Source organism: Bacteroidota bacterium, from assembly GCA_018266835.1.
Classification (GTDB): domain Bacteria; phylum Bacteroidota; class Ignavibacteria; order Tepidaquicellales; family Tepidaquicellaceae; genus JAFDZO01.
Map to the genome: position 1 here is coordinate 1,695,546 of JAFDZP010000002.1, position 55,245 is coordinate 1,750,790.

The window sequence follows — 55,245 nt, forward strand, 5'->3', positions numbered from 1 at the left end:
TTTTTATATCTGCCTGGTAATCGTAATCAACAAAGAAAACTTTTGTATCTGCCTGGTAATCATACTTTGTAAAGAACCAGTTCTGGTCTTTACCTGTTGCCTGATAATCGTAGTCCGTTACATAGACACACAAATCTGCCTGGTAGTCGTAGTCAACGACTTTGACTTTTACATCTGCCTGATAATCGTACTTCACTCTGTAAACGTTACCGGCTTTAACATTTACGGATAGAAAAAATAAAGCTGCTAAAACAAAAATTGTTTTCATAATTATAAAATTTATTATCTAAATTACTCATTCAAGGAAAATAAACATAGGAAAATTTTTAAGTGGTTAAAAGCACGCATAATGGTTATTTTACAAACTTTCTAAAATTTTACCCCTTAGTACACACACAATGCAGGAAATATTAAATCAGCTAAAAGAGCTTTCGTATAACTTATCATGGACATGGAACAATGAGTTTTATTCCGTCTTCGAAGAAATAAATAAAGATTTCTGGATATGGAGTGATCGCAATCCAATCAAATTTCTTGATACTATCAATCACTCTTTTCTTCTTGAAACAATTGAAAAGAAAAATCTCAGAGACAGAATTACTGAGATGTATATCGATTACAAAAAATATGTTTCAGCCGATACATTCTATAAAGAAAATTACTCCGATATAGTTTCACCGACAATTGCATATTTTTCAGCTGAGTTTGGTATAACAAATTGTTTAAAATTATATTCAGGCGGTCTGGGAGTTTTATCGGGCGACCACATGAAATCTTCTTCAGATATAGGACTACCATTAGTCGGAGTCGGGCTTGCTTATCTTTACGGTTACTTCAGACAATTTATTGATAAAGACGGAAGACAGTCAGAGTTATATGAGAAAAATAATTTTGAGTATCTCCCGATGCACTTAGTTACCGATGACCATTACCGGCCAATTAAAATTTCAGTTGAAATGCCGGGACGAATAGTTAAAGCACAGATATGGAAGCTTATAGTGGGCAGAATAAATTTATTTATGCTTGATACATTTGTGGATGAAAATACAGTTGATGATAAAAGAATTACCGATATACTTTACGGCGGCGATACTGAAAAAAGAATTCAGCAGGAAATACTGCTGGGTATCGGCGGCAAAAAACTTCTTGATACACTCGGTTACAATATAAAAGCTTATCATCTCAATGAAGGACACTCAGCTTTTCTTTGCTTTGAAAGAATTGCAGATAAGATGAAGGAGCTGAACATTTCTTTTCATGAAGCAAAAAAAATATGCTACAACTCAAATATTTTCACAACTCACACTCCCGTACCTGCAGGTATAGATATTTTTGAGAGAAGTTTAATTGAAAAATATTTTAAGACTTATGCAGAAGAGAAATTAAAACTCTCTTTCGATGAATTTTTTAAAGAAGGTGATTTGTACGATGCTGATACATCGAACTCAAAATTTAATATGGCAGACCTTGCTATAAATAATTCCAATTTCATCAACGGAGTAAGCAAGCTGCACGGAGATGTTTCGCGCAAGATGTGGAATCTTCACAGTGACAGGACACAGATTGATTCCATCACAAATGGAATACATACAAAATCTTTTTTATCAAAATATTCAGAAAGATTATATATAAATAATTTCGGGAAGGACTGGATTAAGCAGGAAGGCATCTGGGATAAAATAAGCGAGCTGACCGACGAAGACCTATGGAAAACAAGAACAAGGAACAGAACTAAGTTGATAAATTTTGTCCGCGAATCAATCTCGGACAATTTGAAATCACAGAATGCTTCCTATGAAAAAATTCAGGAAGCGGAAAGTTTGTTGGATGAGAATGCTCTAACAATAGGTTTTGCAAGAAGATTTGCGACTTATAAAAGAGGGGACCTGATATTTAAAGATATTGAACGGTTAAAGAAAATCCTTACAAATCCTAAAATGCCGGTGCAGTTTATTTTTTCCGGTAAGGCACATCCAAAAGATAATGAAGGGAAAGCAATCATTGCTGAGATAGTTGCATACATGAATGACAATTCGCTAAATCATAAAATAATTTTCTTAGAGAATTACGAGCTTGAAGTTGCAAAACGTCTCGTTCAGGGATGCGATGTGTGGCTCAACAATCCAAGGAGGCCGCAGGAAGCATCAGGAACAAGCGGAATGAAAGTCATTGCAAACGGCGGATTGAATTTTTCTATCCTCGACGGATGGTGGGCTGAAGCTTACGCGCCTGAGTTCGGATGGAAGATAGATTCTATTGAGGATGTTTCACTCGAAGAGAAGGACTGGTTTGAAGCAAACTCAATGTACACAACTTTAGAAAAAGAAATTTTACCTTTGTTCTATTTAAGAGATGCTCATAATTTACCTGTGGAGTGGATAAAGAAAATGCGTGCATCAATTAAAAATCTTGCAGGATATTTCAGCACTCAAAGAATGGTAAAAGAATACACAGAGAAGTTTTATACAAAAGTATTTTAATTTTTATTATAAACAAAAACACCTTCTAATTAAACTGTAGAAGGTGTTTTTTTTATATCCCCGAATGATTAGAATTATTTCTAACTCATAAAAACTCTTTCAAACGTCCAGTAAATTGCAAATAAACCTATTACAACTGAAATCGGTATAGCGACTTTTTGCTTATACCATATTTTATCTTTTGTCCATTTGCCGAATAAAATATATGCAAGCATTATAACCGCAATTTGCCCCAGTTCAACCCCCACGTTGAAAAGCACCAGGGCATAACCGAATTCCTTCTGCGGCAACCCAAGCTCCTGCAGCGCGCTTGCAAAACCAAGTCCGTGTATCAATCCAAAAAAGAAAACTATCGCAATAGTTATTCTTTTAAAATCTTTTACAAGTATTACTTCAATTGCTATAGCTAAAATTGTAATTGCAATGAAAGGTTCAACAATGTATGAAGGCACGTTTACAATTTTAAACATCGCAAGTCCCAGTGTTATTGAGTGCGCAACTGTAAATGTTGTTGCAAGCAGTAAAACCTGCTTCATAGTTTTGCACATTAAATAAAGCCCGACTATAAATAGTATGTGGTCAAATCCATAGGGAAGTATATGAGTAAAGCCCAATTGAAGATACAGCCAGCTTACATCTATCCTTGATAATTTATCTATATCAATCGGATGTGCGAAAATTATTGAAGGAATGTATGTTATAAATAAAACTATAATTGAAAAAAATATTTTCTTTTTCATTTCTGTGAGATTGAAAATTATTGTTGTTCTGTTTGGCTTAACCAGGGATATATTTTTAGTGCATTTGAAGTATATTCTTTCGCTTTAATATCATTGCCTGCTTTTTCATAAATTTTTCCGGCGTGATACATCATCAGCGGGTCTTTCACTCCGAGCTTCAATGCAGTCTCAATATTTTTCAAAGCTTCTTCGTTGTTTCCGTTTTTATATTCTGCCCATGCAAGTGTATGAAATGTCTTGAAGCTGTTGTTTCCTTCACTGATATATTTTTCCGTTGTGTGTATAGCATCTTTTAAGTTCTTGCCTTGGTTTATATTGAAAAGTATAAGTTCTAAATCAGTATCTACACCTTTCTCTTTAAAATATGTATTGATGAATTTTACCTTTGCATAACTCTCTTCTGCTTTTTCTATCTGTCCTGTTATTTTGTATGTGTCTGCAAGCATAATCAGATATTCCGGAAGCTTATTTTTCTCTGTAATTTTTTCATACAAGGAAATTGCGCCTTCATAATCTTTTTCGTATAGTTTTATCTTTGCAAGTCCCCCGAGGGCATGAATATAATTAGGATATTTATTCAAAGCACTCTGATATTCATTTTTAGCCGCTTCCCTGTCACCCGATAGAAAATATAAATTTCCTAATTGCACCGTGCACCATGCAGTGTTTTCTCCTGTAGGCGCGCCTGCAGTAATTGCCATCTTCATTGCATCAATTGCTCCCGGTAAGTCACCGTGAATTTCTCTTATGTAGGAAATTCTTGAGTACGAGCTTAAGTCAGGTCTTGTATCTACCATTACCTGCGCTGATTTTATAGCATCTTCGTACATTCCCAGTTCAACCTGAGCATCTACGATAACGCTTAAAACATAAGCAGAGTACGGATTTAACTCTTTCGCTTTCAAACCTGTTTCCAAAGCTTGTTTAAAATTGTGTTCCGATAAATAAATTGAACCAAGCCCGGCATACGCATCTGAATTTTTGTCGTTAATCTCAATTGCTCTCTCAAGAAAATTCTTAGCATCTTCATAATACTGCGGGTCATTTTCTTCACGTGTCTTCTGAATATATGCGTATCCTGTTTTCACAAGTAAACTTACATTATCGGGATTGCTTTTAAGGTCTTCCTGATTTTTTGAAATATATCTGTCAACAGATGAAACTGAATTTGAAACATACGATGTCTTGCTGTTCAGAATTCCCATAACATTATTGCGTGCTTTGTTCTTTCTGTAATCAAAGAACTTCCATGTTCCTATTCCTAAAACTATAACTGCTAAACTGTATATTATTATTTTCTTCATGCTGGTTGAATTAAAGAGAATTAAACGCAAAGAGCGCAGAGATAACGCAAAGCTGCGCAAAGAAATTTCGTGAAATATTCAAAGAAATTAATTCAGTTAAACTTCTTAGCGGACTTTGCGAAGAACCTTCGCGCTCTTTGCGTTTAGTTATTATAATTGTGCTCATAATTTATTGTATTAAAATTCCTCCGGCAGAATTTCACCGGAGGAGATGTTCATAGAATTATTAAATTATTTAAGTAACATCATTTTTCTTGTATCTTGTCCTGCAGATGTTATAAGCTTTACAAAGTAAGTTCCTGTAGGAGCTGCCATACCGTCATTGGTCTGGCCGTTCCATACTACTGAGTTTACTCCTGCTGCAACAGTTCCATCAACTAAAGTCTTTACTTCTTTGCCAAGCATATCGTAAATTATTATAGAAACCTTATCATTCTTCAAAAGATTATATCTTATTTCTGTTGAAGGATTGAACGGATTTGGAAAATTTTGCTGAAGTCCGTAAGATGTTGGTAAACCGTTTGGTGAACCTGTATTAAAAATACCTACTATAGAACCGTGAGTATTTGTATATCCCTGGTGAGGAGCAGCTAAATATGGGAATGTAGTTGCAAAATCTTTATCATTTCTTTGAACGCCGTCACCTAACTGAGCATTTATACCTGTGCTGTAAGGAGGTCCGAGCAATACACCCCCTACCACTCTTAATGCAATATCAACAACGTCATCTTTAAGTCTTCTTCCGTTAGGGAAACCTGCATTATCACCTGCGATAACACCAAGTCTGTTTTCATTTGCAAACGGAACAGGTGCGATACCTAAGTTAATTCTTAACTGCTCTGATGGAGTTCTTGTATCCTGTGGTCTTTGGTTTAATCCGCTGACACCTGTTAAGAACACTGCAACTAAATCATTTCTTCCTGAAGTTGGGATATCATCCGTAACAGGATAAAGCGTATTGATTATTCCTGCAAGTTCAGGATTTGTAACGTAATTTAAAAACTGTGCATCACTTACAGGTTTAGAAGCATTCCATAAATCTTTTTTTCCTAATGGAATAACAACTTCGTTTACTAACGGCATACCTAATCTAGAAACCTGAACATCTAATCCTGTTCCGATTCTTGTACCGTCTGAATTAATAACTGTAGTAGTTTTTCTTGAAGTTGTTGACCACACACCAACTATTGCATTTGAATCTGATGCTGAAGGATTCGGGCTGCCGTTTCTTGTAACTTCTGATTTCGGAACCTGAATTACTATTGAGTGAACATTGTATCCTGCAAGAGCATCCTTACCGCCACCGCCGTTACCGGGAGCATTAGGTCTGATTTTCAATAAATCGAAAGTTGCGCCAAGGTCAACAAAGAATGCATCGTCTGTTGGTCCGGCAAAAACTTTTCCGCCGCTTGATGGTAAAGTCTGAACACCTGCCTGCATCAAAGCATTGTAATCGGGCATTGAAATAGGACCTGCATAGTTCGGGTCACTTGGTCCAGGACCGCCTACATAAGCCGGAGGAACAGGAAGTGCAGATGAAGTCCATGCTGTTACACCATTAACAATTTTCTTTACAACGTAAGTTTGTTTTACATTAAGGTCAGGATCGTTTAATGAAGTTACAGAGCCTGTATTGTAAAGGAATGTATTTGTGTTAGCAATTACATCTGTAAACTGAAACTGATAAACTACGTGTTCAAGTCTGTCGCCAACGTTATCAATTTTAATTTCGTAAGTAACGTCAGTTCCGAATTTATTGAAGTTAGGACCGCCTGACGGCTCTTCGAACGGATTAAAGCTTGCAACAATTGTAAGCGCAGTCGGCGCATCGGGCGCAACGAATGCATACACATCTGTATTATCAGCCTGCGGATCTGCGCTGATAATAGGTGCCTCTCTGTGACTGGATGCTTCCGTATCTACTGTAAAGTAGAAAACTCCGCCGCCAATACACAAGATAGCGATAAGAGATAGAATAATTCTTTTTTTCATTTTGAACTCCATTTGGTTAATTAGTAAAATATAAATGCATAACTAAATAACGAAGAAAGAATCAAAATGGATTTAATTATATTTTTTAACTCATTATTTAAAGTAAAATAAACTTTAAATTGAAATAAAAAGATACAAAATGTGCGCTTTAAACCTTAAAAATCACCTGTAAACGGGGTTATTGTTGAAAATAGATTAATTTTATAAGATACATTTCGTTGTAAAATTATTTTGCGAATGGGTTATTTCTCTATATCTTTGTTCAAGTAAATTTAAACCCCCTAAAACAATGGTAACTATATCATCAGTTGCAATTTTAGTAATCCTCTCAAGCTTCGTGGCTATGCTGTTCATGAAGGCGGAGAAGAAGTAAAAAAAATTTTTGGAACTTTCTTATCACCCCCTTTAAGAAGGTTCATACTATAATCCGGTTTAATAACTCTTAAACCGGGTTACGATTTTTCAAAGCTCTTTCATAAATATAAGTAAACAACCCACGCAGATAGTCTCTGTTTAGAGAAGAGGCATTGGCTATTTGCAATGAACTGAAAAACCCGCTGTACCCAATTACAGCGGGTTTCTTTTTATAAAGCAAATTTGAAGTAAATTATTTTAGGAAGGTGAGAACTTTTGTTTCCGAGAAATCCTTAGTAACCAATCTATAGAAATAAATTCCTGTTGGTAAATTTGAGGCATCAAATGTTACGCTATATTTTCCCGCGTTTTGATTTTGCGCTACTAAATCTGCAATTTCTTTTCCATTAATATCATAAATTTTTAATGAAACAAAATTAAAAGATTTTATTTCATAATTAATTTTTGTGGTAGGATTAAATGGATTGGGATAATTTTGAGATAATGAAAATTTTTCCGGAATTTCAGTTGAAATAGTCTGAATTCCAATGTAGCTTCTATTGCCTATGAACATATCATCTATGTTGCACCATAAGGCATTTTCAGAAGGAATGTAATATCGGAATCCTATATAAATTTTTTGACCATTGAATGATGATAAATTAAATTTGTATTGCGTCCATACATTTACTGCACTGTCAAGGTTGCTTTTAATTGTTGAAAGCTTTAAAACAGAAGTTTGAGGTGACTGTGCAGAGCAAATCCAGATCTGAAGTGAATCAACGTATAAAGCAATACCGGGAGTGCTGCCTAAAAGTCCCCAAAAAATCAGGCTGTCACCTGGTTGAATTCTTAAACTGTCAGTCCATACCCAGTCATCTGCTATGTATGAACCGCCTTCGCCTGCAAACCAAGAAATATGTAGAGATTTTTTCCCGCTATGAGCTCTTGGTTTATTAATGTTTGTATCTCCTCCAAGATTCTGGTTTGTGTCTCTTACAGCCCAGCCCTTATTTCTTCCGAACAAATTAGAATCTGCATCAAGTTTTTTCCATTTAAGCGGAATGCTGTCAGGATACTGAAGTGAGATGTTTTCAAAATCACTTTGAAATAAAATCCGCTGCGAGTAAGAATTTTTAAACATCAAAATTGAAAAAAACAGGATGACGATTTTTAATGTTGTTTTCATTATTTTATCAGAATCATTTTTTTTGTTTCAATATTATTATCAGATATTAATTTATAGAAGTAAACTCCACTTGATATTCCTGATTTCCCTGTAGTATCGAAAGTTACACTGTGTACGCCGGATTTTTTATATCCATTTACCAGAGTTTCCACTTCCTTTCCGGATGAATTATATACTTTCAGTGTTACGTAGGATTCTTTTTTAATTGTAAAGCTTATCCTAGTAGCAGGGTTAAAGGGATTAGGAAAATTTTGCGAGAGCAAAACATCTTTTTTTTCTTTTTCGTCGCCTTCGATAGGCTGCTGAGGAACTATTAAAGGCAGAGTACTATATTGATTTGATAATATGTTCAGCAGTTCCTGATCACTTACGGCAAATAGCTGTTTCAAAACAGAGGAATAGACTTGTCTGTAATCATACTGAAAATTAAGATTTCCGTTGTTCAGGTTTACCAGGTCCGGATTGTTACCATAAACTCCCTGATTAACTAAATCACCGAATACAAATAAAGGAGCAGCAGTTCCATGATCAGTACCTGCACTGCCGTTTTCAGAAACTCTTCTTCCGAATTCTGAAATTGTCATACCAACAACTCTGTTATTAATTCCATTCAGCTGTAAGTCCTGCATGAAAGAAGTAATAGCTCCATTCAATTTATTAAGTAAAATGTTATGAGCAATTAACTGTGATGAGTGAGTATCAAATCCTGCCAATGTTACTACATATAGCCTGGTATTAAGTCCACCGTCAATTAATTTAGCTACAATTTTCAATTGATCAGCCAATGTATTATTAATAGGGTATTCTACCAAGTTGTTTCCTAAGTCGGCTGCCTGCTTTACTCTATTGGCATATTGAAGAGAATCAGCGCCTACCTTTCTTGCAAAGTTCAGTTCCATTCCTGCCAGGGTTTTAATTGTTTCATAACCGCTGAAGGCAGCTCCCTGAGTCAGCTGATAAAACTGGTTAGGATCCTGAAATGTAAGACTCATATCACCGACTTGTGAAAGAAGCGATAGATCTGCGCTTGTACCTATTTGAATTGACATAGGATCGGGCGGAAGATTACTTGGGAAATTGGGATATTCTTCATGTAAATATCTTCCGAGCCATCCGGTTTGTAAAACCTGATTTGAATCTGAGGCTGTATGCCAGATATCCGTTGCTCTGAAATGTGAAAAGTTTGGATTTGCATAACCAACGTTTTGAACTATCGCCAGCTTACCATCAATCATAAGATTTTTAAATTCAGTAAGCGCAGGGTGAAGCCCCATAGTTGAACCGGGCAATGAAAGCACCTGATTTTGAGGTATGTTTAAATTAGGTCTTTTTATAAAGTAGTTGCTATCCTGATACGGAATTAAAGTGTTTAAGCCGTCATTTCCGCCAAGCAGCTGAACAACAACAAGTATTTTATTAGTAGTAAGCAAAGGATTTAAGAGATTCTTTGCAACAGAACTTGCTCCGAGAGCTTTAATTGGAATACTGTTGAAAGAAAGCGCAGCGCCAGCAGTTCCAATTGATATTGTTTTTATAAAATCTCTTCTTTTCATTTTAGAGCGTTAGATTTTAAAATTTTAATATAACTGATACTCTGCCATATAAATGATGGCTTTTAAAAATTTCTTTATTTTGTTTGGAGCCTGAGGATCTGAAATATTCCAGTCTTGAACAATTGCTCCGTCTAAGAGAACCTGAAGCAGATAATTCAACTGTTTTTCGGAAATCTTCAGTCTTATTAAATGTTCGGACATATCTTTTACTAATTGCAGAGCATTATTTGGCTGCGGAAATGAAGTAGCAAAAGCAATCGGATCAACAGAAAATCCCGTTGGAGTGTTATCTTTTTTGATTCCGGTAATTGCACTTTCATTAAATGCATTTCTTACTGGTAAAGAGAAAGAGTTCAGCCAGTTTCTGTAACCTAGCCAGCCTCTTACGTTCGGAGGATCTAAAATATATTGATTAGCTAAATTTCCTTGAAATATCAGATCGTTCAGATTTGTATTTATGGTAGAGGCGTTCAAAGAAATATTTAACTGGCGTAACTGGCCTATCATTATTTGCAAAGGTGATTTTATTAACGAGCCCATTACATTTTCAGAAAAAAATAATTCGCTTTTTAATAATGTCTTAAGTACAGGCGCTATTTCAAAATTGTTATTTCTTAATATCTCAGCCAATTGATTTATCACAGGCATGGCATCTGTCATATCAGGACTTTGATTAACAAAAAATTTATAGAATTTTGAACAAATAAAGGTTGCTGCTGCGGGCTGCTGAAAAACAATATTAATAACGTCTTCATCAGTCCAGTTTCCGGTCTGTCCGAAATATGTTTTATTTGTATAATCATGTCTCAGGGGAACAAATTGAGCGCCCAATCCATTTGCAACCCAGCCTGTAAGGGCTCTAGCACCTTCCCGGATATCGGTTTCCGTATAATTTCCAATTCCCAGTGTAAATAATTCTAAAAGTTCTCTGGAATAGTTTTCATTTGGCTGACCGACAGCATTTAAAGCCCCATCTAGATATATCAGCATGGCAGGGTCGCGGTTTATAGCAAAGGTCAGGTTTTTGAAATTTCCAAAAACGAATCTTCTAAACATTGTATTTTGGATGTACAAATATTGGGGAATCTGAACTGAAGTAACTGAGGAAGTAAAGTGGTTATGCCAAAACAAGGTCATTAATTCCCGAAGATTAGGAGGCTGGTTATACATTAACTTTGCCCACCAGATTCTTAACTCATTACACCTCTGATAGTTTGTCTGGACATTGCCAAAATCGGGAGGTTCTGATATCCAGGCACCAGGTGAATCGGGCAGTGTATATGGTTCAAATAATTTTTCAACCGCAGCATCAGGAGTAAGAGTTAGAAAATAATTTATATCGGAAACTTTTGCACCGAACGTCGTTCGGTTTAACAGGTGGAGCACCATTTTTTTATTCCATGGTCTCCCTGCACTTGGGATATAAGGATCTAATGGATTTACCATAAATGTAAGTTTTTATAAATTAAGTCAAAATTTGAATTAAATATTGAATCATCCGTCCTGTAAAATCAGAAATAATGGTTTGGTTTTAATTTACAAGTCAATTTATTTATTTTCAACTTAAATTTATTTGATGATAATAATTTATGTGTTTCGAAATTATCTATTTTGCAGATAATATTTAACGAAAACGTTAAATATCTCCCTTTAATTAGTTTTAAAATAAAAGTATTTTTAAGTTTATACGACGATAAAAATGCTTAAAACATTCTCAGAAGATTTAAAATATTTCAGGGAGTCAAAAAACATGACTCTCAAAGATGTCGCATTGGATACGCGGCTTAATATGGCAGTTCTCGAAAATCTTGAGAACGGTGATTTCACATTCCAACCACAAACATACATAAGGGCTTTTTTAAGACAGTACGCAAAATCAATCGGCTTAAGTCCCGACGGAATTTTAAAAGATTACGAGCAGGCAAAGGCAGGAAATTACTCAACCAAAAGACTTCCACCCGAAGAAAAACTTGATGCATTTGAAGATATTAAAAAAGAAAAAATAAATGAGCAGCCGAAGCTTGAAGTTAAAAAAACAAAACACGAAGAAGTTAAAAAAGAAGAAGATGTCTTTGATAAATTTAATATAGAAGATTTCAAAAGACACGATGACGATAAAGAAATAAAGGAAACAAAGAAAGAAGAACCAAAGGAAAAGTTAAAGAAAGAAGAGCCCAAAGAAATAATTATTGAGCCGACAAAAGAAGAAAGACAAGAAGTAAAGCAGGAAGAAAAAGAAGAAGTAAAGAAAGAAGAAATAAAAGAAGAGAAAAAAGAAAACAAGAAAAGCACTGACGGATTTAATTTTCCTCCGCCCAGAGAAAAGAAGCCGATAGAAATTCAAAGAGAAATAGAAGATAAAAAGAATTCAACTTCAGACCCCGACAAGCGATTTATAGTTAAAACAAAAAATGTAAACTCATCTGCATTAAAGACAATTTTTATAGTTGTAATTTTTCTTCTTATCGGTGCAGGAGTGTATTCACTTGTAAATGTGCTTTTCCTTGGAGATAATAACAAAGGTCCGGAGATACAAAGGAAATCATTTGATGATGTTGTTAAGGAGAATGAGAAAAAGATTTTAGGAAAGAAATCCCCTGAAGAAATACAGGACTCCATAAAAAAAGCAGAGGAAGAAAAGCAGAAGCTGCTCGCGTCTAAAAATGACTCGCTTGTAATAGAAATCGGCGCTTACAGAAACACATGGATAATACTTGATACTGACTCAACAACAATAGATGACCCCAAAAGAGTTTACCTTGAAAGAGGTTACACTGAAACATACAAGGCAAAGAAGTTCTTTCACCTCGGCACTCCCAATGCGGATCTGATTGAAGTAAAGCTTAACGGTAAAGTTCTTGAGTTTGACAGAAAAAACTTCCGCAACCTGCTTATAGATAAAAATGGAATTTCAGAAAAATAAGTGTTGGAATAATGGCATCTCTTTCATCCTCACAGGCATCTAAAAAAATAAACGACCTCATAAAAAAAATTGCAGATGCTGACTATAAGTATTATACATTAGCTCAGCCCGATATAGATGACTATGTCTATGATATGATGATGAAGGAGCTTGAACAGCTAGAAAAAGATTTCCCTGAGTTAAAATCAGAGGACTCTCCTACAAATCGTGTTTCAGGCGAACCTACAAAATCATTCAAAGTTGTGCAGCATTCTGTGCCGATGCTTTCGCTTGCCAATACATATAACGAAGAAGAGTTATTTGAGTTTGATAAACGTATAAGAGGACTTCTTCCCAATGAAAAAATAGAATATGTATGCGAATTAAAATTCGACGGGCTTGCAGTATCACTTGTATATGAAAAAGGAAAATTAAAAACGGGCGCTACACGAGGTGACGGTGAAAAGGGCGATGACATTACTCAGAATTTAAAAACACTTCGTTCTATTCCACTCTCTGTAAATCACAGCAAAATAAAAAATTTTGAAGCGCGCGGCGAAGTATTTTTTAAGAAGGTAGATTTTTTAAAAATTAACGAAGAGCAGGAATTAAAAGGGGAGAAACTATTTGCAAATGCCCGCAATACAGCAGCAGGAACTTTGAAGCAGAAAGACTCTAAAGCAGTTGCATCACGTCCATTGCAGTTTTTCGGATATAATCTGCGAACAGATGATGTAAAGCTTGTTTCACACTTCGATAACATGAAACTGCTGAAGGAACTGAAGCTTCCGGTTAACGATAAGACTGTTAAAGTTAATTCAATCGAGGAAGTAAAAAAGTTTTGCGATAAGATAGAAGAGACAAGGGACGATTTACCCTATGAAATTGACGGAGTTGTAATAAAAGTAAATTCACTGGCGCAGCAGGAAGAGCTTGGCAGCGTTTCAAAATCACCCCGCTGGGCAGTAGCATATAAATTCAAAGCAAAGCAGCAGATTACAAAAATTAAAAGCATTACGCTTCAGGTAGGAAGAATAGGAACTGTAACTCCCGTTGCAAATCTTGAGCCTGTCTTTCTCGCCGGCTCAACAATATCCCGCGCAACTCTGCATAACTTTGATGAGATAGAAAGAAAAGATATTCGCGAAGGCGACTATGTTAAAATTGAAAAAGGCGGTGATGTAATACCAAAAGTTGTGGAAGTGATTTTAGAGAAGCGTCCGAAGAATTCTAAAAAATTTCCGCATCCTACTAACTGTCCTGTTTGTAAAACTCCATTGGAAAAACCCGAAGGTGAAGTTGCATACTATTGTCCTAACTCCGCTTGTCCCGCGCAGGTACAGGGAAGGATTGAGCACTTCGTTCAGCGGGATGCAATGGAAATTGAAGGTCTCGGCTTTCAGATAATTGAGATTTTTATCGGCAAAGGATTTATATCCAACTATGCCGATATATATGATTTGCATAAACACCGTAAAGAACTACTTGAGCTTGAACGCTTCGGTGAGAAAAGTATAACGAATATTCTAAACGGAATAGAGCAGTCAAAAGAGAAACCGTTCGATAAAGTTTTATTTGCATTAGGTATCCGTCACATAGGAGAAAGGACTGCGAAAGTTCTGGCTAAACACTTTGGCTCAATTGATAAATTAATGAGCGCTTCACAGGAAGAAATTAACGAAGTATATGAAATTGGTCCGAAGATATCAGAAAGCGTTGCAAACTTTTTCGCAGATAAACATAATTTAAAATTAGTTGAGCGTCTAAGAAAAGCCGGATTAAAATTTGAAATAGATAAATCTATAACTCAGAAAATAAATCCTCTCTTCAATAATAAAACTTTTGTTCTTACCGGTACGCTTGAAAAATACAAACGCGAAGAGGCAGGAAAAATAATTGAAGACTTAGGCGGTAAAACTTCTTCATCAGTCAGTAAAAAAACAGATTTCCTTCTTGCAGGAAGTGATGCAGGCAGTAAACTTGAAAAAGCTAAAGCGCTGGGAGTAAAAATTCTGGATGAAGATGAGTTTGAAAAAATGATAGGAAAGTAAACTCCAATCGTCTCTCGTTGCGATGCTTCTGCGTCGCAACGTTTATTTATATAATGAAATTATATCTTTAGCTCTTTGAGTTATCTCTTTCTTTAACTGTATCGGTTTTATAACTTCAACTTCTTTTCCCCAGCCCATGACCCATGCTATAAATTCATAGGAAAGTTTCACTTTAATTTTCATAAAGACGGCATCATCTTTTTCTGTTATCTCCTGATTCTCAATCCAGATTTTATCTTTGATTAATTTCCCCGTTTTCTCAGTAAATTTTAATTCAACATCAAAAGCTTCTCCGCCGCTGAACGTTCCCCATGATTTTTCATATATGTTAAAAGCACCGGGCAGTTTTTTAATCGAACTTTTTTTATCACCGAATCTTATATCAATAATTCTTTCTATAAGGTAGCATTTGATTTCTTCCGAGTCATCATTCTCAACTCCGTAAAGATGAAACGTTCTTCCTGTATTAATTAAGCTTATAGGAGTAATCTCTCTCCACTTAATATCGCCGTGCATATTACGCCCGTAGCCGAGCTCAATGATTTGTTTTCCGTTAATTGCTTTTAAAATTTTCACAAAAACACTCAGCGCATTCTCTCCAAATTTTTTATGAATTAATTTTAAATTTCGTATATTTATATTATCGTTTAAGGATAGATAAGCAGTGATGAGTGTATTCAATACTTCATCATCGATGTTTATAATTTCGAAAACATTTTTCCGCGAGTAAACACCTACTCCCAGCTGCCTCAGTTTATTTGCATCGCGCCTGATTGTTGTAACGCTGGTATCCAGTTTTTCGGCAAGCTCATCTTCGGAATAATATCTTTGCTTTTCTAAAATCAAAGATGCCATTTCAATCTGCCTGAGAAGCTCTTCTGAAAATTTATTTGTCATAGGCTATAAAATTGGAAATATATTTCTAACAAAACAATGAACTATTTTTTCGTTAAATCTTGATTTATCTGTCAAGAACTATTTTTTTAAAAATCCCTATATGTATATATGGAGAGCAATTCATTTAAGTAAAGAAAAATACTGATTATATTTGTCAGGATTTTTTATAACCCTGATAAAAAATTTTGTATCTTAAAAAACTTATTTTATATCAGAATTATCAAAATTGATAAACCAATTAATTAAGTGATAACTTACGAGGGGGCGTAAGTTTCGTTATATGTTTTTACAAAGTTTAGTTCCTTCTTAAATTTTAAAAAAATCCGTAAATATATTTTATAAACAGAATATCCTTTTAGCTTTTTAAAACATCTTTGATTTAATATTTTAAAGAACCTTAAAAATTTAATCATTCAAAATTCTATATGTCCAGAAGTATAAAAGCCCCCACAGGAACAACATTATCCTGCAAAAATTGGATTACAGAAGCAGCAATGCGAATGCTTATGAATAACCTTGATGCCGATGTTGCCGAGCGTCCCGAAGACTTAATCGTCTATGGCGGTTCAGGCAAAGCAGCGCGTAACTGGGAATGTTATGATAAAATTATTGAAACATTAAAAAGTTTAAATGAAGATGAAACTCTTCTTGTGCAGTCAGGTAAACCTGTAGCTGTTTTTAAAACACACACAAACGCGCCGAGAGTCTTAATTTCTAACTCGCAGCTTGTGCCGGCATGGGCAACATGGGATGAGTTCAGAAAACTGGAAGCGCTCGGATTAATAATGTACGGTCAGATGACTGCAGGAAGCTGGATTTACATAGGCACGCAGGGAATTTTACAGGGAACATACGAAACATTTGCCGCCTGCGCAAATAAACATTTCGGCGGAACACTCAGCGGAAGATTAGTTCTTACTGCAGGACTCGGCGGAATGGGCGGAGCACAACCATTAGCAGCAACATTAAACGGTGCAGCGTTCTTAGGCATAGATGTAGATAAAGCAAGAATACAAAGAAGAGTTGATACAGGCTATTGTGATTTAATAACAGAAGATTTAGATGAAGCTTTAAAGCTTGTGCTGGCAGCTAAGGAAAGAGGCGAAGCGCGTTCAGTTGGACTTGTTGGAAACGCAGGAGAAATTCTCCCTGAGATTTTAAACAGAGGGATTATACCCGATGCACTGACTGACCAGACATCTGCACACGATATGCTTAATGGATATGTTCCTATGGGAATGACTTTAGATCAGGCGCGCGAGTTGAGAAGTAATGACCCTGATAAATATATTGAGTTTGCAAGAAAGACAGTTGTGATACACTGCAAAACAATGTGGGAGTTTATGAAACGCGGCGCAGTTACTTTCGACTACGGAAATAATTTACGCGGTGAAGCAAAATCACAAGGGTTTGAAAAAGCATTTGATATACCGGGCTTTGTGCCTGAATATGTTCGCCCGCTTTTCTGTGAAGGAAAGGGACCATTCAGATGGGTAGCGCTTTCGGGTGACCCCGAAGATATCTACAGAACAGATGAAGCAATAATGGAAGCGTTCCCGGAAAATAAACTTCTGCATAAGTGGCTTAAAGCTGCAAGAGAGAAAGTTCACTTCCAGGGATTGCCTGCAAGAATATGCTGGCTTGGTTATGGTGAAAGAGCAAAGGCAGGAAAAATATTTAACGATTTAGTGAAGAACGGAATTGTAAAAGCTCCGATTGTTATAGGAAGGGACCACCTCGATTGCGGAAGTGTTGCATCGCCTAACAGGGAGACCGAAAGAATGTTGGATGGATCCGATGCAATTGCTGACTGGCCTGTGCTTAACTTTGCTTTGCATTGTGTTGGTGGTGCATCATGGACTTCATTGCATCACGGCGGAGGAGTGGGTATTGGGAATTCAATTCACTCAGGAATGGTAATAGTTGCAGACGGAACTCCCGAAGCCGAAGTAAGACTTGAAAGATGTTTAACATACGACCCCGGAATGGGAATTGTGCGTCACGCAGATGCAGGATATGATTTAGCAATCGAAGAGCAGAAGAAGTTCGGCATCAATATGCCCATGTTGAAGTAATTATCAAAATAAATGGGAGATTTTTTCCAAAATATAGATGCCTCGCTTTTTTATTTTATAAATAAAACTTGCGCAAATCCTCTGACTGATAAGGTAATGCCGTTTATTACTGAAAGTAATCACTGGATGCTCGTCTATATTATTTTGCTTGGGTGGTTAGTTATTAAAGGAGGAGCTAAAGGAAGAGTTGCAGTTGTAATGGCTTTACTTCTTGTTGTAGTCACTGATCAGGTAAACAGTTTTTATATAAAAGATTTATTTCATCGAATTCGTCCGTGCAATGCTTTGCAGGGAGTTCACTTGCTTGTAAACTGCACGGACTCTTTTTCATTCACTTCATCTCACGCAATAAATAACTTCGGAGCTGCAACAATATTTTCTTACTTCTATAAAAATGTCCGTTATGTTTTGTTTACGGCAGCCTCATTAGTTGCTCTTTCAAGAGTTTTTGTGGGCGTGCATTATCCGTTTGATATTATAGGAGGCGCGCTGCTTGGGATTTTTGCTGCATGGATTTTTATTTATATCTGGAAATTTATTTCAAAGAGTTTTAAGCTCAGGTTTTAATTTTCCTTTTGTAAAATTCGGAAGAGCAAGCATTCCTGCAAGAATCAACAATTCACCAGTCACATATCTGAGCTTTAAAATGTTGTCCAGCATAACGATGAATGTTCTCTGATAATCAGGCAATGTAATTATTATTAATCCTGTTACAATTAAAGCAAATGAAATATTTTTATACTCGGCATTTTTAATTAATTTTAGAGTCAGTAAAAAAACAGGAATAAGCCAAACAAGATTCATCAGCCAGGTAAAAGGACTAAAAATCAAAATAATGAGAATAAAAATTATCCAGAGATTAATTTTTTCATATCTGCCAATATGTCTATAGAGGTAAATAATAAACGGAATTATTAATAAAAGTGACCATACAGTTGCAGGAATATTTATCCCGATTGCCAATTGACCGGAAACTATTAATCTAACCAGAGATGCATTGGAGAAAAAACTTATCGACTCGGTTAAATACATTCTTCCGTCAACCATAGAAACTGCATATCTTGAAATCCTGAAGATATATTTTAGTATCCACGAATCCGGCCTCATGTCATCTGTACCGCTTTCTGCGTATTGAGAAATTCGGGGAGCCTGATTAAGAATGTAATCATTCACCTGTGAACTTCCGTTAACGATGTACATTATACCTGTTATAACTACAATACCCGAAATGAAAAATATAGCTGTTTTATATTTTTTCTTTATGAGCAAAAAAGGAATTAGCAGAATGCTGTACAGTTTGAAAACTGAAGCTAATGAAAACCATAATCCAGATGACTTTTCTTTCGAGCGCTTTACAAAAAAAATTCCCAATGTCAGAAGCAAAAATGTTGCTCCGTCAATTTGCCCTCTTTCCAGTAAAGCATAGAAAGGAAAGAAGTTAAAAGTGAATATCCCTGTTATTAAAAGAATGAAAACATTTTTATCAAATCTGAAAATTTTCAACCAGATAAAAACTGAGATTGTTACAAAAAAGAAATTCAGGTAATTCCAGATATGTTTTGCTGAATGGTAATTAAGTTTGGCAAGCGGCTGAAAAAAAGTCCCGGCTATTGGGGGATATAGAAATCTGCTGTGGTTGAACTGTGCAACTCCGTCCCATAAATTCCAGTTTTCACCTATGTAATTTTTGTATGGATTCAGTCCCAGGTTCATAACTTTTCCCGCAGTGTAATATGCGGTAAAATCCATTTGAAGACTTTGCCTGCTGACTTGCTCAATGAAAAAGATAATTCTTACTAAGGATAAAGTAAATAATACAGAGAGTATTAAGATGAGTAATATTTTTTTTTGCTTTTGCAAATACAGGTTACAGATTGAATTTTATCTTCCTCATAGCAAAGAAGCACATACGAAGCAGCATCATGCCATCACGGAATCGGCTTATATTTGTTTCGCCATAGGTGCGTTCACCATAGCGGACAGGGATTTCAATTATTTTTAGATTTAACTTTGCAGCTCCGAACAACAAATCAAAATCTCCAAACGGATCAAAGTCACCGAAGTATTTTCTGTTCTCAACAATTTTCAAGTAGTCTTTTTTGAATAAAACTTTTGTACCGCATAGTGTATCGGTTATTCTTTGTTCAAGCAGCCAGCTGAATACGTTGCTGAAAAAAATATTCCCTGCTTTGTTCAAACTGCGCATTGCTTTCTCATGCATCTGGTACACCAGTCTGCTTCCGTTTATGAATTCACCCTTGCCTGTGCTTAAAGCATCGTAAAATTTCGGTAAGTCTTTCGGTGCAACGGTTAAGTCAGCATCAAGTATCAGTAATATATCCCCCGTAGCATTTTCAAATCCTTTTCTTACTGCATCGCCTTTACCTTTACCGGGCTGTTTGAAAAGTTTTATATCTTTATCAGGATTTTGTTTAATAACTTCTTCGATTTTCTGATAAGTGTTATCACTCGAATTTCCCTCCACAAAAACTATTTCAGTGCCGCTGCCCATCTGTGGAATTAACTTTACTATGTTATCAATATTTCCTTCTTCGTTTCTTGCAGGGACGAGAACTGTAACTTTATAATCACTGCTTCCCTTTACTTCTGAAATATCGTTGTTAGCAATTACAAATCCCGTAAGGCACAACCTTTTTATTAAAGGAAGCTTGGAAAAATATTTATTGATAAAGGAAGTAATGAACGGAATTTTCAGAGGCATTAAAATCATGCTTCCCGTTCTTACTACATCAAATCCCGCCAAGTACAAAAGATTTTTAATTTCGTGAATGTACAGCCAGTTTTGCTCGCCTTCTTTCATTTTTAATCCCAGAGATTCCGCTGCCTTTAAAACCGGGTTCCAGAAATAATTTCGATATGTTACGATTACCTTTGTTCTTGAATGACAGAATACTTTAAGTCTTTCAAAAACATTCTGTATATCATTTAATGTACCTATCAAATCACATAAGATTATGAAATCAAACTTTTGATTTATTTCCTTTGCCTTTTCGTTGAAATCAGGAGCTTCAGCATCTAAACAATAAAACTTTATTGACGGATATTTTTCTTTTGCGTTTTGTATGTGGTAGGGATTGAAATCAAATCCTGCTACATCTTTATTTCCGATAACATGAAGTGAATCTCCTTCAGCGCAGCCGACTTCAAGCACAGAGGCATTCGCAGGAATTAAGTTTTTAAAAAGATTTTCAAGAGATTCGTAATAAAATTTATTCTTCTTCCTCCAGTAATTCTTTTCTTCTGCATTTTTCTTAAAATCGATCACTATAATTTCTTATTTGAAATATAATAAATAAAATTCTGCTCCCCAAACACCGAGAAGAAATAAATTGAACAGTACCGCTGTAGCTTTTTTCCATTTAGCGATACCGCTGAAATCGGTTTTATAATGATAAATAAAATATACAGTTCCTATTATAAAGAATGGAACAAGTACGTAATGATATCTTGCCAACGCAACAAACATAAAAAATGTGAACAGCCAGCTGAATATCATTCCCCAGATAAAAAATGTTTTCCGTTTCATCATAAGGAGTCCCCATAATCCCAGGCTCATCACTACAAAATACGGAATATTTATTAAAGCTATGAGCAAAGGATTTACGCTTTTGTAAACCTGTGTAGATGTCGACTCTTTCCCGTCACCTTTTGTAAAGTACAAAACTATCATGCGCTCACTTGAGAAAAGATAACCGAGCTTCTTTATCCCTGTAACTAAAAATTTGTGAGGGTTGTGAAGCGCATAGTCGATTCCAAGTTTATAAAATTCTTTATCTCTCTGTGCTTCATCTTCGATGTTGAACAACGGATTAGACTCCTCTATTTTGTGATACCATGTTCCCGTTGCATCAGGATTGCTGCCCGACCAGAAAGTAAATCCTCCCTGTGTGGCAATAGTAAATGTATTCAGTGTTGTTTTGTTTCTGATAAGCCAGGGGCAGATAACAAGAAATGCTCCTATGAAAAACAATAAGGAATATTTTAAAACTCCGCTAAAGTTAATTTCTTTTCTTTTATAAAAAAATAAAAATAAAGGAATTAATAATATCGAAGGAGCAAAAGACGAACGGATTAAAATTGCATATCCCCATAATAGCCCGATTACAAAAATATATTTTACAAAATTATCTTTTAAAACTAAAAATAAAATCAGAATTGCAAGAAAGCCGAACAAAGGCTCAGTCAGAATAGTCTGGCTGAATAAAATATTTGAAGGGAAGAATGCAAAAATTGAAAGGGCTATCAAAGACTTTTTAGCATCAAAATAATTCAGACAGACTTTAAAAAATAAGTAACATGTAAATATTTCTAAGATAGACTGAATTATTTTTACGTAAAATTGTTCCGGACCGAAAATGAAATATAATCCTGAAAGAAAAATAGAGTAGCCGGGAGCAATAACTCCGGTAAGTTTCCCTTCAAATGAATATGTGAAAGTGTTTACTATGCTTTGCGCAAGCGAGTGGTAAACGTAACTATCTGAGCGGATTTCCGACGGAAGAAAAAATGTCAGCAGAATTTTTATCAGGAATGATAAAGATATAATGCTCCACAGTATTTTGCTGTACGATTTATTTTCAATTGCAGTGTTCAATAAACTTATGTTAAATTTTTTCTGCAACTAAAGTTACGCCGGTGCCCTCGGGATTATCCGTTCTTACATCAAGCCACATTAAAATAAGAACAAACCAAAGAGTAAAAATATAATAGAACGGCAATATTAAAATTAAAATCTTTGATGCGCCTGCCATAAGGATTGGATACTTTATTCCCCATCTCCACGATATTGTTCCGTATTTTCCGTATGCATATTTGAAGTGAGTCATTGTAAGTCCGGCTCTGTTCAGTTTGCCCTCAATATCTTCTTTTGAATACCCTAATCGTGCGTGTTCTTCAATAAAGCTTTCATCACTTTCATCGTGCGCATCGCTTCCGCCTAAGTTGGATGGAGTGTTGATTAAAAGCTTACCTCCGGGTTTTAAAGCCCGGTGATAATTTTTAAAGACAAGCTCATCTTCTTCAATGTGTTCCATTACGTCAACACAAAGAATGAAATCGTATTTATTCTCTATGTTTATTTTTGTGAGGTCGGCAATTTCGAACTTAGCATTTTTGTATCCTGCTTTGCTGAAAAAATAGTTGCAGTCAGCAACCTGGTCATCTTTCACATCTACACCTAATATTGTACAATTTGGAAATCGTTTAGCAAGGAAATAAGAGTATTGACCAAAGCCCATGCCTGCATCATATATATCAAGTTTTTTATTTGTGTCCGGAAATATTTCTCTTATCATTTTTCTCACATGCCATGAACGGAGAAACATAAGATCAAGCAGCCAATAGAATATTTTTCTTAAGAAAGTATTTCTTGCGACAGCTTTTGCGAAAACATTTTTAATTGGATCGTATTTCATTTTATATTGTTATGAATTCTTTATTATTAATTTTTTTTAAACAAGTTAATCTTTAAGTATTTATTGAGAGCCCCCTTAATGGCAAGCAGTTCCACATCTTCAAAAAATTTGCCTAAAAATAAAAATACAAAAAACACAAAAAGTAAAAGCAACTTCAGACCTAAGTCCAAAAATAAGTTGTTAAATTTAAAAAGAGTGGATAAATATGTGAGCCCAATATAAAGCAAGCCAAGTAAAATTAATTTATTCACTTCGAGCTTAATGAAATAATAATTTCTGGATTTTCTGTAGAGCAAAATTATCAACAGCAGATATGAGACTGCTGATAATACTGCTGCTGCGTAAATCCCATAGTACCTTATAAAAATAAAATTTCCCGCTACGTTAAATACCAACGCTATTGCGGTATAGTAAGTAACTATTTTAGATTCTTTTTTATAAAGGAATGAAAAAATGAAACCATAAAAAATTGCAAATATGCAGTTGGAAAAAAGCACAATTCTTATAGTATCAACGGCATCCCAAAGCTTGGGATTTCTTACAAATATTTTTATTGCCTCAGGAATGAACAGCGATGCACATAATGACACAAGTATCATAGAGAAAAAAAGATATGTCGAAATTTTGGTGAAGTATCTTCCTGCATCTGGTTCTTTTACCTTCCTGTAAAAAATTCCGGTATATGCAAGTGAGTAAGGAATAATAATCAGTGAATTTGTCAGGCTTCCTACACTGTAACCCAATGTGTAAATCCCAACTTGCTCCTTGGAAACATATTCAACAAGTATGTACCTGTCGACCGTGTTAAGGAACATTCCAAGTATTGCATACAGTGTCCAGAAAAACGAAAAATTGAGAATGTCCTTAATTTTATCTTTATCATAGTTTGCTTTGATGTTTGCAAAGATCAACGGTAATGATAAAGCAAAGACAATTAACGGTCCGAGAAACTTTGCTATAAATACAAAATCAAAATCATATCTCTTAAAGAAGACAAAATATATCTGAAGGAAAAAATTAATGAACAAACTGGAAAGCGCTATAAGCGTATATAGTCCGGGTTTGTTTTTCAATCGTGCAATGGAGAGTGGAATTGTTATCAACGACTCAAAAATGCAGATCAAGAAGCAATAAATAATAACGTTGCTATGGGCGCTGTCATTTAAAATCAGATTTGAAAAATTTTGCTTCAAGGTTAAACCAAGCATTAAAAAAACGGCACAGTTGAATAACAGAATAATAAAAAAATTGTAAAGCAGTTTCTTCTTACCGTCTTCGGTTTCAGTTGAACAATGTGTTATGATTGTAGTTTCAAATCCGAACAGACATATTGTAAATAAATACTGCCAGAATGTTTCAAGCAGATTTATATTTGCAAATGATTCCGCAGTATATACTGAAGTGTACAGCGGAATAAACACAAAAGAAAGCGCTTTGCTTGCAACTCTGCTGAGTCCGTAAACGGCTGAATGCTTTATTGTATTTTTTAAGTCCTCTAACAATATTTATCCTGCAATTATTTCCTGAACAAAACTTTCCCACATATATTTCTTTTTTTCCTCGCTTACGTTTTTGCTGAACTCTTCTTCTTTGTTCTCTTTATAAAATTTTAAAATTGCATTAGCAATCTCTGAACTGTTCTTCGGTTCAACTAAGTATCCTGTGTTCTCATTTAAAATTACTTCCGATAGTCCGCCGACCTTTGTTGCTATAACAGGCTTATCATAGAAGTAAGCTATCTGTGTTATTCCACTCTGAGTAGCCGAGTTATACGGTAGCACAACAACATCACTTGCCGAAAAGAAATATCTTACTTTTTCATTGGGCATAAACTCAGATACAACAAAAATATTTTTTTCTAAATTGTTCTGCATTATCTGCTCCCTATATTTCGTTTCATCTTCGTAAAACTCACCAACTATTAATAACTTAACATCTATTTCTTTCGCAACTTCTTTCATCGCATCTATCAAATAATTCAGTCCTTTGTATTTTCTTATATATCCGAAAAATAAAATTACTTTGTTATTTACTACATCAACTCCGAATTCCTTTTTAATATATTCCCTCGCTTCAGTCTTCACTACTTTCTCTCCGAATAAATTATATACGGGATGCTTTGAATGAATGACGGGTTTATTTTTTTTATTGAAGAGCTTTAAATCTTCTGCAACTGATTCCGATAGCACCTGAAACTTATCACCCTGGCTTAATGCAAGCTTCGTTAAAAATTTATCGCCAAACCTTTTTTCATGGGGAATAACGTTATCTGCCTGAAATAAAACTTTAGCTTTTGAAAAATGTCTGATAATCCATGCCAATGTAAAAAACGCAGGAGCAAAGAACGGTATCCAGTATTTTATTATTATTAAGTCGGCGTTTTCTTTTGCGATTTTAAATCCCCATTTAATCCAGTTGAACGGATTTATAGAATCAATCGAAATTATATTGCTGCCTTCCTTAAACTCCGTTAACGGTTTGCCTTCTTCGTATTGAGTCTTTCCCGGAAATAAAAATTCAGGATACTGTCTCTTGAATGAATATATTTTCACATCGTTATCTTTGGAGAGATATTTATACATCAACTCATTGAAATGAGCCATTCCTCCGCGCATCGGGTATGCCGTACCTATTATAATAATCTTCAAAGACTCTTATTGTTTTAAAACTTTATTCTTATTCTTTAACTGAAAAAGCCTGGCGCCTAACTTTGTATTTGTAATTTTATCCAGTAAGTTCGAACGCAAAAACCACAGCTGCATTTTTAAACTATTGCCTCTGTATTTTATATAGCTTTCTTTTTCCTCGCGTTTGCCCTGCGACTGTTTTTCACTGCTTGTTCCGCCGGGATAAAATTTTACAATCGGGTAATCAATATACTTAAATTTTTCATCGGCAATCCTCACAATAAAATCATAGTCCATTGCAATGCGTTTGTTTTTATCAAAGAGTCCGTGTTTATTGTACAGATCTCTTTTCACAAACATTGTAGGATGACCAATTGTAGAAATCCCTCTGTATAAATGCTCGCGTCTGAATGCCTTTCCTGTCACTACCCATGCTCCGCCTCTGTACTGAACATAATTTCCATGAGTCCACATTAGTCCATCATCCTTCTCAAACTCATCCGAAACTCTCTTTATAATGCTCTCATCATAATACTCATCGCCTGCATTTAATAAATGAATTATCTCTCCTTTGCTTCTCAGCACGCCTTCATTAAAGCTTGCCGAAATATGTTCGTCTTTAATATTTTCCCATCTTCTGTAAGAAGGGAGTTCAATTGACTTTAAATAGCTGTCAATATCGGGACTTGTAGATGCATTTACAATTAAATGCTCGTCAGGTTTTTGTGCCTGTAAATCTATAGATTTACATGTTCTTTTCAGCTCTTCTAAATCATTAAAACATATGGTTACAGTCGATATTTTATACTTTCTTCCCTGCATTTTGACGATTATCAATATAAAATTAATAGCAGTGAAATGTAATTCATAAAAGACATTCTTAAAGGACATTCTTTTACAATCTTATTTTTCATTTTTAATCATTAGTTTTACTGCTTAACATTCAAATACCATGCATATTAATTTAAAGTACGGATTGATAACCGGAATTGTTTACAGTGTAATTACCCTTATTCTTTTTTTTGTTTTCGGTAACTCAATTAATTTTACTGCAAAATTTTTTCTGGATTTTATTCTGCTTAACGTAGTCCTTTATATTTTTCTTTATTTTCCGATAAAGCACAAAATCAATTCTCTAAGTGAGCAAAGATTTTATTATGGCGAAGGCATGAAATATGGTTTTACAACTGCCTTAGTAGCCTCAATTGTTATAGTAATTTTTATTTTTATTTTTTATAAATTTATTAATACAGGATTCTTTGCTTCTATTAAACAAAGCATGATACCTGAAATTAACGGTACAAGTCTGGACTCTCTGAAGAAAACAGGTTCAATTAAAACTCTTATTGCAAACTCAAGCCCCGTAACATTGATGCTTCAGCAGTTTTCATTCACAATTATTTCAGGAATGATTGCTTCGTTTTTACTAGCAGCATTTATATCGAAGAAAAAAGCAAAACAATAATTTTATTTTTCATTCTACATGGCAAAAAAAGAAATTGTAAGATGTGACTGGTGCAAGGGCTCCGAGATTATGATGAACTATCACGATGAAGAATGGGGTACACCGCTCCATGATGACAGAAAACATTTTGAATTCATAATTCTTGACGGCTTTCAGGCTGGATTAAGCTGGTCAACCATCATTAACAAAAGACAAAACTTCAGAAAGGCATTTGATAACTTCGACCCTAAGAAAGTAGCAAAGTACGATGAAAATAAAATTGAAGAGCTTCTTAATGATCCCGGTATAGTAAGAAATAAACTGAAAATTTATTCAGCTGTTACAAATGCAAAAGCATTCCTTGCAGTGCAAAAAGAGTTCGGCACTTTCGATAAATACATTTGGCAGTTCACAGGCGGCAAGACATTAAAGAATGCAAGAGCAAGCATGAAAGATATTCCTGCAAAGACAAAAGAATCCGATGCAATGAGCAAGGACTTACTCAAGCGCGGATTTAAATTCGTCGGCTCAACAATCTGTTATGCCTACATGCAGGCAGCAGGAATGGTGAACGACCATATTGTAACATGCCATCGTTACAAAACAGTTTCTAAAAAATAATCCCCTATTAATTTTAACATATAAATGAAACATCAACGAACCTTCTCAAATGTATTCCGATATAAATTTGATAATTTAATGTCAAAAGGTCCCGGAGCATTAATTGTAGCACTTGGAATACTTTCTTTTTTAATAGTAATATTAGCTGCTGCTATAATTGCGCTTATTGGCATACACCCGGAAGGGCAGGAAGAATCTATGAGCTTTATCGAAGCTGCATGGCAAAGTTTAATGCGAGCTATGGATTCGGGCACTATGGCCGGCGATATAGGATGGGATTTCAGAATAATAACTTTTCTTGTTACAATGGGGGGAATTTTTATAGTATCAACTCTCATAGGTGTTCTTGGTACAGGTATAAACAATAAACTTGAACAGCTCCGAAAGGGAAAATCTCCCGTGATGGAAAATAATCACACGCTTATTCTCGGCTGGTCTGAAAAAATATTTACTATTATTTCCGAGCTTACCATTGCAAATGAAAATCAGAAGAAACCTTCCATTGTAATTCTTGCCAATAAGGATAAAGTTGAGATGGAAGATGAAATTGACCTGCGGATACCGGATACAAAAAATACTAAAATTATCTGCAGAAACGGAAACCCGATTGATTTAAATGATCTTGAAATTGTAAATCCTCACTTTGCCCGTTCAATAGTTGTGCTTTCACCTGAAGAAGATGAACCGGACATTCAGGTTATAAAAACTTTATTAGCGTTAACAAAAAATCCCGGAAGAAAAGAAGGGAAGTATCATATCGTTGCCGAGCTATCCGATGAAAAAAATGTTGAAATTGCTGAGACCGTTGGAGAAGATGAACTTACACTTGTACTCTCTAAAGATTTAATCTCAAGAGTAATTGCGCAGACATGCAGACAGTCAGGGCTATCAGTTGTCTATACTGAATTACTCGATTTTGACGGTGATGAAATTTATTTTGAGAACGTTCCGCAGCTTGCAGGAAAGACATTTAAGGATTCACTTTTTGCTTTTGAAAAATCCACAGTAATGGGATTAAGAAAGGCAAACGGCGAAGTTGTAATAAATCCACCAATGGATACTGTCATCACATCAAATGATAAAGTAATAGCAATAGCGGAAGATGATGATAAAATTAAGTATTCAGGTTTAAATTATAAAATAAACGAATCAATAATTTCAAAGTCGGCAATAAGCAAATCGGAAGAAGAAGATATTTTAATTCTCGGATGGAATCAGACGGGATGTTTATTGATTAAAGAGCTTGATTCATATGTTGCTCCTAATTCTACCATTACTGTCTGTTCAGATTTCCAGCAGTATCATGCAGAAATCGATGAGATGGGCAAAACACTAAAAAATGCTAAACTTATTTTCACTGAAGGAAATACCACTGAAAGAAAATTTTTAGAATCCGTTGCTGACGGAAAATTTGAACATATAATTTTATTGTGCTATGCGGATAAGTTTAATACAAAAATTGCCGATGCAAAAGCATTGATAACGCTGCTCCATTTACGAAACATAGCAGAGAAAAATAATTATAACTTCAGCATCGTCAGTGAAATACTCGATGTGAAAGATAAAGAGCTTGCCGAAGTTACAAAGGCAGATGATTTTGTAGTCAGCAATAAACTGATTAGCTTGCTGCTCACACAGCTATCGGAAAATAAAGAGCTGAAACATGTCTTCGATGATTTATTCGATGCAGACGGTTCTGAAATTTATTTAAAGCCGGCAAGCGATTATATTGTACCGGGTTCAAAAACAGATTTTTATACTATTATTGAATCAGCTGCGCAAAGAGGACACGTGGCAATTGGGTACAGAATAAAATCCGAGTCGTACAATGTTGAAAAAGCATACGGCGTGTATGTGAATCCGTTAAAATCCAACGAAGTAACTCTGAATGCTGAAGACAAAATAATTGTTATAGCCGAAGATTAAATTTTTTAGTTTTGCCCTATACCTACTAATAGGGCAAAACTTCTTTACTTATAAATCTAACTATATTATATTTGTAAAGTGAAGTCACCCCCTGACTTTACTACATAAAAACTTGTAACTTATTTTGCAGAAATCCGTCAAAAACCCGTCAAGATTAAGAAATAAAAGAGGCGGTATTGTTATTACAAGAACGGAAAATGAAAATCCGACTGTTTCCCGACTTTTTGCAAATTGTAAGATATGAAGACCTTTTTATAAAATGTGACAATTATGTTACAATTCGTAACTCGTAATTGAAATGAGAATCCGACTTTTTTCCGACTTTTTGCAATTAACAATTAGCAATTAGTAATGAACAGAAAATGCGACCATTTCCCGACTTTTTGTAATTGTAAAATATGAAGACCAGTTTATAAAATGTGATAATTATGTTACAATTCGTAATTGATAGAATCCGACTATTTCCCGACTTTATTACGAAATCCTGAACATAGTGATTTAATTCAAAATCTTAAATCTTATATCATAATTCTTAAATAAAAAACCCGACTTTTATCCGGCTTATTTTTAAAATTCGAAAATGAAATTTAGAACTTCGGGAAATAAAATTATAATTTAATATACGTTTAAGGGGCTTGCAACTTTTTTAGCTGTAATACGAATAAACTACTTATATACCACTCGCGCAGCCTCCTATTTACTCGCACAAAAATTAGAGGAAATTTTAAAATCCAATACTAAGAGTTTCTCGTTTTATTTATAAAATTAAATTTGTGTGATGAAAAAATTCCTAAAGATTATCTATATCTTATTGCTTGTAGCTGCAATAGGATTAGTATCTGGTTACGTCTATATGCAGAAAAAATTCCCTGCTGTAGGCGAAGCTCCCAATATAAAAATTGATATTACTGAGCAGCGTCTTGAGCGCGGTAAATATCTTTTCAGCTCAGTTGCAGGATGCGCAGACTGCCATTCGACAAGAGACTGGTCTAAATTAACAGGTCCGGTTATTCCCGGCACCGAAGGAAAAGGCGGAGAAAAATTCGATGAGACACTCGGTTTACCCGGAACCTTTACTTCTAAAAACATCACTCCTGCAGGAATCGGCGGATGGACTGACGGTGAAATTTACAGAGCAATTACATCCGGCGTAAGCAAAGACGGCGAGCCGCTTTTCCCAATAATGCCTTATCCGAATTTTGCTAAGATGGATAAAGAAGACATTTACTCAATCATTGCTTATCTTAGAACCTTGACTCCGATACAAAATGAAGTGCCGAAACATGAAGTGAAATTCCCTATGAGTATTATTATAAGAACAATTCCTGCACCTCCAAACCATCAGCCTATTCCTGAGAGAAGCAACACAGTTGCTTATGGAAAATATCTGGTAACTTCTGCAAGCTGCGGTGACTGCCATACTCAATCTGAAAAAGGTGTACCGATTCCCGGGAAAGAATTTGCCGGCGGAGTAGAGTTCAATGTCGGTCCCTGGGTAAATACTACTGCCAACCTTACTCCCGATATGGAAACTGGTATCGGCAAAATGACAAGAGATGACTTTATAAAAAGATTCAAAGCATGCACAACACCTGAGTATAAAAGCACAACATGGAAAGAAGGCGAGTTTAATTCAATAATGCCGTGGACTTTCCTTGGACAAATGAGTGAATCAGATCTCGGTTCAATATATGATTACTTAAGAACACTTCCTCCTGTATCAAACAAAGTAGAGAAGTTCAAGCTTCCAAGTAAGTTCTAACAATATTGTAATCACACATAAAACCTCTTCTTGCGTTGCCTGCCGGGAGAGGTTTTATTTTTTATTCCTCTTTTCCTCTTTTTTATACCCGTTTATTTGCTTTCTTCTTTTCACGCCCTGAAGTAATTTTAGTTATGGAGAATAACATAAAAATTGAACCGGCTTCACTGGATAGTCTTGATGAGCTTTCTGCTCTTTTTCAGAAATACAGAATCTTTTATAAAAAGGAGCCTGATACAGAAGGCGAGAAGCAGTTCCTTAAAGAAAGGATAACCAATAAAGAATCTGTAATTTATCTTGCCAAAAGCGGCGATAGTTATATAGGATTTGTTCAGCTCTTCCCAATGTTTTCTTCAACAAGAATAACACGCTTATGGCTATTGAACGATTTATATGTAGAGGAAGATTACAGGAAGTCTGGCGCGGCATCGATGCTAATTGAAAAATCAAAAGAGCTTACAAGAGAAACAAATTATGCGGGGCTGATGCTTCAGACTGCAAAGACAAATACAACTGCGCAAAGTGTTTACGATAAAAATGATTTCGTGCAGGACGATAATTTTTACTCCTATTATTGGTTTAATAAATAAAATTGAATATAATTAATACAATCAACAAAGTATAATGCTAAGGGGCAGCGGGCAGAATTTAATTTTTTAAATTTTAATGCTGAACCTATGACAGAAAAAAGCGAAATAATAGAACTTGAGGAAGAATATCTTCCCGAGTTCTTCAAGCTCTTTCACAACTATAGGGTATCTCTCGGACTTCACTCAGTTCCTGTAGCTGAAGAAAAATTTTTAACCAAAAGATTTCACGACGGCGACTTCACCGTTCTGCTTGCAAGTGTAATGTACAACAGCGGAATCATTGAGTACACTGAGTATGCCGGCTTTGCAATTCTTTATCCCTTTTTCTCTACAATTCAGTTAAAGAAAATCTGGCTATTGAATGATTTATTTGTCGAAAAAAAATTCAGGCATCAGGGAATCGGAACTTTGCTTTTGGAAAACAGCATTACTCTCTCGGAAAAAACTGATTCATGCGGGCTGGTTCTGGAGACACTGATAGAAAGCTTCGGGGCGAAAAAGCTGGTTGAGAAGAGAGGTTTAATAAGAGATAATTATACATACGGATATTACAGAGAACATAAAAAATAAAATATGGGCTACGTCGTTATTGCTCCTTACAGAGTAAAAAAAGAAAATCAGGCGGAATTTTTTGAAGTGCTTAAAGAAAAACGAAAATACTTCCTTGAGCACGGATATATGGCGGACCGAACTCCGCTGCTGCTGCAATCAAGGCAGGATGAAGAAATATTAATTGATATCTTCGAGTGGGCAAGCGATGAACACATCGATAAAGCGCATCAGGATGAAGGCGTGAGAAAGCTCTGGACAAGAATGGATGAGCTATGGGAGAAAGGCGGATTTAAGCTCAGCACGTTGAAAGAAGCAGATATGTCGTTCCCTAATTTTATTCCCGTTGATCTATAATTATAATGAGAAAATTTGCTCAGCTTAATAAATACGTTGTAAAATATTCTGCTGCCGCTGTTTGTATTTTATTGTTAATAATGTGGCTGCTGCCGGCAGGGTATAACTCATATTCTTCCGATAGTGTCACAACAAAATTCTGGGTACTTGCATCGCTTTCCTGTAATCCTTTTGGAGTTATAATTTCCCTATTTGTTATCCTCGCCATATTAATTTTTTCAACAAGAAAATTTATACGTGTTTACCAGTCAGTGATTATCTTTTTTCTGATTGGCGTAATGATTGTATCCACGGGAGTGTATCTTATTAATTTTATTAAGGCAAAGTATCCTGAAGCGCGTCCTTATCAGGAGTTTTTATCCTCACAAAAAGTATTACCTGAGCAGCTTGAAGAGTTTAAAAAATTAACCGATACTCAGAGAAGAATAATATTGGCAAATGATAGTTTGCTGAATAAAATGCCCGTAGGTGTTAATCCCATTGTCTATAAAATCTGGCTGCAGGAGCCGGCATTATCTTTTCCTTCCGCACATGCATTTAACTCCGCTTTCATAGGTACAGTTTATTCCTGCATATTATTTTTTACAATTACCAATAAAAAGCTCCGCTATTTTTATTTAGCTCCGTTAGTGTGGATGATATTTGTTTCGTTGTCGCGGGTAATGCTCGGCTTCCATTACAGAACGGATGTTGCATTTGGCGCAGTGATGGGATATTGTGTCGCATTAATTTTTATATATGCCGGCGCACTGAATAAAATAATTTTTTTGAACCGGGAACCCAAGAATATTTAATGAATATTTAATCTGACAGATGCTTCCTGATATATTTAAATCAAAATTACATTTCGAAAAAATTTATAACGAATATTTATTAAATCTTTCAAAGAAAAAAATTGATGTTAGTGATTTAGGGATTTTAATTCTTCTTTCAGCCCATGCAACGTTTAATCCTGAATTATACAGGAAAATCAATAAGCGTTTAGATTCGATTTATAAAAAACTTTCTTCTGAAATAAATGATATTCCGGATAAATTAAAGAACGATGATTATCATGTAGCGCTACAAATTCTGAAAATAGGATGGAGAAACGTTGAAAGAGTACATTTTAAAAAGTTGATTGAATTGTGGGATGTTCAGTACAATCAGCTGCGGACATTTAAACCTAGAAGAAATGCAGTTGAAAAAATTGAATCAGTTTTTAAAAAATATGATAAGAACTCGTTCAATTTTAATAAGCCGTTTTTAAAGAGAGAGTGCTTTAAAAAATGCAAATGCAACGGAATGTATGTATCGCTATTCTATAATAAATTTCCGTTTGTCCCTTATCATACATTGCTTGTTCCGGAGCAGAATAAAAATCATCCGCAGTTCCTTAAAAAAAGATTTCATTATTACGCATCGGATTTAATAAAAAACACGGGCGGATTTGCAATCGGCTACAATTCTATCGGAGCTTTTGCTTCAGTGAACCATCTTCACTTTCAGTTATTTATAGAGAAGGAAAAAATGCCGGTTTGCAATCCAATATGGAAGCATAACGGAGGCACTAAAAAATATCCTGCCGAGTGTTTTGTATTTGGAAGTAAAGCAGCTTCATGGGAATTTATATCTATGCTTCATGACCAAAACATTCCTTACAATATTTTATATACTAAAGAAAAAACTTATATTTTTCCCGTAAATTTCCAGAAAATTCACAAAAAAACGATATTTCCGCTTGGTTTTGCGTGGATTGAATTTTCGGGAAGCTTCATTAATGTTACTAAAAAAGATTACGATAAAATCACAGAAAAGCAGATTTTAAGAGAATTCAGGATGAATAAATTCAAAAAAAACGATAGAATAAGATTATGAATTTTATTAAAATCTAAAATGAAGTATGTTAAATAAAATTAGAAACGGAATAAGATAAATGTTCATAACGTTTGAGGGAATTGACCTTTGCGGAAAATCTACGCAGGCAAAATTATTATTAGAGTATCTTCAGTCACAAAAGAAAAAAGTCATATACGTCCGCGAGCCGGGCGGTACAAAAATTTCGGAAAAGATAAGGCACCTTTTACTTGATAAGGACCATATTGAAATGGAATACGTAACGGAGTTTCTATTATTCTCCGCTTCGCGATATCAGCTTACAAATGAAGTCATAAAGCCGCATCTTAAAAAAGGATATATTGTAATCTGCGACAGATATTATGATTCTTCGACTGCGTATCAGGGATTCGGCGGTAAGATAGATGTGAAAGATATAAATCAGGTAAATAAAATAGCAACTTCGGGTTTAACTCCCGACATAACTTTTCTGTTGCACATTACTCCGCAGGAAAGTTTTAAAAGAAAAAAACTCAGGAATAAAGGGGCTGACAGAATTGAAGAGAAAGCTCTTACTTATTACAAAAAAGTTGTAAAGGGATATATGGAAATTGCGAAGGCAAATAAAAAAAGATACAGAGTTATTGACGGGAAAAAAAATGTAAACGATATTCACTCATTTATTGTTAACAGTATTAACACTCATAAAAGAAACCTTTAACAACTAATAAAGTATAAGAATAAAGATTTTGCAAAAGACATTGAACAATTACATGAAAAAAATACTAAAGCTGAAATATTTCTCCCTTCTGTTCCTCGTTGGTTTCACTATGTTTCTCGGAACAACTATGGAAAGAAGCGACGATATCTATGACAAGATAAATAAGAACATGGACGTCTTCGGAAAAGTTTACAAAGAAGTTGCCCTCAACTATGTTGATGAAATTGATGCCGATAAATTTGTGAAGGCAGGCATTGAAGGCATGCTCGGAACGCTTGACCCGTACACAACTTACTACGATGAAAACAGCAAAGACCAGATTGACCTTATTACAGCCGGTAAATACGGAGGTATAGGAGTTACAATCGGAGTGCGTGACAGCACGTTTACAATTACCGATGTAATGAACGGCTATGAAGCCCAGAAGAAAGGATTGAGAATCGGTGATAAAATTATTGAGCTGGACGGAAAAGATCTACGAGGAGTAAAATATGAGAGCACAAGACTGATGGTCAGAGGTCCCGTTGGCACAAACTTAAATGTAAAGATTGACAGGGAAGGCGAGATTTTAAATTTTGATTTAACGCGTCAGGAAATAATTCTGAAAGTCGTTTCTTACTATGGAATTCTTGAGCCCAGCACTGAAGGCATCGGTTATATTCGGTTAGATAGATTTACAAACAATGCTCTCTCAGAAGTTGAAAATGCAATCAAGACTTTTAAGGCCGGAGGAAATTTTAAAGGGCTCGTTCTCGATTTAAGAAATAACGGCGGGGGACTTCTTGATGCAGCCATCGGTATTCTAAATAAGCTTGTTGACAAAAACAGTCTGTTATTAATTACAAAAGGAAAAGACGCAGCTTCCGAGAAAAAATATTTTTCATCTGAAGAGCCGCTTGTTCCTAAAAATGTTCCTGTAGTTGTTTTGACAAATGAAGGTACAGCTTCTGCCTCGGAAATAGTTGCAGGTGCAGTGCAGGATCTGGACAGAGGAGTTATAGTGGGAACAAAGTCATTCGGTAAGGGACTTGTACAGCAATTCCGCGATCTGACAAATGACAAACAGATGAAAATTACGACTTCAAAATATTTTACGCCTTCAGGAAGATGGATACAGCAGAAAGATTATTTCCAGGAAAATAAGTTTGGTGTATTTTTAGACAAAGATAAATATAATCAGAGTGAGTTTAAAACTCTTGGCGGAAGAACTGTTTATGCTAAGGGCGGTATCGCTCCCGATGTTGAAGTAAAAGTTGAAGGACTCAGTGAAGTATATTATGCTTTGCAGTCAAAAGATATGTTCTTTAAATATGCAAATGATTATTTGAGTAAAAATCCGGGTATAAAAACATTTAAGCCGACAGATGAAATATTTGCTGACTTCAAACAATTCATGCAAAACAAAAATTTTGAGTATGTTTCAAATGCAGATAAGAAGATTGATGAACTAAAGAAACTTACTGAAGGACAAAATTTCAATAAGAATATTTCAGATTATCTCAGCAAAATACAGAGTGAAGTCACAACTGAAGAAGCGACTGAAATTGAAAATGCTAAAGAAGAAATAAAGAAAGCTATAACAGAAGAGATTAACAAAAGAATTATAAACGAGAAGGAGCAGATTGCAGCAACATTTGAATTTGATAAACAACTTCAGGAAGCAGTTTCAATTATAAATAATCCTGCAAGATACAATCAGCTTTTAGGAAAGTTCTAAATTTTTATATTTAATAAATGAGAATAGGTATTATAGGCGGCGGTCAGCTTGCACGAATGATGATGGAATCTGCCTATAAGTACGGCTTTGAGTTTGTTGTGCTCTCCAATGAAAAAAATTCTTCTGCAGGAAAAATTACAAGTTCCGAAATTGTAGGGGATTGGAATGACTTGGAATGTTTGAAAAAATTTGCAGCCCAATGTGATGTGATTACACTTGAGAATGAATTCATAGATTATACTAAGCTTGAATATCTGGAATCGCTCGATAAAAAAGTTTATCCTTCCTCTGCTAATATTAAATTAATTCAGGACAAGTTTGTACAGAAGTCAACACTCAGTTCTTTAAATATAACCGTGGCAGATTTTATTGAAGTTGAAAGTAAAGTTGATATAAAGAATTTTGCCGCTGAATTTGGTTATCCCGTTATTATGAAGTCACGCACAATGGGGTACGACGGCAAAGGTAATTATAAAATTGATAATGAGAATGAAATAGATGAAGCGATGAATGTTCTTGGCAAGCGCGGGCAATTGATGTGTGAGAGGTTCATCCCTTTTGAAAAAGAGATTGCAGTTCAGGCAGTCAGAAATATCAAGGGAGATTTTAAAATTTATCCCGTTGTAGAAACGATTCAGGAAAATCATATCTGCAAAACTGTTCTTGCCTCAAAAAATTTGTTCTCAAATTTAAGAGAAAGAGTAACTACAATTACAAAGTCTATATTGAATGAATTGAATTATGTAGGAGTGATGGGAATTGAGATGTTTCTTTTAGGTGAAGATATAATTGTGAATGAGTTAGCGCCTCGCGTTCATAACTCGGGGCATTATTCAATTGAGGGATGTTATACTTCGCAATTTGAAAATCATATCCGTGCTGTCTCGGGACTTTTAATAGGGGACACTAACTTAAAAGAAGATTCATCCGTAATGATAAATATACTTGGAAGTTTTGACGGTAACTACCGTCTGGATTTTTTGAAAGATCTTGATTTGGAAAATAATACTTATATACACTTGTACGATAAAAATGAAAACAGAACGGGAAGAAAGATGGGACATATAACTCTGACAGGAGAAAATCTAAATGAACTTGAATCACAGGGTAATAAAATAAGAGAACAAATTAAAATATAATTATGGTTGAAGTGTACACAACTTATGATTCCATGGAAGCTAACTTAGTTAAGGCAAAGCTGACCGATGAAGAGATTGAATTCGCTGTAAAGGGAGATGCCGATCTTTCAATGACTATGGAATCTTTTAATACCGAACTTAGCAGAATGGCAATGAAGCAGCCGATAAAATTTTATGTCGCGGAAAAAGATGTAGAGTTTGCAAAGATTGCAATCAATACCGATAAATCAGACTTACTAAAAGATGATCTGGAATATTAATTTACATTATAAAGATTATAATGTGACCAATACAAATAAAAAATATTTAGCAGTAGGCGGAGTTATAATCACCGCGCTTCTTTTTTATTTTATACTGCAAAATTCTTCTTCTTTAACTCAGGCAACCGATAAAACTCCTGCCGTAATACCAAACACAACTAAAACTATTGCCGTTATGCAAAAAGATACTACTAAAGATTCTTCAAGAGATTATTTAAAGCTTCACTATGATGCAATTGTTGTAGATTCCCACAATGATTTTATCTGGCAGGTCTATGATAAGGGCGCAGATATAAAAGGAAGCTCATTTACGCAATCCGATCTGCCGCGCTTTAAAAGCGGAGGAGTTGATGTACAGTTTTTTGCCGTGTGGATTCCTATGAAAGAAGTAAAAAATTCTTTTAGTTTTGTTAAAAACCAGATAAAGAGTCTCAATCATATAGCTGAAAATAATTCAAACGATATTGAGTTTGCAAAGTCGTATGACGAAATAATGTCTGTTCTTGCGAAAAAGAAATTGTGCGGGCTTATAGGTGTTGAAGGCGGTACTGCAATAGGAAGTGATGTTGATAATGTAAATAAACTTTACGATATGGGAGTCCGTTATATCGGGCTGACCTGGAATAACTCAAATGTAATTGCTTCCTCTGCTAAAGACGAGACGGAGAAAGGAAAGAAGGGCGGTTTATCTGAATTCGGGAAAAAGGTTATTCAAAGAATGAACGAGCTTGGAATGATGATTGATGTTGCCCACCTGGGAGAAAATAGTTTCTGGGATGTTGCGGAGTTATCTACGCAGCCTATATTCAGCTCGCACTCAAATGCATATGCAATTAATCCTCACTTTAGAAATCTAACTGACGAACAGATAAAGGCTGTGGCTAAGTCAGGCGGAGTTGTGCAGGTAAATTTCTATGATGAGTTTTTAGATAAAGATGCGAAACGCAACAGAACAAAGAATGCATATCAGCTATATAAAAAAGAACTTGATGCTTTGAACGAAAAATATGGTGATGATCTGGAAAAGTATAATACTGAGCGTGATAATTTCTTAAAAGAAAAAAAGCTTTCCGGTGGAACTACAATTGATAAAGTTATAGAGCACATCGATTATATAAAAAATCTTGTCGGTGCCGATTACGTCGGTTTGGGTTCCGATTTCGACGGCGGAATATCTCCGCCCGCCGAGTTATACGACGCAAGCTGTTATCCAATGATAACTCAAAAGCTTGTGGAAAAAGGATATACCGATGAAGAAATAAAAAAAATTCTCGGCTTAAATATGCTGCGAGTTTTTAAACAAATCTGCAAGTAAACCATACCCACGTCCTCTTAAAAATTAAAGCTTCTTGAAGGCAGAAATTTTTACCTATTATTACTGAACAGTGTTCAGTAATTTTACACCGTTCACTAAAATACTATTTATGGGAATTACCGAAAGGAAAATCAAAGATAAAGAAAAGATCAAAGAGAAAATCCTTCAGGCTGCAATAAAGCTTTTTGTTAAAGACGGTTTTGATAACGTCTCAATGCGAAAGCTGTCGGAGAAAATCCAGTACAGTCCGGGAACAATTTATCTTCATTATAAAGATAAAGAGTCCATTCTTTTTGAACTTCACACAATTGCATTTCAGAAATTCTATGCGGCATTAAGTAATGCACTTGATGAACGTAACCCGATTAAGAGACTTGAGCAATTGGGACAAAATTATCTGGAGTTTGCGTGGCAAAATCCGGAGTACTATGATTTAATGTTTATTAATAACTGTGTCTCGGCATCTATTGCAAAAGAGGATGAATGGATTGGAATGGACTCATACGGTCTTCTTCATCAGACAATAAATGATTGCGCAGAGCACGGTTATATTTCAAAACATGATGTGGAAACTGCAACATTTTCAATGTGGGCATTTGTTCACGGTATTGCATCACTTGTAATAAAAAAACGTATTTCAGGCATTAAAGAAGAAGAGCTTAATCATCTTATTCAGGGCTCCTTAAAATTTCTAATTAACACTTTAAATATTAAAAACCACAAACACAAAAAGTAATTTTTATGAAGAAGTTATTACTGCTAATATTTTTATCTCTTTACGGAGTTACGTTCTCTCAAAGCAATACAGGAATTATAAACGGGAAACTGCTTGATAAGGAAACACAAAATCCTGTTGCAGGTGCATCTATACAGATAGTCGGCACATATCTAAGCACAGAAAGTAATGAAAACGGAGAATTTTCATTTTCGGGATTGAAACTTGAAACTTATCAGCTGAAAGTTTCTGCTTTGAACTACTCACCAATAATAAAATCTGATTTAGTAGTATATGCAAGTAAACCGCTCGATGTTGTGATTCAGTTAATACCTATGAACATTACATTGGAAACGATTAATGTTGATGCGAATTATTTTTCAAAAAGTTCAGATGTTAATATTTCCACAATGAATCTTGACTTCGAAGAAATCCGCAGAGCACCCGGTGCTACGGAAGATATTTCAAGAATGCTGCAGACTGCCCCCGGAGTTTCCATCGGTAATGACCAGAGAAACGATATTATTGTAAGAGGCGGCTCGCCAAGTGAAAATTTATTGCTGATAGACGGAGTTGAAATTCCCAATATCAATCACTTTAATACACAGGGTTCAACCAGCGGAGCGATAGGATTTATAAATGTTAAGTTCATACAGGAAGCAAATATTTTTACGGGAGGATTTCCGTCTCGATTCGGAGATAAATCATCTGGAGTTGTGGATATAAGATTCCGGGAGGGAAGCAGGAAAAAATTCTATAGCGATATTAATTTAAATGTCGGCGGATTCGGAGGAATATTTGAAGGACCGTTATTCAGTGAAAAGGGTTCTTACATTTTTTCTGTAAGAAGAAGTTACCTTGAGTTATTAAAAGGCGCTATTCAGCTTTCTGCTGTTCCTAATTTCTGGGATATAAATATGAAAGTGAATTATGATTTCTCCCCCACGGATAAACTTTCACTTATAGGTTTCGGAAGCATCGATAGAATTGATTTTGATGGAGATAAAACAGATGACTTAGATGACCCTTACGGAAAAGCATTCTCTCATCAGAACAATTACGTTGCAGGATTTAACTATACAAAAATATTCAAGAAAGGTTATCTTCAAACAACTCAGTCGAATTCAATTTCGGATTACGATATTGTCAGCTACGGACAAAGACAGGATACAGTACAGTTTAATGATAAGGCAACTGAGCGCGAACATACATTAAAGACTGAGTTGAACTACCAGGCAAATAAAATTTTTAATTTAAACTTTACAGCCGGAGGCAAACTCGCAAATGTAAAAAATAATGTTTTTGCAAGACAGGATACTACCTATGCAGGATATATAAGACCTGATTTGATTTTTGATAACACTGTTAACACTTACAAACTTTTCGGTACATTTAATCTGACTTCAAAATTTCTAAAAGATAATCTTATTGTAAACGCAGGCTTCAGAGTAGATTACTTTGATTACATTAATCTTAAAACTTATTTCTCACCGAGAGTCGGAGCATCTTATAAGTTAACTCCTCTCACTACAATCAACGCATCGTACGGAATATTTTATCAGGCGCCTGCTTATCTATGGCTTGCATCAAATCCTATCAATAAAAATTTGAATGACATCAGAAGCGAGCATTTCATTCTGGGCTTCGAACAACTTCTCTCACCTGATTTTAAATTTACGGTTGAAGCTTATGAAAAACGTTACAGAGATTATCCTGTAGCAACTGAGAATCCGACATTTATTTTAATTGACGGCGGTTCTGATTTCGGGCCTAATTTAGTGGGTCCCGCAGTCAGCGCAGGGAAAGGTTATGTACGGGGAATAGATTTCTCTCTTCACAAAAAATTAACAGGCAACGGATTTTACGGAATGCTGAATTACTCATATTCATATTCAAACTTCACTGCGCTCGTGGGCGGAGAAAAGCCCGGAGCTTATGACCCTACAAATCAGATTACTTTGATTGCGGGTTATCAGGTTGCAGATGAGTGGCTTGTTGGATTCAAAATAAAATATGCCGGCGGAAAACCTTACACTCCATTGGATATAGCGTTATCAACACAATTCAACCGCGGTATTTATGCAACGAATGATTTCAACAGCGCGCGCTATCCGGATTACATAAGAGTTGATTTAAGAATTGATAAAAAGGTAAACTTTAAAAAGGCAAGTCTTGTTGGTTATATAGAGTTTCAGAATTTGCTAAACAGAAAAAACGTGAACTCATATTTCTGGAATGAAACAAAAAACGCACAGGGAACAGTTTACAACTGGGCATTTTTACCTGTAGGCGGATTAAGCTTACAGTTCTAATATTAGTGTTCAAAAAGTTTTACTGAGCCGTAAAGTAATTTACAACTTTGCGGCTTAGTTTTTGTTTTAATTTAAGTTGTAAAGTTCCTATTGTAATTGTTTTTTTACTCATTCTTTCACAAATTGAAGCAGAACTAAACAAATAATTTACTTATGAAACACGAAGATAACAGCTATGCAGTAACAGTTTTTGAAAGCGGTCATGAAGGATTGATTGCGCTGGCAAAATCAATGCTTGATGAAGCAAACATTGAGTACAGTGTTAAAGGCGAAGGCGTTGAAAATCTTATGGGAGTCGGTGTTATGGGTACAGGTTTTAATCCTATCACAGGCGCTATTCAGATTCAGGTGCTTGAAGATAACGCTGCACAGGCACGCGAGCTTTTAAAAGATTTAAAAGAATCGGATGTCTGATTTTTTGTTTAACTCTTCTCTTCTTTTTTAACTTTAATTCTTTAAATAGCTTTTTTAATTTAAAGACCTCAACCCCATATCCTTAATTGAAAAAATTTAAGCAAATTATTGCATTAGGCGGCGGCGGATTTTCTATGGAACAGGATAATCCGCTTCTTGATAATTATATTCTTAACGCTACAGGCAAAACAACTCCGAAAATATGTTTCTTTGCAAACGCAGGCGGCGATGCACAGGATTACATTGATAAATTTTACAATGTCTATAATAAGTTAGACTGCATACCTACACACATTTCATTAAAAACAAAACCCGAAATAAATTTAGAGAAAGTTATTCTTGAACAGGATGCTTTATTCGTCGGGGGAGGAAGCACGCGCTTTCTTATGGCTCAATGGAAAAGCTACGGACTTGATAAAATTATGAAGAAGGCATATGATAAAGGCATCGTGCTTTCAGGTATGAGCGCAGGCGCAATTGTGTGGTTCAGCGACGGGATTTATAATCCCGAAGATACAAAACTGATGAAGCTTCCGTGTCTTGGATTAATTCAGGGAAGTTTTTGTCCTCACTATGATGAGCGCACTGAGCTGCGTTTTTCTTTCAGGGAGTTAATTACGGACGGCGGAATAAAAAACGGTTACGGAGTAGAAGATTATTGCGGTCTGCATTTTATAAATAATCAGTTGTACAATGTGATAAGCTCGCGCAAAAATGCTACAGCATATTCAGTAAGGAAAATTTCAAAAACTTATGTTGAGGAAGAGCTGCCTAAAGTTTACTTAGGCATCAATTATAAAAATCCTCCTGAAAATGAAAATTTAAAAGTTGTACAGGATTTTATTTACTATATAAATGAACACGATATTGATGAGATGATGACTTATTTATCAGATGACCATATTATGACGGATTCTTCCGATATAAAAATAAAAGGCACTAAATATCTTAAAGTCGCATGGCTGGATTTTTTCATTCACTTCCCTGATTACAATATTATTGTAGATGAAATAATCTGCGAAAAAGATCTGGTGGCGGTTTACGGAAAGGCGAAGGGAACTTACTGGAAAGAAGGCGAGCTCGAAGAAAAAAACAAATTTGAAGTCCCTGCATCATGGCGGGCAAAAATAAAAGACGGAAAAATATCGGAGTGGAAAGTATTCGCCGATATTCAGATTGTCCGTCAGATAATGGAGGCAAATAATTAATGGATATTCTTGTTGATATGGACGGCGTTATAGCCGATTTTGAAGGAGAGTTTTTAAAAAGGTGGAGAGCTAATCATCCGGAAAAGCCTTACGTTCCGCATGAGGAAAGAAAAGGATTCTGGCTGAGAGAGCAATACCCGATTGAATACAGGGAGTTTGTTGAAGAGATATATCTTTCACCCGGATTTTATCACGGACTTCCGGCTGTAGAAGGAAGCGTGGAGGGCTTAAACTATTTGCTGGCTCAGGGACACAATGTACGTTTATGCACTGCGCCTATGCTTCCAAAATATGAGAACTGTGTATTAGAAAAATATCACTGGGTTTTTGATCATCTCGGAAACGAATGGACAAGCAGAATAATAATGACTAAGGATAAAACTTTTGTAAGAGGAGATGTTCTGATTGACGATATGCCTGATGTAACGGGCGCGCTTACTCCTGTATGGGAGCACATAATTTTTTCACAGCCGTACAATAAAGATATTGACCATAAAAAAAGAATGACGTGGCAAAATTTTAAGGAGGTATTGCATGTTTAATGCACTTAAAGAAAAAAGAGATCTGGTAAAAGTAAACGTTGAGAACTGCGCAAACTTTGTTTCGTTCAATGATGTGCAGTCTTTTTTTCCTGCAGTTGCCTTTGCAAATGAAGCTCTGGAAAATAAATCAGGTTTGGGAAAAGATTATCTGGGCTGGATGACACTTCCCTCTGAAATTTCAGAAGATTTAATTGACCAGATTCAGTTTGCTGCTGAGAAGATGGCAGAGAAATCTGAAGTGATTGTAGTAATAGGTATAGGAGGCTCATACCTTGGCGCGCGAGCAGTTATAGATGCGCTCTCTGATAATTTTCATTACCTCAGAAAAAATCGTGTGACACCTGTAATGGTGTATGCCGGTAATAATATAGGAGAAGATTATCATTATGATTTATTGAAAGCGTTGGATAAATATGATTACTCTGTTATTGTAATTTCAAAATCAGGAACGACGACTGAACCTGCTATAGCATTCCGACTTTTAAAAAATCATCTTGAAAGCAAATACAGTGTGCCGGATGCAAGAAGCAGAATTATTGCAATCACAGATAAAAATAAAGGCGCATTAAGAAAAGTTGCAACGAATGAAGGATATAAAACGTTTGTGATTCCCGATGATGTGGGCGGAAGGTATTCTGTTCTTACCCCTGTAGGATTAATGCCTATTGCAGCGGCAGGAATAAACATAAGAGAAATTATAAAAGGCGCAATTGAAATGGAAAATTTTCTGAGCGCACAAAAAGATTTGTTTGCAAATCCCGCTAATCTATATGCAGCAACAAGAAATGCTTTGTACAGGAAAGGACAGTTCATTGAAATCCTTGCAACGTATACTCCAAGTATGCAGTATTTTATTGAGTGGTGGAAACAGTTATTTGGTGAAAGTGAAGGCAAGGAGCATAAAGGAATTTATCCTGCCGGAGTAACACTTACAACTGATTTACATTCTATGGGTCAGCTTATTCAGGAAGGCGCCAGAAATATTTTTGAAACAGTTATTAAGGTGGGGACATCAAACTCAACTTTGTTAATTCCCGAGTCACCTGATAATGCCGATGAACTGAATTATTTAGCAGGTAAAAAGATGAGCTATGTAAATGAAAAAGCTATGGAAGGAACATTGATGGCTCACGTTGACGGAGGCGTACCGAATATTGTAGTTTCTATTCCTGAACTAAACCCAAGATATCTGGGACAATTGATTTACTTCTTTGAAAAAGCATGCGCAGTGAGCGGATATCTGCTTGGAGTAAATCCTTTCAATCAGCCCGGTGTTGAAGCGTATAAAAAAAATATGTTCAAGTTATTGGGTAAGAAATAATTTTGCTTTCTTATACACCGTCCCAAACGGGGGTTTGGGACGGAGTGCAGAGTTCTCGTTCCGATGCTCCTGCGTCGGAACGCAAATTTACAAATTACACATCAAATTTTATGAAAAAACTTACCCTTCTTCTTTTTTCATTTTTTATAATTACTAACGTATCTCTTTCACAAAGTTTTTCCCCCGAAGAAAAAGAAATTTTATTACTTCAGGATTCCAGAACACTTGGCGAAAACGATAAGCTGCTTTCATATTTAAATTCCGATAATAAAGATATAGTAAGCCGCGCATTGTTTGCACTGGCAAATATACAGAACTCTTCTACTGCTGATGAAATCGGAACAGTAATGCTTTCCAATCCTAATGAATACATAAGATATATGGCTGCATATGCTATAGGACAGATTTCATGCGAGCCGTCCCAGATCTATTTAAGGACTGCGTTGAAATCCGAAAAAAATATGTATGTAAGAGAGCAGCTGATGGAAGCTATAGGGAAAGTAGGAGCAGCGGAAGATTTAGAACTCGTTCCTTCCGATGTAAGTAATATAGATTACGATAAATTTTACTCAGCTCTTTCCATATTAAGATTTGGGTTAAGAAAAATAAAAAATGAACGTTCGTTTCAGATACTTGCTGACATACTGAATTCAAATCCCGACGCTAATACAACAATGCTTAGTCTTTATACCCTATGGAGAACAGGCGATGATAAATTGTTAAAGCCGCATACAGATTTACTAAAAAAATATCTGAAGGACACTAACGGCTTGAACAGAAGTTATGCAATAGCTGCGCTTGGAAAGCTAAAGGATACAAAAATTCTCTTTGATATTTTAGCTAATTTGAGAAATGAACCAGATTGGAGAGCAAAGGTGAACTCATTTAACATTATTAATAATTTTACCTATGAACAGTTGAAAGATAATCAGGATAAATTGAACGAAGCTTTGGCAGCAGTGGACAATAGAGGAATAGCGAATGACAGCAACGTGGTATCTGAGTTATTTGCATATCTAAGTTCAATAAACAGATTGTATTCAAATCAAAATCTTACTATAAAAGATAACAAAGGTTTGTATGATCGTTTAGAAGATATATCACATACAAGCATTCAACAAATAATTGGAGGTAAAATAAAAGATGTTGATGTCACCTTTTTAAGAGGTGAAGCAATTAAGACTCTCGGTAATATTTTCAAAGATGAAATGAAAAACGAGCTGATTGAAAGATTTCAAAAAACAGAAGACTTTGATTTAAAAGCAGATATTATAAGGGCATTCAGCAGTTTTAATGACGGGAAAATTTTCAGAGATGTACGTGCATTGCTGGTGATACAGGTCCAGATATACGGTGAGACACATACAATTGATAAAGAAAAATATATAGGAGCGGAAGACCTTGCAAAAATTTACAGGGCATATACTGAATTAATAAATGCCTGTCTGCCGAAGGTTGACCTTGAAGATAAAAATACAATAAGGTTAATGTGTTATGATTTCTTTACATCAAAAGATGTTACAATGATTGCAAACAGTATGGAAACTCTCAAAGATTCATCGTTGCAGTTAGCTCCATGGAAGTCAGAGACTGAACAGGTTTTGCAGTTTGAATTCCCTAGTTTAAAACTGCCTCAGGATTTTGACCTTGTAAATTTATACACAGATTTCATAGGAGAAATGAAGATAAACGGACTTAATGCAAATCTTGAAGCTAACCTTTCAAGCGAACAGTATGAAATTACAAAACGCTCAGCCGATGCTCTGAAAAAAATTACAGGGAATGATTACTCGGACAGAATTAAAAATAAAATCTACAATAAGGATTTCGATTGGGAATATCTTAAGAAAATTTTTGATAATAAATACGTTTCAGTAAAGACAAATAAAGGTTTAATAAAAATTGAATTATTCCCCGAAGTTACTCCGTTCACTGTTTATAATTTTGTAAAGCTTTCTGAAAAAGGATACTATAACGGAACAATTTTTCACAGAGTCGTTCCTAATTTTGTTATACAGGGCGGAGACCCTACTGCTACAGGCAACGGCGGACCGGGGTATTCAATCCGCAGTGAGTTCTCTCAGCTTAATTACTTTACGGGAGCGGTCGGTATGGCTTCAAGCGGAAAAGATACTGAAGGTTCGCAGTGGTTCATTACACACTCGCCACAGCTTCATTTGGATTCACGTTATACTTTATTCGGAATTGTTGTTGACGGGCAGGATGTAGTTGATAAAACTCAGATAGGTGATAAGATTGAATCAATAACTTTTTCAAATACAAAATAATTTTTGTTGGGGCGCTCGCGGATTCCGCAAAGCGGAATCTTGATAAAATTAAATAAGAATGTATTCTTATTTAATTTTATCAACCGAACCTCCGGTTCGGCGCGAGCGCCCCTGATGCAATTAGTAATTAATGCTATTTCTTATTGCTTCAGTCCCGTAAACTTTCACTCCTTCTTTTGGCGGATTTTTTACTGAGTATAAAATTGTATTCAGCATCTCTTCTAATTTTACAAGTCCCAGATTTATTGCCTGCTTGCGGGTAGCAGGTATCAATTCTAAAATTTTGTAAATCGGTTTTAATACAATCGGCCAGTAATGACCCGGTCCTATTATATACCACGGTCTGATTACAGATGAAGTTATTCCGCTTTCGTTCAATAACGCTTCACCCTGTTTTCTTACTTCAATATACTCCTTCATCATAGGCGCCGGCTGCGCAACACTTAGATATATAAAGTGTTTCACGTTTGATTTCTTCGCAGCTTTTACAGACGCCTTAACGGAAGCCAAATCAATAGTTTTAAATTGTTCTTTTTTAGCGGGGGAGGGATGTGAAACTCCTACCAGCTGAATGAACGTATCACAGCCGTTTACATATTCCATAAAAGTAACTTCATCTAAGGCATTGCCATCAACAGCTTTGCATCCGGGAGGAAGCTTTCCTATTGATTCCTTCCGGGTAAGTGCAGTTACTTCAAATCCGTTCTTAATTAGTATAGGAATCATCCTGCTTCCTATATATCCTGTCCCGCCGGTTATAAAGATATTTTTATTCATTTAATCAAAGATAAAAATATTGATTGTATTACTTTCACTCAATTACTAAGTTATACAAAACTTAAATTAATTATGAAACATTTTTTTATTCTCTTTACTGCTGTATTTTTATGCGTTTCAGGTATATACGCACAAAATTCTTCAGTGGATTTGTTCACGGCTAATGCTCAGGACAGGAAATTACAGGAAAAATTTTCTTCTGATGTTAAAGATCCCGTTTTTTTAAAAATTAACAAAGCTGAACTCTCAAAACTGTTCACTGAAAGAAATAATACTCTCGAAATCAACATTCCCGTTGCACTAAGAAACGTCAGTTCCAATGTTGCGCTTCAGTTGAAAAAATTTGAAGCCGTATCTCCTCAGACAAGAATCGTTAAAAAAACTGCGGTAGGTGAAGAGGATATGCCTTTGCAAAATTGCATTCTTTCCTATACCGGAAAAGTAAAAGGTATGGATAACTCATTTGTAACAATTACTTTCAGCGATGATAAAGTTGTTGGTATTCTAATGTCAGATAAGGATACTTATACAATCGGTACCACGGATGAAAACGATAAGAGCAATGTGAATTATATTTTATTTCAGGAGAGCTTGAGAAAAGTTCACAGGGAATTCAAATGCGGAAGTGAAACAATGCAGACTCCCGACCATATTAAAAAACTAATGAGCCAGTATAAGCCCAAAACTGACAACGCTAGTGCAACGTTCCTTAAAGCACAGATAGCTGTTGATGTGGATTTTGCAACCTACAATTCGTTCGGCGGAAATATGACTAATGCTACAGCATGGGCATTAGCACAAATGACCGCTGTCTCTGCAGTCTATGTAAAAGAGATAAATTGCCAGCTCGAGATTTCTTATGTAAGAGTATGGACAACTCAAGACCCGTATACTTCTACCAGCGGTCAGGTTATGTTAAACCAGTTCGGCAACGAATGGAATGCCACGCAGCAAGGTGTACCACGAACGATTGCTCATCTGTTATCAAGAAGAAATAATGTTGATGTCGCAGGGATAGCATGGCTTGGTGTTCTGTGTTCGCCAAATTTAGGCTATGGACTTTCTGCAACCTTGACCGGTTCGACTCCGAATCTTCCGAATTACACGTATGATGTTGAAACTACTGCGCATGAAATCGGTCATAACTTCGGCTCGCAGCATACTCACAGCTGCAGCTGGGTTGGCGGACCGATTGACACATGTGTAGAAGTTGAAGGCGGATGCTACAATGGTCCTTTACACCCTACTGTCGGCACTATAATGAGTTACTGCGATATATCAGGCGGCGGTTCAGTTATAATGACGTTCGGACCTCAGCCCGGAGCTGTTATCCGCAACGGAGCGGAATCTGCCGGATGCATCACTGCCAATAACAGAGCTATACTTCTTGCTCTGCCTAAAGGCGGTGAAACCTTCCGCACCGGTAATACTGCTGCAGTGTGGTGGGGGGCAAATTCTTCAGGCAATATCAATATAGAGTATTCCTCAGATAACGGAACAAGCTGGAACGTAATTCAAAACAATGTCCCTGCGCAGCAGAGAACTATTAACTGGGTTGTGCCTTACATTGCTTCAACGTCACAGGCGAAGGTCAGAATTTACAATCCTGCAAATCCATCTGAAGCTGATACATCAGATGCAACGTTCAGAATTATATTAAGCCTGAATTACTTCAATGCTTATTCACCTGCGCAGTTGACTGTACTTGGTGTAAATCCTAACGCAGTAAATTCCTATCAGACATTTACATGGGGCAGCGCGGGTACAAACTCTACCATCAGATATAACTGGAAAATAAAAAGACCGGGCGGACAGGATAAATTATTCCAAAGTAATAACAGCGGAATCGATTCAAGCATTACGTTAAGATATAGCTTTCTGGATTCCATTCGAGCATCATTCAATGCTGGGGATTCCATACTTACAATCTGGTCAGCCACTGCATACAACGGAGTTGATAGCGCAACATCAAACTCGCTTATAGTTATTTTGAAAAGAACTACGGTTGGTATTACTCAGATTTCTTCCATTGTTCCCACAGAGTATAATTTGTTCAATAATTATCCTAATCCGTTCAACCCTGTTACAAATATAAAATTCGATATTCCTAAATCTTCTTTTGTGAAATTGTTTATATATGATTCAAAGGGAGCAGTGGTCAGCGAGCTTGTTAATACAAATCTGCAGGCGGGAAGTTACGGATATAGTTTTGAAGCTTCAAAACTTTCAAGCGGAGTTTATTTTTATCGCGTTGAAGCGGGAAGCTTTACCGATACAAAGCGAATGATATTGCTTAAATAGATTTTATATAAAATACTTTAACCACAGAGGGCACAGAGATGTATCGCAAAGAACACAGAGCACAAATACTACATTTTAAAAGATACATAAAATTTTTTATCTGTGTTCTCTGTGAAAATAATCTGTGAACTCTGTGGTTAAATAAAAAATTTGTATTAAATATAAAAAGCCCGGCGGAGATAATTCTACCGGGCTTTCTTGTTAAATGAAGCCCCGCCATCAGGCTTCTGCTCTAAAATATTTCGAGAAATTATTCTTCTCTTTAAAATAACCTGACGACGGGAATTTGTACTGAACGTTAATGTTTTACCCCTAAAACAATGTTATGTTCAGATCTGAAAAATTCCCCTAATCACCTGGGTTCCGAATGTAATCACCTGATACAACAAGGCGATTGAGAATACTACCAGAATCGCAGGGATTACAAATTTTTTTGAAATGTTGTCAACCATAGGATTGGGTTTTTAATTGTTAATTAATGACTTCACCCCCCCTTTATACACATCCTGTGCCAAAAAATATGGCGTGTTTCAGGCTATATTCAGCCCCTCAAAATCCCAAAAGATAGTGCAAAATATCGCTAAATAGTAAAGGAACTATCTAAACGAAGATTTAATAATTTTTTTCAAAAAATTTAACACAGATTTGAAATTACAGTTGTTATTTAAATTATTTTATTGTAGTTTTCTCTGCACCCCCTGATTTCAATTCACGCAATACTATAATCTTTGTTACTGGATCTACCCGAAAGGAGGAATCGGAGTATGAAATTACTTACATCGGTAGTTTATTCTTCGTATTTATAAAGTTTTAGATTTGAGAAAGTAAGTTTTTTAATGGAGTGGCAACAACATTATAAAACTTAAAATTTAAAATTTTATGAAAAAGAAAATATTTTTCCTCTTATTCTTTTTTCTCATTTCCTTTCTAAATACTGAAGCACAATTTGATAGAAACAAGTTCTATCTAGGACTTCAGGGAGGCAATTATAATTCATCTTTTTATAGTAATTACAATCTTCTTTACATAAATTCAACTGTAGATTTTGGGTTTGAAGGAGACTTTTATTCGCCAAGTCCTACTAGAATTTATGGAGGATTTTTCGATCCATTAAGTAGCTATTCTTCTTACTTAAATGGTGCTATAAATGATTTTTATAATACAATTGATATTTCAAATCCCCATAGACCTATTTCATATTACCGTTCTGCGAAGATAATAAGACCTGCTTTCGGACAAAGAAGTACTTATGAGGCGGAACAAATGCCGGATACAAATTTTTGTCCGGGATATTTTTTCTCATTTCACCAGATTGGTGACTCTTTCAATTCTGGTGGTATAAAAGGCAGATTTTGTTCAGTAAGTCTTCACTCACATCTATTATCTTCCACTAAAAAATATATGGTTAGCTCTCTATATGAAAATAATGAGCAAACAGATAACAGAAATCTTGAAGACTATGGCCGAGCTAATTATTCTGACATAAAATTTTATGGTCAGGGAACGGATACAAATCCTCAGTATAAATGGTTTATCAAGCCACGAATGAGAATAGACACTTCAATTGCACATAACCTGCTTTGGGAAGATAGTACTGTTGTTACTATTGAAATTTATAGCTTTGACAGCAGCTTGGTAAAAGAAGTTCCTATTAAAGTAAGAAGTTTCAAATCTGATAGCTTGGGATTTCTCTTCAAGTCAACTTATGGGGGTGAATTTATTGAAATGTATAAATTAACTAATGACACTTTGACTGTTACAGGTAAACGGTTAGCGCAGGGAGCAAATGACAACAAATGGAATTCCAGAGTAGATTACAGAGTAAGGTGGAATGGTAAAGTTGATGTCTGGCTTGATTATGTGAGAGTTGATGACGAATGGGCTCATTATTTATTTACCGGAAGCGAGATTTCGGATTCACTTGATACAAACAATAGATGGAAATTTCATAAAAGGTTAAAAGAAGAGATAAATTCTTTAAGTTCGGCAAATGGTTTAGCCCCTTTTTATTTCGATGAGTTTTATTATAACAATGTTGATTGTATCGCCAAGGTTGATAGCATAATCAGAGAAATTAATCCAAATTCTGGTTTAATTATAATGGCAAATATTTGGAGCGGTGTGGGTTACTATAAACATTTTTTCCCATATCCAGATAATTATTTTAATTTCTTAAAATCAAAAGGATTGTTAAAAGATGGTTTTATGACCGATAATTATCCAATTTATTGGGATACAGAATTTCGATATCCAAGCAATCTCTCTTTAAAACCATTAGATGGTTCAATTTCAACTCATTATCACATAGCAGCAGATGGTGATTCATATAATGTCAGTTTGAATTATCATCTTAACGGAGGCTATTATAATGACATGAAAGCTGCAAGTGACATTATTAAGAACTCAAATTCTAATTCATTTTGGGTCTCTGCTATCCAAACTCATTGTGTAGAAACTAATGTAGATGTTTCTGGTAATGTTCTTGGTGAAGCAAGAAGAGAGCCAACGAATGAAGAAATAAAAGTTCAGGCATATCTTTCACTTGCGTACGGGGCAAAACAAATTCAATATTTTAATTATGAATCATGGGGCATCGCTTCTAATAGGCACGATTGGGGGCTTTCTGATACTCCTGCTACCAACAGGAGAACTTCAAATTACTATTATCAGGATAAATTTGACAGTGTTGCAAAGTACAGTGAAAAGATATTAAAAATAGGAAGATACATGTATGATTCATTAAATTTGAAATTTGCAGAAACCCGTTCATTTAAAAATAACGGTTTAGGGGGCACTTATATCGATAGTATAAGATCAATCAAAAACTCTACTGAAGATGATGCCGGCAAAAAATACTGGCACTTTGGTTTCTTTACTCCCAATAATACTATAGAACCGAATAGTTACTCAAAATATTTCCTCGCAGTAAATATGGCATGTATGCCTGATACGTTAGGGCAGGGTGATATAAAAGAGCTTAAATTAAAATTCAATTCTTCAGATCTGACAACTTTTAATAATTGGAAGTTATTGGACCCGATTAGTCATCAGGAGTTCGGAACATTTAATAAAAGCACCAATGCATATATTAGCGCAGGTATGTTTCTGCCGGGTGAAGGAAAATTGCTTAAACTTGTCCCTGTAATGCAGGACGGCGGAACATTTGTAACAAATGAGTTCCTAAGCAATATATCCTTCAACTGTAACGGAACAGTAAATGCAAACAGTCATAATCTGGTACTTAATGAAGGTGTTAATATAAGTTTTGCCGATAGTGTGCAGATAATAATGCCCGGCGGTAAGTTTGCAAGCGGAGTCTCAGGCAGAACCCGTTACTCAAATCTAACGGCACAGAGCGGCAAGAGATGGCTCGGACTGAAGTTTGATGGAACGAGTGTAAATATGAACCTGACACGTATCTCAGGAGTAAGAAAAAAGAACAGTGATAACCATGAGTATACATTGTATATAATAAATCCGGATACATTGAATATTACTTACTCCAGAATAACCCCTATTGCATCTGAGGACAGCAGTGCCAGCGGAGTGCTT

General features: G+C 35.5%; 45 protein-coding genes (1 of these 45 cut by a window edge). 28 read left to right on the forward strand and 17 right to left on the reverse strand.

Features of this window, described 5'->3' with window-relative positions; translation table 11 throughout:
• Positions 1 to 268, reverse strand: partial view of a hypothetical protein gene (locus JST55_09185; protein ID MBS1493673.1) — the 5' portion only. Its footprint begins 74 nt before the window's first position; 268 of the gene's 342 nt are visible here — the first part of the coding sequence; the start codon lies at positions 266 to 268; the stop codon falls past the left edge of the window.
• Positions 269 to 398: 130 nt separating this feature from the next.
• Between JST55_09185 and glgP the strand changes: the two genes are divergently transcribed.
• Complete coding sequence (gene glgP / locus JST55_09190) at positions 399 to 2,480, forward strand: alpha-glucan family phosphorylase (GenBank protein ID MBS1493674.1); 2,082 nt, start codon at positions 399 to 401, stop codon at positions 2,478 to 2,480.
• 80 nt (positions 2,481 to 2,560) lie between these two features.
• Here glgP and JST55_09195 read toward each other — a convergent pair whose 3' ends face one another.
• The 7 genes from JST55_09195 to JST55_09225 all read right to left on the reverse strand — a co-directional run bounded on the left by JST55_09195 (position 2,561) and on the right by JST55_09225 (position 11,058).
• Positions 2,561 to 3,220, reverse strand: coding sequence for a HupE/UreJ family protein (locus tag JST55_09195; protein MBS1493675.1), 660 nt, complete (start codon positions 3,218 to 3,220; stop codon positions 2,561 to 2,563).
• 17 nt (positions 3,221 to 3,237) lie between these two features.
• Positions 3,238 to 4,524: a tetratricopeptide repeat protein gene (locus tag JST55_09200; GenBank protein ID MBS1493676.1), complete on the reverse strand. Its 1,287-nt coding sequence runs from the start codon at positions 4,522 to 4,524 to the stop codon at positions 3,238 to 3,240.
• 10 nt (positions 4,525 to 4,534) lie between these two features.
• A complete protein-coding gene (locus JST55_09205) occupies positions 4,535 to 4,690 on the reverse strand; it encodes a hypothetical protein (GenBank protein MBS1493677.1) in 156 nt (51 codons plus the stop codon).
• 65 nt (positions 4,691 to 4,755) lie between these two features.
• Positions 4,756 to 6,516: a DUF4331 family protein gene (locus JST55_09210; protein ID MBS1493678.1), complete on the reverse strand. Its 1,761-nt coding sequence runs from the start codon at positions 6,514 to 6,516 to the stop codon at positions 4,756 to 4,758.
• Between the two features lie 607 nt (positions 6,517 to 7,123).
• Positions 7,124 to 8,059 (reverse strand): T9SS type A sorting domain-containing protein, encoded by a 936-nt coding sequence (locus tag JST55_09215; GenBank protein MBS1493679.1) that lies wholly within the window; start codon positions 8,057 to 8,059, stop codon positions 7,124 to 7,126.
• Positions 8,059 to 9,612, reverse strand: a complete 1,554-nt coding sequence (locus JST55_09220; protein ID MBS1493680.1) for a DUF1501 domain-containing protein — start codon at positions 9,610 to 9,612, stop codon at positions 8,059 to 8,061. The genes JST55_09215 and JST55_09220 overlap by 1 nt, the downstream gene beginning before the upstream one ends.
• A 24-nt stretch (positions 9,613 to 9,636) precedes the next feature.
• Entirely contained in the window at positions 9,637 to 11,058 is a 1,422-nt protein-coding gene (locus tag JST55_09225) for a DUF1800 domain-containing protein (protein MBS1493681.1), read from the reverse strand.
• A 253-nt stretch (positions 11,059 to 11,311) separates the two neighbouring features.
• Here JST55_09225 and JST55_09230 point away from each other — a divergent pair, with 253 nt between their 5' ends.
• A complete protein-coding gene (locus JST55_09230; protein MBS1493682.1) occupies positions 11,312 to 12,535 on the forward strand; it encodes a helix-turn-helix domain-containing protein in 1,224 nt (407 codons plus the stop codon).
• Positions 12,536 to 12,546: 11 nt separating this feature from the next.
• A complete protein-coding gene (ligA, locus tag JST55_09235; protein ID MBS1493683.1) occupies positions 12,547 to 14,565 on the forward strand; it encodes an NAD-dependent DNA ligase LigA in 2,019 nt (672 codons plus the stop codon).
• Between the two features lie 42 nt (positions 14,566 to 14,607).
• On the opposite strand, the gene JST55_09240 is transcribed toward ligA, so the two are convergent.
• Positions 14,608 to 15,462, reverse strand: coding sequence for a WYL domain-containing transcriptional regulator (locus tag JST55_09240; protein ID MBS1493684.1), 855 nt, complete (start codon positions 15,460 to 15,462; stop codon positions 14,608 to 14,610).
• Between the two features lie 425 nt (positions 15,463 to 15,887).
• On the opposite strand from JST55_09240, the gene hutU reads away from it, so the two are divergent.
• Positions 15,888 to 17,537 carry a urocanate hydratase gene (gene hutU, locus JST55_09245; protein MBS1493685.1) on the forward strand — a complete coding sequence of 550 codons (1,650 nt, stop codon included), beginning with the start codon at positions 15,888 to 15,890 and terminating at the stop codon, positions 17,535 to 17,537.
• Positions 17,538 to 17,549: 12 nt separating this feature from the next.
• Positions 17,550 to 18,104, forward strand: coding sequence for a phosphatase PAP2 family protein (locus JST55_09250; GenBank protein ID MBS1493686.1), 555 nt, complete (start codon positions 17,550 to 17,552; stop codon positions 18,102 to 18,104).
• Here JST55_09250 and JST55_09255 read toward each other — a convergent pair.
• The 7 genes from JST55_09255 to JST55_09285 form a co-directional block, all read right to left on the reverse strand.
• Complete coding sequence (locus JST55_09255; GenBank protein ID MBS1493687.1) at positions 18,078 to 19,286, reverse strand: DUF2029 domain-containing protein; 1,209 nt, start codon at positions 19,284 to 19,286, stop codon at positions 18,078 to 18,080. The two genes, JST55_09250 and JST55_09255, sit on opposite strands and share 27 nt — an antisense overlap.
• A 118-nt stretch (positions 19,287 to 19,404) precedes the next feature.
• Positions 19,405 to 20,829, reverse strand: a complete 1,425-nt coding sequence (locus JST55_09260) for a glycosyltransferase (protein ID MBS1493688.1) — start codon at positions 20,827 to 20,829, stop codon at positions 19,405 to 19,407.
• A 3-nt stretch (positions 20,830 to 20,832) separates the two neighbouring features.
• A complete protein-coding gene (locus JST55_09265) occupies positions 20,833 to 22,179 on the reverse strand; it encodes a glycosyltransferase family 39 protein (GenBank protein MBS1493689.1) in 1,347 nt (448 codons plus the stop codon).
• Positions 22,163 to 22,972, reverse strand: coding sequence for a class I SAM-dependent methyltransferase (locus tag JST55_09270; GenBank protein MBS1493690.1), 810 nt, complete (start codon positions 22,970 to 22,972; stop codon positions 22,163 to 22,165). The genes JST55_09265 and JST55_09270 overlap by 17 nt, the downstream gene beginning before the upstream one ends.
• Before the next feature lie 26 nt (positions 22,973 to 22,998).
• The gene (locus tag JST55_09275) at positions 22,999 to 24,474 is read right to left on the reverse strand and encodes an oligosaccharide flippase family protein (protein MBS1493691.1); all 1,476 of its coding nucleotides are present in this window, start codon (positions 24,472 to 24,474) and stop codon (positions 22,999 to 23,001) included.
• A 3-nt stretch (positions 24,475 to 24,477) separates the two neighbouring features.
• Entirely contained in the window at positions 24,478 to 25,620 is a 1,143-nt protein-coding gene (locus JST55_09280) for a glycosyltransferase (GenBank protein ID MBS1493692.1), read from the reverse strand.
• Positions 25,621 to 25,626: 6 nt separating this feature from the next.
• Positions 25,627 to 26,490 carry a hypothetical protein gene (locus JST55_09285; protein MBS1493693.1) on the reverse strand — a complete coding sequence of 288 codons (864 nt, stop codon included), beginning with the start codon at positions 26,488 to 26,490 and terminating at the stop codon, positions 25,627 to 25,629.
• A 61-nt stretch (positions 26,491 to 26,551) separates the two neighbouring features.
• Between JST55_09285 and JST55_09290 the strand changes: the two genes are divergently transcribed.
• The 21 genes from JST55_09290 (at position 26,552) to JST55_09390 (ending at position 48,615) form a co-directional block, all read left to right on the forward strand.
• A complete protein-coding gene (locus JST55_09290; protein MBS1493694.1) occupies positions 26,552 to 27,064 on the forward strand; it encodes a DUF4199 domain-containing protein in 513 nt (170 codons plus the stop codon).
• Between the two features lie 18 nt (positions 27,065 to 27,082).
• Positions 27,083 to 27,664 carry a DNA-3-methyladenine glycosylase I gene (locus JST55_09295; GenBank protein MBS1493695.1) on the forward strand — a complete coding sequence of 194 codons (582 nt, stop codon included), beginning with the start codon at positions 27,083 to 27,085 and terminating at the stop codon, positions 27,662 to 27,664.
• A 24-nt stretch (positions 27,665 to 27,688) separates the two neighbouring features.
• On the forward strand, positions 27,689 to 29,590 hold the full coding sequence (locus JST55_09300) for a potassium transporter TrkA (protein ID MBS1493696.1): 1,902 nt from the start codon (positions 27,689 to 27,691) through the stop codon (positions 29,588 to 29,590).
• 778 nt (positions 29,591 to 30,368) lie between these two features.
• Positions 30,369 to 31,352 carry a c-type cytochrome gene (locus JST55_09305; protein MBS1493697.1) on the forward strand — a complete coding sequence of 328 codons (984 nt, stop codon included), beginning with the start codon at positions 30,369 to 30,371 and terminating at the stop codon, positions 31,350 to 31,352.
• A gap of 134 nt (positions 31,353 to 31,486) precedes the next feature.
• Positions 31,487 to 31,942: a GNAT family N-acetyltransferase gene (locus JST55_09310; GenBank protein MBS1493698.1), complete on the forward strand. Its 456-nt coding sequence runs from the start codon at positions 31,487 to 31,489 to the stop codon at positions 31,940 to 31,942.
• Between the two features lie 87 nt (positions 31,943 to 32,029).
• Positions 32,030 to 32,512 (forward strand): GNAT family N-acetyltransferase, encoded by a 483-nt coding sequence (locus tag JST55_09315; GenBank protein ID MBS1493699.1) that lies wholly within the window; start codon positions 32,030 to 32,032, stop codon positions 32,510 to 32,512.
• Positions 32,513 to 32,515: 3 nt separating this feature from the next.
• On the forward strand, positions 32,516 to 32,848 hold the full coding sequence (locus JST55_09320; GenBank protein MBS1493700.1) for a hypothetical protein: 333 nt from the start codon (positions 32,516 to 32,518) through the stop codon (positions 32,846 to 32,848).
• 5 nt (positions 32,849 to 32,853) lie between these two features.
• Positions 32,854 to 33,642: a phosphatase PAP2 family protein gene (locus tag JST55_09325; protein MBS1493701.1), complete on the forward strand. Its 789-nt coding sequence runs from the start codon at positions 32,854 to 32,856 to the stop codon at positions 33,640 to 33,642.
• A gap of 19 nt (positions 33,643 to 33,661) precedes the next feature.
• Entirely contained in the window at positions 33,662 to 34,705 is a 1,044-nt protein-coding gene (locus JST55_09330; protein ID MBS1493702.1) for a hypothetical protein, read from the forward strand.
• Between the two features lie 58 nt (positions 34,706 to 34,763).
• The gene (gene tmk / locus JST55_09335) at positions 34,764 to 35,384 is read left to right on the forward strand and encodes a dTMP kinase (GenBank protein MBS1493703.1); all 621 of its coding nucleotides are present in this window, start codon (positions 34,764 to 34,766) and stop codon (positions 35,382 to 35,384) included.
• A gap of 52 nt (positions 35,385 to 35,436) precedes the next feature.
• The gene (locus JST55_09340) at positions 35,437 to 37,101 is read left to right on the forward strand and encodes a S41 family peptidase (GenBank protein ID MBS1493704.1); all 1,665 of its coding nucleotides are present in this window, start codon (positions 35,437 to 35,439) and stop codon (positions 37,099 to 37,101) included.
• Positions 37,102 to 37,118: 17 nt separating this feature from the next.
• A complete protein-coding gene (locus JST55_09345) occupies positions 37,119 to 38,240 on the forward strand; it encodes a 5-(carboxyamino)imidazole ribonucleotide synthase (GenBank protein MBS1493705.1) in 1,122 nt (373 codons plus the stop codon).
• Between the two features lie 2 nt (positions 38,241 to 38,242).
• Positions 38,243 to 38,500 (forward strand): DUF2007 domain-containing protein, encoded by a 258-nt coding sequence (locus JST55_09350; protein ID MBS1493706.1) that lies wholly within the window; start codon positions 38,243 to 38,245, stop codon positions 38,498 to 38,500.
• Positions 38,484 to 39,815 carry a dipeptidase gene (locus JST55_09355; GenBank protein ID MBS1493707.1) on the forward strand — a complete coding sequence of 444 codons (1,332 nt, stop codon included), beginning with the start codon at positions 38,484 to 38,486 and terminating at the stop codon, positions 39,813 to 39,815. Before JST55_09350 ends, JST55_09355 begins: the two co-directional genes overlap by 17 nt.
• 109 nt (positions 39,816 to 39,924) lie before the next feature.
• Positions 39,925 to 40,551, forward strand: a complete 627-nt coding sequence (locus tag JST55_09360; protein ID MBS1493708.1) for a TetR/AcrR family transcriptional regulator — start codon at positions 39,925 to 39,927, stop codon at positions 40,549 to 40,551.
• A gap of 5 nt (positions 40,552 to 40,556) precedes the next feature.
• Positions 40,557 to 42,842, forward strand: a complete 2,286-nt coding sequence (locus tag JST55_09365) for a TonB-dependent receptor (protein ID MBS1493709.1) — start codon at positions 40,557 to 40,559, stop codon at positions 42,840 to 42,842.
• 153 nt (positions 42,843 to 42,995) lie between these two features.
• Positions 42,996 to 43,256: a DUF2007 domain-containing protein gene (locus JST55_09370; protein MBS1493710.1), complete on the forward strand. Its 261-nt coding sequence runs from the start codon at positions 42,996 to 42,998 to the stop codon at positions 43,254 to 43,256.
• 86 nt (positions 43,257 to 43,342) lie between these two features.
• Positions 43,343 to 44,464, forward strand: coding sequence for a Type 1 glutamine amidotransferase-like domain-containing protein (locus JST55_09375; protein MBS1493711.1), 1,122 nt, complete (start codon positions 43,343 to 43,345; stop codon positions 44,462 to 44,464).
• Entirely contained in the window at positions 44,464 to 45,006 is a 543-nt protein-coding gene (locus tag JST55_09380; GenBank protein MBS1493712.1) for a 5'-3'-deoxyribonucleotidase, read from the forward strand. The genes JST55_09375 and JST55_09380 overlap by 1 nt, the downstream gene beginning before the upstream one ends.
• Positions 44,999 to 46,327 (forward strand): glucose-6-phosphate isomerase, encoded by a 1,329-nt coding sequence (locus JST55_09385; GenBank protein MBS1493713.1) that lies wholly within the window; start codon positions 44,999 to 45,001, stop codon positions 46,325 to 46,327. Before JST55_09380 ends, JST55_09385 begins: the two co-directional genes overlap by 8 nt.
• A gap of 110 nt (positions 46,328 to 46,437) precedes the next feature.
• The gene (locus JST55_09390; GenBank protein MBS1493714.1) at positions 46,438 to 48,615 is read left to right on the forward strand and encodes a peptidylprolyl isomerase; all 2,178 of its coding nucleotides are present in this window, start codon (positions 46,438 to 46,440) and stop codon (positions 48,613 to 48,615) included.
• 120 nt (positions 48,616 to 48,735) lie between these two features.
• Here JST55_09390 and JST55_09395 read toward each other — a convergent pair whose 3' ends face one another.
• Positions 48,736 to 49,392: an NAD(P)H-binding protein gene (locus JST55_09395; GenBank protein MBS1493715.1), complete on the reverse strand. Its 657-nt coding sequence runs from the start codon at positions 49,390 to 49,392 to the stop codon at positions 48,736 to 48,738.
• Between the two features lie 72 nt (positions 49,393 to 49,464).
• Here JST55_09395 and JST55_09400 point away from each other — a divergent pair, with 72 nt between their 5' ends.
• A complete protein-coding gene (locus tag JST55_09400) occupies positions 49,465 to 51,693 on the forward strand; it encodes a T9SS type A sorting domain-containing protein (protein ID MBS1493716.1) in 2,229 nt (742 codons plus the stop codon).
• Between the two features lie 879 nt (positions 51,694 to 52,572).
• The coding region (locus tag JST55_09405) for a hypothetical protein (protein MBS1493717.1) at positions 52,573 to 55,245 on the forward strand (2,673 nt) is incomplete at its 3' end.

Coding starts and splice junctions, on each gene's coding strand:
- JST55_09290 (MBS1493694.1), top strand. CDS start 26,552: ATGCATATTAATTTAAAGTACGGATTGATAACCGGAATTGTTTACAGT.
- JST55_09395 (MBS1493715.1), bottom strand. CDS start 49,392: ATGAATAAAAATATCTTTATAACCGGCGGGACAGGATATATAGGAAGC.
- hutU (MBS1493685.1), top strand. CDS start 15,888: ATGTCCAGAAGTATAAAAGCCCCCACAGGAACAACATTATCCTGCAAA.
- JST55_09255 (MBS1493687.1), bottom strand. CDS start 19,286: ATGGATTTTACCGCATATTACACTGCGGGAAAAGTTATGAACCTGGGA.
- JST55_09220 (MBS1493680.1), bottom strand. CDS start 9,612: ATGAAAAGAAGAGATTTTATAAAAACAATATCAATTGGAACTGCTGGC.
- JST55_09330 (MBS1493702.1), top strand. CDS start 33,662: ATGCTTCCTGATATATTTAAATCAAAATTACATTTCGAAAAAATTTAT.
- JST55_09300 (MBS1493696.1), top strand. CDS start 27,689: ATGAAACATCAACGAACCTTCTCAAATGTATTCCGATATAAATTTGAT.
- JST55_09250 (MBS1493686.1), top strand. CDS start 17,550: ATGGGAGATTTTTTCCAAAATATAGATGCCTCGCTTTTTTATTTTATA.
- JST55_09310 (MBS1493698.1), top strand. CDS start 31,487: ATGGAGAATAACATAAAAATTGAACCGGCTTCACTGGATAGTCTTGAT.
- JST55_09205 (MBS1493677.1), bottom strand. CDS start 4,690: ATGAGCACAATTATAATAACTAAACGCAAAGAGCGCGAAGGTTCTTCG.
- JST55_09325 (MBS1493701.1), top strand. CDS start 32,854: ATGAGAAAATTTGCTCAGCTTAATAAATACGTTGTAAAATATTCTGCT.
- JST55_09350 (MBS1493706.1), top strand. CDS start 38,243: ATGGTTGAAGTGTACACAACTTATGATTCCATGGAAGCTAACTTAGTT.
- JST55_09200 (MBS1493676.1), bottom strand. CDS start 4,524: ATGAAGAAAATAATAATATACAGTTTAGCAGTTATAGTTTTAGGAATA.
- JST55_09360 (MBS1493708.1), top strand. CDS start 39,925: ATGGGAATTACCGAAAGGAAAATCAAAGATAAAGAAAAGATCAAAGAG.
- JST55_09345 (MBS1493705.1), top strand. CDS start 37,119: ATGAGAATAGGTATTATAGGCGGCGGTCAGCTTGCACGAATGATGATG.
- JST55_09400 (MBS1493716.1), top strand. CDS start 49,465: ATGAAACATTTTTTTATTCTCTTTACTGCTGTATTTTTATGCGTTTCA.
- glgP (MBS1493674.1), top strand. CDS start 399: ATGCAGGAAATATTAAATCAGCTAAAAGAGCTTTCGTATAACTTATCA.
- JST55_09365 (MBS1493709.1), top strand. CDS start 40,557: ATGAAGAAGTTATTACTGCTAATATTTTTATCTCTTTACGGAGTTACG.
- JST55_09370 (MBS1493710.1), top strand. CDS start 42,996: ATGAAACACGAAGATAACAGCTATGCAGTAACAGTTTTTGAAAGCGGT.
- JST55_09210 (MBS1493678.1), bottom strand. CDS start 6,516: ATGAAAAAAAGAATTATTCTATCTCTTATCGCTATCTTGTGTATTGGC.
- JST55_09315 (MBS1493699.1), top strand. CDS start 32,030: ATGACAGAAAAAAGCGAAATAATAGAACTTGAGGAAGAATATCTTCCC.
- JST55_09390 (MBS1493714.1), top strand. CDS start 46,438: ATGAAAAAACTTACCCTTCTTCTTTTTTCATTTTTTATAATTACTAAC.
- JST55_09270 (MBS1493690.1), bottom strand. CDS start 22,972: ATGAAATACGATCCAATTAAAAATGTTTTCGCAAAAGCTGTCGCAAGA.
- JST55_09230 (MBS1493682.1), top strand. CDS start 11,312: ATGCTTAAAACATTCTCAGAAGATTTAAAATATTTCAGGGAGTCAAAA.
- tmk (MBS1493703.1), top strand. CDS start 34,764: ATGTTCATAACGTTTGAGGGAATTGACCTTTGCGGAAAATCTACGCAG.
- JST55_09240 (MBS1493684.1), bottom strand. CDS start 15,462: ATGACAAATAAATTTTCAGAAGAGCTTCTCAGGCAGATTGAAATGGCA.
- JST55_09295 (MBS1493695.1), top strand. CDS start 27,083: ATGGCAAAAAAAGAAATTGTAAGATGTGACTGGTGCAAGGGCTCCGAG.
- JST55_09195 (MBS1493675.1), bottom strand. CDS start 3,220: ATGAAAAAGAAAATATTTTTTTCAATTATAGTTTTATTTATAACATAC.
- JST55_09380 (MBS1493712.1), top strand. CDS start 44,464: ATGGATATTCTTGTTGATATGGACGGCGTTATAGCCGATTTTGAAGGA.
- JST55_09215 (MBS1493679.1), bottom strand. CDS start 8,059: ATGAAAACAACATTAAAAATCGTCATCCTGTTTTTTTCAATTTTGATG.
- JST55_09320 (MBS1493700.1), top strand. CDS start 32,516: ATGGGCTACGTCGTTATTGCTCCTTACAGAGTAAAAAAAGAAAATCAG.
- ligA (MBS1493683.1), top strand. CDS start 12,547: ATGGCATCTCTTTCATCCTCACAGGCATCTAAAAAAATAAACGACCTC.
- JST55_09340 (MBS1493704.1), top strand. CDS start 35,437: ATGAAAAAAATACTAAAGCTGAAATATTTCTCCCTTCTGTTCCTCGTT.
- JST55_09305 (MBS1493697.1), top strand. CDS start 30,369: ATGAAAAAATTCCTAAAGATTATCTATATCTTATTGCTTGTAGCTGCA.
- JST55_09225 (MBS1493681.1), bottom strand. CDS start 11,058: ATGGTAAATCCATTAGATCCTTATATCCCAAGTGCAGGGAGACCATGG.
- JST55_09385 (MBS1493713.1), top strand. CDS start 44,999: ATGTTTAATGCACTTAAAGAAAAAAGAGATCTGGTAAAAGTAAACGTT.
- JST55_09285 (MBS1493693.1), bottom strand. CDS start 26,490: ATGTCCTTTAAGAATGTCTTTTATGAATTACATTTCACTGCTATTAAT.
- JST55_09355 (MBS1493707.1), top strand. CDS start 38,484: ATGATCTGGAATATTAATTTACATTATAAAGATTATAATGTGACCAAT.